This window comes from Mesorhizobium sp. M7A.T.Ca.US.000.02.2.1, from assembly GCF_003996995.1.
In the GTDB taxonomy this organism is placed as follows: Bacteria; Pseudomonadota; Alphaproteobacteria; order Rhizobiales; family Rhizobiaceae; genus Mesorhizobium.
The window spans coordinates 1-42,722 of sequence record NZ_RZTT01000004.1 but is presented as its reverse complement, the minus strand read 5'-3'; the positions used below and the strand labels follow the sequence as shown (position 1 = coordinate 42,722).

General features: G+C 61.9%; 43 protein-coding genes, 2 tRNA genes and 1 other RNA gene. 25 read left to right on the top strand and 21 right to left on the bottom strand.

What is annotated here, in order from left to right; all coding sequences use genetic code 11:
• From EOD15_RS01075 to EOD15_RS01060, 4 genes are all read left to right on the top strand, one after another.
• On the top strand, positions 1–1,565 hold a 1,565-nt coding region (locus EOD15_RS01075; RefSeq protein ID WP_148129480.1), incomplete at its 5' end, for an NAD(P)/FAD-dependent oxidoreductase.
• A complete protein-coding gene (locus EOD15_RS01070; RefSeq protein WP_127321410.1) occupies positions 1,565–2,047 on the top strand; it encodes a MarR family transcriptional regulator in 483 nt (160 codons plus the stop codon). The genes EOD15_RS01075 and EOD15_RS01070, both read left to right, overlap by 1 nt.
• A gap of 94 nt (positions 2,048–2,141) precedes the next feature.
• On the top strand, positions 2,142–4,295 hold the full coding sequence (locus tag EOD15_RS01065; RefSeq protein WP_127321411.1) for an indolepyruvate ferredoxin oxidoreductase subunit alpha: 2,154 nt from the start codon (positions 2,142–2,144) through the stop codon (positions 4,293–4,295).
• Complete coding sequence (locus EOD15_RS01060; protein ID WP_127321412.1) at positions 4,288–5,868, top strand: indolepyruvate oxidoreductase subunit beta family protein; 1,581 nt, start codon at positions 4,288–4,290, stop codon at positions 5,866–5,868. Before EOD15_RS01065 ends, EOD15_RS01060 begins: the two co-directional genes overlap by 8 nt.
• Before the next feature lie 120 nt (positions 5,869–5,988).
• Here the strand turns inward: EOD15_RS01060 and EOD15_RS01055 are convergent, their stop codons facing one another.
• From EOD15_RS01055 to EOD15_RS35625, 7 genes are all read right to left on the bottom strand, one after another.
• Positions 5,989–6,276 carry a hypothetical protein gene (locus EOD15_RS01055; RefSeq protein WP_127408239.1) on the bottom strand — a complete coding sequence of 96 codons (288 nt, stop codon included), beginning with the start codon at positions 6,274–6,276 and terminating at the stop codon, positions 5,989–5,991.
• A gap of 112 nt (positions 6,277–6,388) precedes the next feature.
• On the bottom strand, positions 6,389–6,844 hold the full coding sequence (locus tag EOD15_RS01050; protein ID WP_127320104.1) for a periplasmic heavy metal sensor: 456 nt from the start codon (positions 6,842–6,844) through the stop codon (positions 6,389–6,391).
• A complete protein-coding gene (locus tag EOD15_RS01045) occupies positions 6,841–7,293 on the bottom strand; it encodes a hypothetical protein (protein ID WP_127320106.1) in 453 nt (150 codons plus the stop codon). Before EOD15_RS01045 ends, EOD15_RS01050 begins: the two co-directional genes overlap by 4 nt.
• 86 nt (positions 7,294–7,379) lie before the next feature.
• Positions 7,380–7,922: an RNA polymerase sigma factor gene (locus EOD15_RS01040; protein ID WP_127320108.1), complete on the bottom strand. Its 543-nt coding sequence runs from the start codon at positions 7,920–7,922 to the stop codon at positions 7,380–7,382.
• A 45-nt stretch (positions 7,923–7,967) separates the two neighbouring features.
• Positions 7,968–8,399, bottom strand: coding sequence for an acid-shock protein (locus EOD15_RS01035; protein WP_127320110.1), 432 nt, complete (start codon positions 8,397–8,399; stop codon positions 7,968–7,970).
• Between the two features lie 163 nt (positions 8,400–8,562).
• Positions 8,563–8,751: a DUF2158 domain-containing protein gene (locus EOD15_RS01030; RefSeq protein WP_127320112.1), complete on the bottom strand. Its 189-nt coding sequence runs from the start codon at positions 8,749–8,751 to the stop codon at positions 8,563–8,565.
• A gap of 132 nt (positions 8,752–8,883) precedes the next feature.
• Positions 8,884–8,971 (bottom strand) — tRNA-Ser (locus tag EOD15_RS35625).
• Between the two features lie 144 nt (positions 8,972–9,115).
• Between EOD15_RS35625 and EOD15_RS01025 the strand changes: the two genes are divergently transcribed.
• The 10 genes from EOD15_RS01025 to EOD15_RS00975 all read left to right on the top strand — a co-directional run bounded on the left by EOD15_RS01025 (position 9,116) and on the right by EOD15_RS00975 (position 18,243).
• Entirely contained in the window at positions 9,116–10,336 is a 1,221-nt protein-coding gene (locus tag EOD15_RS01025; RefSeq protein ID WP_164761680.1) for an integrase family protein, read from the top strand.
• 470 nt (positions 10,337–10,806) lie between these two features.
• On the top strand, positions 10,807–11,061 hold the full coding sequence (locus EOD15_RS01015; RefSeq protein ID WP_127320116.1) for a hypothetical protein: 255 nt from the start codon (positions 10,807–10,809) through the stop codon (positions 11,059–11,061).
• A 123-nt stretch (positions 11,062–11,184) separates the two neighbouring features.
• Entirely contained in the window at positions 11,185–13,461 is a 2,277-nt protein-coding gene (locus EOD15_RS01010; protein WP_127320118.1) for a phage/plasmid primase, P4 family, read from the top strand.
• Positions 13,462–13,872: 411 nt separating this feature from the next.
• Positions 13,873–14,451, top strand: a complete 579-nt coding sequence (locus EOD15_RS01005) for a hypothetical protein (RefSeq protein ID WP_127320120.1) — start codon at positions 13,873–13,875, stop codon at positions 14,449–14,451.
• Between the two features lie 3 nt (positions 14,452–14,454).
• Positions 14,455–14,862 carry a hypothetical protein gene (locus EOD15_RS01000; RefSeq protein WP_127320122.1) on the top strand — a complete coding sequence of 136 codons (408 nt, stop codon included), beginning with the start codon at positions 14,455–14,457 and terminating at the stop codon, positions 14,860–14,862.
• Positions 14,862–15,230 (top strand): hypothetical protein, encoded by a 369-nt coding sequence (locus EOD15_RS00995; protein ID WP_127320124.1) that lies wholly within the window; start codon positions 14,862–14,864, stop codon positions 15,228–15,230. Before EOD15_RS01000 ends, EOD15_RS00995 begins: the two co-directional genes overlap by 1 nt.
• A 14-nt stretch (positions 15,231–15,244) precedes the next feature.
• Entirely contained in the window at positions 15,245–15,988 is a 744-nt protein-coding gene (locus EOD15_RS00990; RefSeq protein ID WP_127320126.1) for a hypothetical protein, read from the top strand.
• A gap of 3 nt (positions 15,989–15,991) precedes the next feature.
• Positions 15,992–16,567: a hypothetical protein gene (locus EOD15_RS00985; RefSeq protein WP_127320128.1), complete on the top strand. Its 576-nt coding sequence runs from the start codon at positions 15,992–15,994 to the stop codon at positions 16,565–16,567.
• 121 nt (positions 16,568–16,688) lie between these two features.
• Positions 16,689–17,627 carry a hypothetical protein gene (locus EOD15_RS00980; protein ID WP_128369789.1) on the top strand — a complete coding sequence of 313 codons (939 nt, stop codon included), beginning with the start codon at positions 16,689–16,691 and terminating at the stop codon, positions 17,625–17,627.
• Position 17,628: 1 nt separating this feature from the next.
• Entirely contained in the window at positions 17,629–18,243 is a 615-nt protein-coding gene (locus EOD15_RS00975; RefSeq protein WP_127408238.1) for a hypothetical protein, read from the top strand.
• A 67-nt stretch (positions 18,244–18,310) separates the two neighbouring features.
• Here the strand turns inward: EOD15_RS00975 and EOD15_RS00970 are convergent, their stop codons facing one another.
• Positions 18,311–18,715, bottom strand: a complete 405-nt coding sequence (locus tag EOD15_RS00970; protein WP_127320132.1) for a hypothetical protein — start codon at positions 18,713–18,715, stop codon at positions 18,311–18,313.
• A gap of 250 nt (positions 18,716–18,965) precedes the next feature.
• Positions 18,966–19,041: transfer RNA gene (locus tag EOD15_RS00965), tRNA-Thr, on the bottom strand.
• Between the two features lie 329 nt (positions 19,042–19,370).
• On the opposite strand from EOD15_RS00965, the gene EOD15_RS00960 reads away from it, so the two are divergent.
• Positions 19,371–20,510 (top strand): hypothetical protein, encoded by a 1,140-nt coding sequence (locus EOD15_RS00960; protein ID WP_164893249.1) that lies wholly within the window; start codon positions 19,371–19,373, stop codon positions 20,508–20,510.
• Positions 20,511–20,524: 14 nt separating this feature from the next.
• Here EOD15_RS00960 and EOD15_RS00955 read toward each other — a convergent pair whose 3' ends face one another.
• Positions 20,525–22,126 (bottom strand): cisplatin damage response ATP-dependent DNA ligase, encoded by a 1,602-nt coding sequence (locus tag EOD15_RS00955; protein WP_127408236.1) that lies wholly within the window; start codon positions 22,124–22,126, stop codon positions 20,525–20,527.
• Positions 22,127–22,130: 4 nt separating this feature from the next.
• Positions 22,131–23,141 (bottom strand): ligase-associated DNA damage response exonuclease, encoded by a 1,011-nt coding sequence (locus EOD15_RS00950; protein WP_127322729.1) that lies wholly within the window; start codon positions 23,139–23,141, stop codon positions 22,131–22,133.
• 106 nt (positions 23,142–23,247) lie between these two features.
• Here EOD15_RS00950 and EOD15_RS00945 point away from each other — a divergent pair, with 106 nt between their 5' ends.
• Together EOD15_RS00945 and EOD15_RS00940 are read left to right on the top strand one after the other, a co-directional pair.
• Positions 23,248–24,177 (top strand): methyltransferase domain-containing protein, encoded by a 930-nt coding sequence (locus EOD15_RS00945; RefSeq protein WP_127322730.1) that lies wholly within the window; start codon positions 23,248–23,250, stop codon positions 24,175–24,177.
• Between the two features lie 286 nt (positions 24,178–24,463).
• The gene (locus tag EOD15_RS00940) at positions 24,464–24,826 is read left to right on the top strand and encodes a hypothetical protein (protein WP_127326244.1); all 363 of its coding nucleotides are present in this window, start codon (positions 24,464–24,466) and stop codon (positions 24,824–24,826) included.
• Here the strand turns inward: EOD15_RS00940 and EOD15_RS00935 are convergent.
• From EOD15_RS00935 to EOD15_RS00905, 7 genes are all read right to left on the bottom strand, one after another.
• Positions 24,823–25,764 (bottom strand): glyoxylate/hydroxypyruvate reductase A, encoded by a 942-nt coding sequence (locus EOD15_RS00935; protein WP_127321001.1) that lies wholly within the window; start codon positions 25,762–25,764, stop codon positions 24,823–24,825. The two genes, EOD15_RS00940 and EOD15_RS00935, sit on opposite strands and share 4 nt — an antisense overlap.
• 29 nt (positions 25,765–25,793) lie before the next feature.
• Positions 25,794–27,425 (bottom strand): ABC transporter ATP-binding protein, encoded by a 1,632-nt coding sequence (locus EOD15_RS00930; protein ID WP_127321002.1) that lies wholly within the window; start codon positions 27,423–27,425, stop codon positions 25,794–25,796.
• A complete protein-coding gene (locus EOD15_RS00925; protein WP_127321003.1) occupies positions 27,422–28,567 on the bottom strand; it encodes an ABC transporter permease in 1,146 nt (381 codons plus the stop codon). The genes EOD15_RS00930 and EOD15_RS00925 overlap by 4 nt, the downstream gene beginning before the upstream one ends.
• Positions 28,567–29,664, bottom strand: coding sequence for a microcin C ABC transporter permease YejB (locus EOD15_RS00920; RefSeq protein ID WP_127321004.1), 1,098 nt, complete (start codon positions 29,662–29,664; stop codon positions 28,567–28,569). Before EOD15_RS00920 ends, EOD15_RS00925 begins: the two co-directional genes overlap by 1 nt.
• 30 nt (positions 29,665–29,694) lie before the next feature.
• Positions 29,695–31,563 carry an extracellular solute-binding protein gene (locus tag EOD15_RS00915; protein ID WP_127321005.1) on the bottom strand — a complete coding sequence of 623 codons (1,869 nt, stop codon included), beginning with the start codon at positions 31,561–31,563 and terminating at the stop codon, positions 29,695–29,697.
• Positions 31,563–33,440 carry an extracellular solute-binding protein gene (locus EOD15_RS00910; protein ID WP_127321006.1) on the bottom strand — a complete coding sequence of 626 codons (1,878 nt, stop codon included), beginning with the start codon at positions 33,438–33,440 and terminating at the stop codon, positions 31,563–31,565. Before EOD15_RS00910 ends, EOD15_RS00915 begins: the two co-directional genes overlap by 1 nt.
• A gap of 155 nt (positions 33,441–33,595) precedes the next feature.
• Positions 33,596–34,270 carry a cytochrome c family protein gene (locus tag EOD15_RS00905; protein ID WP_127408235.1) on the bottom strand — a complete coding sequence of 225 codons (675 nt, stop codon included), beginning with the start codon at positions 34,268–34,270 and terminating at the stop codon, positions 33,596–33,598.
• Between the two features lie 193 nt (positions 34,271–34,463).
• On the opposite strand from EOD15_RS00905, the gene EOD15_RS00900 reads away from it, so the two are divergent.
• Both EOD15_RS00900 and EOD15_RS00895 read left to right on the top strand, forming a co-directional pair.
• Positions 34,464–35,192 (top strand): 3-deoxy-manno-octulosonate cytidylyltransferase, encoded by a 729-nt coding sequence (locus EOD15_RS00900; RefSeq protein ID WP_127321795.1) that lies wholly within the window; start codon positions 34,464–34,466, stop codon positions 35,190–35,192.
• A gap of 9 nt (positions 35,193–35,201) precedes the next feature.
• A complete protein-coding gene (locus tag EOD15_RS00895) occupies positions 35,202–36,065 on the top strand; it encodes a prephenate dehydratase (RefSeq protein WP_127321796.1) in 864 nt (287 codons plus the stop codon).
• Positions 36,066–36,142: 77 nt separating this feature from the next.
• Here the strand turns inward: EOD15_RS00895 and EOD15_RS00890 are convergent, their stop codons facing one another.
• From EOD15_RS00890 to EOD15_RS00880, 3 genes are read right to left on the bottom strand one after another with little or no spacing between them, the layout of a single operon-like run.
• Positions 36,143–36,448, bottom strand: coding sequence for a Dabb family protein (locus EOD15_RS00890; protein ID WP_127321797.1), 306 nt, complete (start codon positions 36,446–36,448; stop codon positions 36,143–36,145).
• 37 nt (positions 36,449–36,485) lie between these two features.
• Entirely contained in the window at positions 36,486–37,430 is a 945-nt protein-coding gene (gene nudC / locus EOD15_RS00885; protein WP_127321798.1) for an NAD(+) diphosphatase, read from the bottom strand.
• 41 nt (positions 37,431–37,471) lie between these two features.
• Positions 37,472–37,891: an HIT family protein gene (locus tag EOD15_RS00880; protein ID WP_127256953.1), complete on the bottom strand. Its 420-nt coding sequence runs from the start codon at positions 37,889–37,891 to the stop codon at positions 37,472–37,474.
• 169 nt (positions 37,892–38,060) lie between these two features.
• Here EOD15_RS00880 and ffs point away from each other — a divergent pair.
• From ffs to recR, 6 genes are all read left to right on the top strand, one after another.
• An RNA gene (gene ffs / locus EOD15_RS00875) (signal recognition particle sRNA small type) lies at positions 38,061–38,157 on the top strand.
• Between the two features lie 104 nt (positions 38,158–38,261).
• A complete protein-coding gene (locus tag EOD15_RS00870; RefSeq protein WP_127321799.1) occupies positions 38,262–40,073 on the top strand; it encodes a DNA polymerase III subunit gamma/tau in 1,812 nt (603 codons plus the stop codon).
• Positions 40,074–40,103: 30 nt separating this feature from the next.
• Positions 40,104–40,427 carry a YbaB/EbfC family nucleoid-associated protein gene (locus tag EOD15_RS00865; protein WP_013527931.1) on the top strand — a complete coding sequence of 108 codons (324 nt, stop codon included), beginning with the start codon at positions 40,104–40,106 and terminating at the stop codon, positions 40,425–40,427.
• Between the two features lie 27 nt (positions 40,428–40,454).
• Positions 40,455–40,862: a hypothetical protein gene (locus tag EOD15_RS00860; RefSeq protein WP_127319797.1), complete on the top strand. Its 408-nt coding sequence runs from the start codon at positions 40,455–40,457 to the stop codon at positions 40,860–40,862.
• Between the two features lie 134 nt (positions 40,863–40,996).
• Positions 40,997–41,929 carry a cell wall hydrolase gene (locus EOD15_RS00855; RefSeq protein ID WP_127319775.1) on the top strand — a complete coding sequence of 311 codons (933 nt, stop codon included), beginning with the start codon at positions 40,997–40,999 and terminating at the stop codon, positions 41,927–41,929.
• Positions 41,930–42,041: 112 nt separating this feature from the next.
• A complete protein-coding gene (recR, locus tag EOD15_RS00850; RefSeq protein ID WP_127319777.1) occupies positions 42,042–42,647 on the top strand; it encodes a recombination mediator RecR in 606 nt (201 codons plus the stop codon).
• Positions 42,648–42,722: the final 75 nt, after the last annotated feature.

The window sequence follows — 42,722 nt, the reverse complement described above, 5'->3', positions numbered from 1 at the left end:
AGCCGGATCACATCATCGTCGGCAGCGGCATCAACGCGCTGGTCTGCGCGGCGATGCTCGGGGGCAAAGGGGCGCGTGTGCTCGTCCTGGAGCGCAACGACCGCATTGGCGGCTGCCTGCGCACCGAGGAGATCACCGCGCCCGGCTTCATCCATGATGTGATGGCGACGACCTTCGTGCTGTTCATCACCTCGCCGGCCTTTGCGGCACTGGGCGCCGACCTCGCGCGCCACGGGCTGGAGTTCTGCCACACCGGCACGCCGACCGGCGTGCTGCGGCCGGACGGCAGCCATGCCGTGCTCAGCACCGACCGTGCCGCCAACGTCGTCGCCCTTAATGCGATCGCGGCAGGCGACGGTGACCGGCACGCGGATGATGTCGGCGGCATCGAGCGCAATGCCGGCCTGCTGTTCGGCCTGCTCGGCGGCAGCCTGTGGTCCTATCCGACAGCGAAGCTGCTGGCCGGTGATGGCTGGCGGCGTGGCCCGCGTGGCCTTGCCGCCTTTCTCGGCGAGGCACTCGTGCCGGCGCGCGGCTGGCTGGAAAGCACCTACCAGTCCGAAACCATTCGTGCGCTGTGGGCGCCCTGGGTGCTGCATGCCGGGCTCGGCCCCGAAGACGCCTTTTCCGGCCAGATCGCCAGGGTTATCGCCTTCGCGCTTGAGGCGGCGGGCGCGCCGATCGTCAAGGGCGGGGCAAAAAACCTGCTGGCGGCCTTCGAGGCCCTGATCCGGGAACGCGGCGGCGACATCCGTACCGACGCCGATGTCGCTTCGATTGTCCAGAGTGGTGGTCGCGCAACCGGCGTGCGACTGGCATCGGGCGAAACGATCACGGCCAACAAGAGCGTCATCTGCTCGGTCACACCGACCCAACTCTATGGTCGGTTGCTCGGCAGCGAGGCTCCCAAAGCCGATGTCGAGGCGACGCAGAAATATCGCTACGGCAAAGGCAATTTCCAGATCCACTACGCCTTGGACAAACCGCCCGCATGGCGCGGCGAAGGCCTGGACAAGGTCGCGCTGCTGCATTTGACGCCTGGGCTGGATGGCGTCTCGAAAGCCTGCAACGAAGCGGCGCGCGGCATGCTGCCGGAGGTGCCGAGCATCTGTGTCGGCCAGCCGCATGCGCTGGATCCGTCGCGCTGTCCGGAGGGCAAGGCCATCCTGTGGCTGCAACTGCCCGAAGCTCCCCGCCACATCAAGGGCGATGCCGCCGGCATGCTGCAGGCGCCGGCTGACGGGCAATGGACCGACGCTTTGCGGGAAGCCTATGCCGACCGCGCAGAAACGATCCTTGCCAGCCATATCGAGGGCTTCAAGGACAGCGCCATCGCGCGCCGCGCCTATTCGCCGGCCGATCTCGAGGCGATGAACATCAATCTGGTGGGTGGTGATCCCTATGGCGGTTCCTCGACCATCGACCAGTCCTTCCTGTGGCGGCCGTTCAAGAGCAGCCGCAACCATCAGACCGGCATCAAGAACCTCTACCACATAGGCGCCTCGACCCACCCGGGCGCGGGCCTTGGCGGCGGTTCCGGCTTTCTCCTGGCGGGGAGGCTGTAATGGAAGAGAAGGTCACTGAGAAGCGCCAGCGCATTTCGACCCTGGGGCAGATCGGCCTGCAGCAATTCGCGCCCTATCTGATGAACCGCATCATGGGCCGCTACAACGCCACCCTGCGCGACGATTTTCGCAAGCAAGGCCTGACCATTCCGCAGGTCCGCACGCTGGCCGTGCTGTCGGTCACCGACGGCATCACCGTCAACGACCTCTCGGTCTATACGGTCATCGAGCAATCGACCTTGAGCCGGACGCTCGACTCACTGGAGGGCCAGGGCCTCGTACGGCGCGAACAGGGTGTCACCGACAGCCGCATCCGCCATGTGTTCCTGACCGACGAGGGCCGCGCCGAGTTCGCGCGCGCCTGGCCGGCCATGCATGACGCGTTCGAGGCGATGTTCGACGATATCGACGACGCTGAATATTCCGCACTCATCGCCACGCTTTTGAAGATGCTGAAGAACATTCGCAAGCACGACATCTAGCATGACCCCGAAAAGTGGATCCCGGTTTTCGGAAGAGGTCAAGCAGATAGACCTACGCGCCGCCAGCGCAGGGCGGCAACGGAAGGATTGAAAAATGGCCGAACGGTCTTTTGCCAGGGAAGTCGAGAAGCTCCGGCTCGGCGCCGGCGAGGAATTTGCAGGCGAAGGCATTCTCGCCATCACCAAGGCGCTGCTGCAATGCGGCGTCGGCTATGTCGGCGGCTATCAGGGCGCGCCGATCAGTCATCTGATGGACGTGCTGGCCGACGCGCAGGACATTCTGGGCGAACTCGGCGTGCACTTCGAGGCCAGCGCCTCGGAAGCCACCGCCACCGCCATGCTGGCCGCCTCGGTGCATTATCCGATCCGCGGTGCGGCGACCTTCAAGTCGACGGTCGGCACCAATGTCGCCTCCGATGCGCTGGCCAATCTCGCCTCCGGCGGCGTCACCGGCGGCGCGTTGATCATTGTCGGCGAGGACTATGGCGAAGGCTCCTCGATCATGCAGGAGCGCAGCCATGCCTTCGCCATGAAAAGCCAGGTCTGGCTGCTCGACCCGCGCCCCAATCTGCCATCGATCGTCAAGGCGGTGGAGGACGGTTTCGAACTGTCGGAGATTTCCAACACGCCGGTCATGCTGCAGGTGCGCATCCGCTGCTGCCACGTGCATGGCCATTTCATCGCCAAGGACAACAAGCGGCCTGACATGACGGTCGCCGATGCGCTCGACGCGCCGCGCCGCGACACCGGCCGCATCGTGCTGCCGCCCGCCTCCTTCCTGCATGAGAAGGAGAAGGTGCAGAAGCGCTGGCCGGCGGCGGTGGACTTCATCACCAAGAACAAGATCAACGAGTTCTTCGGCTCGGACCACGGCTCGGTCGGCATCGTCATGCAGGGTGGCATGTACAATTCGGTCATCCGCGCGTTGCAGCGGCTCGGCCTTGCCGACATTTATGGCGACACCGATGTGCCGCTCTATGTGCTCAATGCCGTTTATCCCTTGATCGATGACGAGTTCCTGTCGTTCTGCGAGGGCAAGCAGTCGGTGCTGGTCGTCGAGGAAGGCCAGCCCAACTACATCGAACAGGCCTTTGCCTCGATGCTGCACAAGGCGGGCCGCGGCACCAGGCTGGTCGGCAAGGAGCATCTGCCGATGGCCGGCGAATACACCGGCCAGGTCATGCTTGACGGCATCGGCGCCTTCCTGCGCGCCGAGGCGCCGCATCTTTTGCCCGGCGAAGTGCGAGCGCCCAACAAGGTCGGCGATGGCGTCGACGCAGCCGACCTGATCAACGTCGTGCCGGGCCGTCCGCCGGGCTTCTGCATCGGCTGCCCGGAACGGCCGATCTTTGCCGCGACCAAGCTGGTCGAGCAGGAGCTCGGCAAGCACCACATAGCCTCCGACATAGGCTGCCATCTGTTCTCGATCATGCCGCCCTTCGAGCTCGGTGCCACCACCATGGGCTATGGCCTGGGTCCGGCCTCTGCCTCAGCCTTCAATTCGCCCGATGCCAAGCGCCGTTCGATCTCCTTCGTCGGCGATGGCGGCTTCTGGCACAATGGCCTGACCTCCTCGATCGGCAATGCGGTGTTCAACAAGAACGACGGCGTCATCGTCATCGTCGACAATTTTTACTCGGCAGCCACGGGTGGGCAGGACATCCTGTCATCGCGCGCCGGCAACAAGACCAAGTCGACGAAGCATCCGATCACCGAGGCGGTCAAAGGCATGGGCGTCAAATGGCTGCGCCATGTCGACCGCACCTATGACGTGACCAAGATGCAGGACACGCTGCGTGAGGCGCTGACGACGGACGAGAAAGGGCCGAAGGTCATCGTCGCCTCGTCCGAATGCATGCTCAACCGGCAGCGCCGCGAAAAGCCGCTGGTCGACAAGGCGATCAAGGGCGGGACCCGTGTGGTGAAACCGAAATTCGGTGTCGATGAGGATATCTGCACGGGCGACCATGCCTGCATGCGGCTGTCCGGCTGTCCCTCGCTGTCGGTCAAGTCAACAGACGATCCGCTGCGCGACGATCCGGTCGCTCATATCGACCAGAGCTGCGTCGGCTGCGGCAATTGTGGCGAGGTCGCCGATGCGGCAGTGCTCTGCCCATCCTTCTACCGCGCCGACGTCGTCCACAATCCGAGCCGCTGGGACCGTTTCCTGGAAGCCGCGCGCCGCGCCACCATCAGCCTGTTGCAGCGACGCCGCGAAAGCCGGCGGCTGACCTTCGCCGATGCTTGACGCTGTCCCCCCACTTCGCGCCCGCGCCGGCGCTCAGGATAGCGAGCGTGTCATCAAGCTCGCCGTGCTGGCGGTCGGCGGCCAGGGCGGTGGCGTGCTCGCCGACTGGATCACCGATGTCGCCGAGCGCAACGGCTATGTCGCGCAATCGACCTCGGTCGCCGGCGTCGCCCAGCGTACCGGCGCCACCATCTATTATGTCGAGATGGCCCGCGACACCGGCCGGCTGCCGGTCTTTGCGCTGTCGCCGTCGCAGGGCGACGTCGACATCCTGATCGCCGCCGAATTGATGGAAGCCGGCCGTGCCATCATTCGCGGCTTCGTCACGCCCGACCGCACCACGCTGATTGCCTCGTCGCACCGCATCGCCGCCGTGTCGGAAAAGATCGAACCGGGCGATGGCCGGGCTTCGTCCTCCAAGGTGCATGCGACGGCGGAAGCCGCATCGAAGCGCTTCATCGCTTTCGACATGGAAAAGATCGCAGCCGACAATGGCTCGATGATCTCGGCCAGCCTGCTTGGCGCGCTAGCGGGGTCCGATGCGCTGCCCTTCACCCGCGAGAGCTACGAACAGGCGATCGGTGCCGGCGGCCGGGGCGTCAAAGCCAGCCTTGCTGCCTTCGGCGCTGCGTTTGACCGCGCGCGCGGCACGGCAGCACCGGCGCAGAAGCCGGCTGAGCCCGCGATTGTCGAATCTGCCCTGGGCACAGGACAGGTGAGTGGCCCGCAAAACCTGCTGCAGGGCTGGCAGGCCTTGGCTGCCCGCATCGACCTGTTGCCGGTAGCCGTACGCGACATGGCACTTCGGGGCTTGAGAAAGGTCGTCGACTATCAGGACATCGCCTATGGGCGCGAGTATCTCGACCGGTTGGACAAGGCCGTCGCGCTGGACGGGCCGCTTCAGGGCTATGGCCTGTCGATCGCTGCTGCCAAGCATCTGGCCAACGCGCTATGCTACGACGACATGATCCGTGTCGCCGATCTCAAGACACGTTCGACGCGCGGCAAACGCGTGCGCCGCGAGGTCGGCGTCAAGGACGGCTCGATCCTGCAGGTGACCGAATATTTCCACCCGCGCATCGAGGAGTTCTGCGGCACGCTGCCGGCGGGGCTGGGAAGCTATATCGAAAGCCGCCCGAAGCTCGCCGCCTTTCTCGATCGTCGCATCAATCATGGTCGCCGCATCCGCACCGACAGTTTTGCCGGCTTTGCCGCTTTGTGGTTCATCGGCGGCCTGCGCCGCTGGCGCCGCAGTCTGCTGCGCCACAAGGTCGAGGTCGCGCATCTCGATCGCTGGTACGCGCTGGCTCTCGACCATGTGCCCCAGGACTACGCACTGGCCGTCGAGATCCTCAATTGCCGCCGGCTGATCAAGGGCTACAGCGACACCCATGTCCGGGCACAGTCGAAATTCGACCGCGTGCTGTCGGCGCTCGACCTGGTCAAGGGCCGAGCCGACGCCGCCGACTGGATCCGCCGCCTGCGCGAGATGGCGCTGAAGGACGAGAAGGGCGACATGCTCGACGGCGCGCTGAAGACGGTGGCGACGCTGGGGCCGGACCCAATCGGCTGAGATATCTAGCGGGCGTCCACGGATTGGAGCGGCGCTAACCTTAACTCCGGGCTGGCTGACAGGATTGCCCGTGCGCCGGCGCTGACGCGGGGCCAGGTGCCTGGCCCCGCGGTGCTTCGATCAGTTATGGTGCCAGCGGCGCCAGTGATGGTGCGGGTGCCAGCCATAGACCGGAGCGTGCCAGTAATGGTAGTGCGGGCGCACGACGACGACGCCGTTCGGCACGCAACGGCCCCATCGGTTCGGGTGCCAGCCGATGCCGCACCCCCAGCGGACATGCTCGACCAATGCCGGGGCGGCCGGATGGGTTACAGACATGAAGGGCATCGCGCTGGACGCGGAGGCTGTCACGACAGTTCCACCGATGGCCAGGATAGCGGTTGCTGCATAGTTTTTCAGGCGACTCATAATTGGACTCCGAGTGCATTCGAGTTTGAAGATGGCCGCCCGGCACGGTGCGATCGGGCAGGCTTGTCCCTTCTCTTCGTTAAACGGCGTCTCCCGCCTTTTCCGTCGGTCGTCATGGCGATTTTTTCGGCGCAACGGCAGCGCGGCGTTCCATATGGCGCAGCAATGCCTGTGCCAGCACGCTCCGGTTTTCGAGTGATGTGTTCGCCGCGAAGTCGACAATGGCCTGCTCGAGCCGGGTGCGAACCGTCGCGTCGGCGTTGCGTGCCCGCTCCAGGGCAGCCGACACGGCGGCCTCGTCCATGACAGGCTGTTGCAACAGGTCTGCTGCCTCCTGCCTCGCCTGCTGGCCATCCAGAATGATCTGACGGGACTGCACGCGAACCTGGCGCAGCGCCTCGCGGAACGCCTTGCGATCCTGGTCGGGAAGTTGTCGGCCGGCCGATTCCAGCGAGACACCTGTTTTGGCATTTCTCAGCCAGACCGCACCGCCGACGAATGCGCCGGCAAGAAAGACGTTCAGCACCACGGAAGCAATAACCAGACCACGGACCCAGCGCGTGCTCATAGGCTTTCCTCACCGTTCTCGGCAGCGGGGCCGGCATCGCCAAACGCCGTCGCATTGGCATCCAGCACATAATGGTCCGGCTGGACCTCCGGCGTGACGATGGTCACCAGGGCCAGCCCTGCCACGGCACCGGCCAGACCAATGCCGGCAAGTCCAAGTCCCAGCCACCAGAACCACTGGCGCCGGCGCTGGACGAGGTGCCGGCCGGCAGCCTGCAGAATGCTGCCGTGCAGTGCCTTGTCCGGGGCGTCGACGCGGTAGCTGTCGAGCAGCGCGTCAAGTGTTCCGGCCTGCCTCAAGATGGCCTTGCCCGCGCCGCTCGCGGCAAAGACCGTGCCGGCCATTCGCTCAGCCGCGGGCCATCGCCGCAAGTCGCCGCCATAGGCCTGGGCCAAGACGGCAAAGCGCCTGGCATCCATTGCGGGTTCGTTCCTGGATCCTTCAGCCATGTGTCGCCCCCTTGCCCGTCGGCGCCGAGCGCCAGGCGGCACCAGCAAGGCGCAATGGCCGTGGTGCGTTGGTGCTTGCCCGGTGCTTACTCATCGGCGCCATCCCCCGCCAGGATCGCCTGCAGCGACCGCCGGCCGCGCGCAAGCAGGCTCTCCAGGGCATCGACGCTGATCTGCAAGGTCGCTGCCGCCTCGATATTGGACATCTCCTGATAGTAGACCAGAACGATCGCTTCGCGCTGGCGCGGCGCTATGGCTTGCAGCGCCCGTTCGACCTGAACCGCGTCCTCCTGGCGAGGGGCGTCGGGAAGTGCCGCAGGGTCGACCATTTCCGGCAGGTCGCCGCTCACCCACTCGCGTCTGCGACGCAGCCGGTCGTAGCAAAGGTTGAGCGTCACTCGGTGGATCCAGCTGTCGAAGCGCGCATTGCCGCGCCGCCAGCTCGCGGCATGGCGCCAGATCCGCACGAAGGTTTCCTGGGCGACATCCTCGGCCTCCGCCGCATCGCCGAGCATGCGCACGGCAAGCGCCAGGATACGCGGCAGCTTGCGCGCGACGAGCGTTTGCACGGCTGCGGGCTCGCCGGCGCCAACACGGCGAACCAGCTCCTCGTCCGGATCCGCAGCCATCAGTCGGCGCACTCCCGATGTTCATCGCGCGTCATTGCCTCTTGGTCATTGCTCTTGCTTGGGAGCGGTTTTGTGGCCCGGCAGTTCGTCGGCCGTCAAAATGCCGTCGGCATTCTTATCCAGCCGGGCGAAGCGCCTGGCGAAGAATGCATCGAGTTCGGCGTGATCGATGAAGCCGTCATGGTTGGAATCGATCCGCGCGAAAGATTTGGCGGCGTCGCCCTTGACGTTGCGCTTCGTCTGAAAGGCCTCCCATTCCAGCAGGCTGATCTTGCCGTCGCCATCCGTGTCGGCCGCCATGATCGCCTTTTCGCGCCGCTTCTGGAATTTGGCCAGCGTGATGTCGGACCTGGTCCCCGAAGCGCCTGGCGCGGCAAGTGGCGCGGCGGTCGGCGGTGCAGGCGGCGTCGTTACCTGGGCGAAAGCCGCAACGGTCTGCAAACTCAAGGCAACGACTGATATCGAACGACTGATCATGTTGTGCGTCTCCAGGTTGGCGCGACGCAGACGGCTTGTGCCGCCATCGCGCTTCAACCGTTAAACGCCGCGACCCGGAAAATCCGTCGGTCGCGCCTGCTGATCCGTTCACGCCCGGACAAAAGAGGGTGCCCATCCCGGCTCGATCGGGATGGAAGGAACTCTAGTCCGATTGGTCCGCCGCAATCAGTTGTTCCGGCTTGAACCCGGCATGTTGCGGGGTCCACACCTCGCCCTCGCGATTGAACCAATGGCACAGATACATGCCCGAGGCTGCGCCATCGCTGATCGTCATCCTGGGGCCTCCGGATTTCAGCTTGACGACGTCTCCGGTCTTGAAATTGTTGGGCATTTTTTGACCTCCCGTGCTGAGGCCATGAGTTTCACACCAAACCGGGGTCTCGACAATGGCAGATCTGCCAAGCCGGCGCCGCAATCCTTTGCGCCAGATGAGAAGGGGTAGACGACGAAACGAAGGGAGAAATGGTGCCGCTTGCGTGACTCGAACACGCGACCCCCGCATTACGAATGCTGTCCATACACGAATAGCGTGCTTTAAAAATAAGGCGCGCAACGGGTCAATCTATTGATTTCGCTATATTTTATGGCGAAAGCGTTATAACGTCCCCTGATTGTAAAACAACCTAGGGTGGTGCAACTAAGGTGGTTTTCCTTATTTGCTTCCCGCTCTAGGCCCAACCAGTCAGGAGAGTATCTTGCCGCGTATCAAGCTCACGGAACGTACCATCGAGAAGCTACTTGCCCCCGATCCATCGGGGAAGCAGGTGCTTCACTGGGATGCAGATCTGAAAGGTTTTGGCGTCCTCTGCTCGGGCGTGACCAGCACCAAAACGTTTATCGCACAGCGCACACTTCCCGACGGAAAGACACGTCGCGTTACGGTGGCGGCTGTCAACGAAATGGCCCTGTCTAAGGCACGCGAGGAAGCTGCCGACATGCTAGTTGACCTTCGCAAGGGAAAGGATCCCAAGGCGCGGTCAATGACGCTGCAAGGAGCGCTGGATGCGTACTTGAAAAAGTATGACGCGAAACTGAGCGCCAACACTGTCTCGAACTATAAGGACAAGGTGGAGAACCATCTGACATCCTGGCTGGACAAGCCACTCAACTTCATCACCCGCGATGCCGTGGAAAAGCGCCACGGCGAGATTGCCCAGAAGATCGCGCTGTCAAATCGCTGGAAGGGCGAGGTGACTGCTAACACGACGATGGCCATTCTTCGTCTTCTCTGGAATTTCGCAGCGGACCAAGATCCGACACTTCCGCAAAATCCTGTCCGCTTACGGAAGCAGTGGTTTGCTGAAGAGCGGCGCGAACGAATGGTTGAGGCCGACGACATGCCTGTCTTCTACAAGGCCGTCTGCGCTTTGCCCAACCCGGTTGCAGCCGACTACCTACGCTTCATTCTCTTCACAGGGTTGCGCCGACGCGAAGCCGCAATGTTGAAATGGGCGTATGTCGATTTCGACAAAAAGCTGCTTCACATCCCAGCCATCAACACCAAGGCAAAGCGGAAGCTTGATCTGCCGATGTCGGACTTCGTTCGGGATCTGCTAGTGGCGCGGCGCGCGGTTGGAAAAGATCCCAACGACTACGTGTTCCCCTCGCACGGAAAGAAGACAGGCTATATCGCAGAGCCGAAATTTCCTCTCGATGCCGTCGCCAAGGCCTGTGGCGTCCAAGTGTCGGTGCACGACTTGCGGCGCACCTTCATCACCGTAGCTGAGGAAACGGAAATCAGCCCCATGGCGCTCAAGGCACTGGTCAACCACTCGCTGGGAAATGACGTCACAGAGGGTTATGTGCAGATGAGGGTAGAGCGTCTTCGTAGCCCGGCGCAGAAGGTCGCTGATCGGCTAAAAACGCTATGCGGAATCGTTCCGATTGAGGACGCGAACGTCGTCGCGATAGGCTGACGCAAACGTTCCGCTTGTGGGTTTTATTGGGCGTGCTAATTATACGGTTGTAAGTCCGTAGGCCGCCCGCTGGGGCGGCACGGGAGCATTTCGGGACCGTGCCCGTACATACGGTCCAAACCAAACGAAAGCCCCCTCGTGTGCAACATGCGCGCGAGGGCTTTTTTTTGCTAAGCCCCGCGTGCCATTTCGGAGAAACCGAACATGGACGTAAACCGGCATCTCGATAGGCGCGCTGACGCCATAGCTGAAACAATCAGCGACGGCGATGATCTCCTGAATACGGCACAGACTGCGAAACTTCTGGGCGTCAGTGTCCAATGGGTCGAGATCAGCCGTTCGAAAGGCTACGGCCCTCCTTTCATTCGGATAGGTCCCCGCAACATCCGTTATCGACGCGATGCGCTTCGCGTTTGGCTCAAGGAGAGAGCCGAGTACCGTTCGACCCGCGAATATGGCGCGGTGGCGTAATGGACGAAGACGAGTTCTTCATCCCGCAACTGGTCAAGCACACAGGCGGCAAGAAGGTGATGTGGTCGTTTGTGTTCAACGGCAGGCACTGTGTGCTGACCACCCATCAACTGATGACTCAGAGCGAATTCAGGAAAACGGTGCTCGAGAAGGTCCACCGTTTCCCGCCAAGACGAGCGCCGGTCAACTTTGAGAGCTATATCGGCAACCTGATGCGCAATTGCGTTGAACAAGAAGACGCCGGCCCTGTGTGAGCAGGACCGGCGCCAAGATGGAACTGGCATTGAAAGAGAACCAAGGGTGTCGTGCGGAAATCGACCCTGGGATCAACTCCCAATATACCCGCAAAATCCTGATAAAACAAGGGCTTGGCGGCTATGGCACCACGACCAGATACAATCGATATTGATGGCACCCGATCATTGGCACGCAGGTACATGGGTGTCGGATGGGTGCCGATCGCCTACCAGCATCAGACTAAGGCGCCGCTCGAAAAGAACTGGCAGAAGAAGACGCTCGACAAGGTCGATGTCGATAGAGCCTTCACCGGCAACAGTTCAAACGTTGGCGTGCTGCTTGGGGCGCCATCAGGCAATCTCGTAGACATTGATCTCGACAGCGCTGAGGCAATAGCGCTCGCCGAAGAGTTTCTGCCGCCAACTCCGGCACGGTTTGGCCGTCCCGCTACGCCGGAGGCGCACCGGCTCTACAGGGCGGTTGTCCCCGCCACTGTGCCCTTCACCTACAATGGCAAGAAGGACGGGATGCTGGTCGAGCTCCGCTCAACTGGTGGGCAGACAATGTTTCCGCCGTCCGTCCATCCCTGCGGCGAACGGCTCAGTTGGTCCGAGGAGGGCCAGCCTTTTGAGATAGAAGGTGAGTTCCTCCTTCAGTGCGTGCGGTGTCTCGCCCTCGCCTCCCTGATAATGCGGCACTGGCAGGAGGGCTTGCGCAATGTCCTGGGCCTTCGCGTGCCTGGCGCTCTGCTAACGCACGGTTGGACGGAGGCGGAAGTCAAAAAGCTGATCCACAAAGTGGCAACCAAGTGCGGTGACGACCAGCGCGCGATAGACAAGTCCATGAGGCGTGTCGAAGCTACGGTGAAACGACTTGGCGGTGGAAGGGCGTGCACCGGCATCCCGAAGCTTGCTGAGTCGCTCAACATCAACCCTGACACGCTGCGCTCATGGGTCGATATGCGCCCCGAGGATGAACGTGGCATCTTCCCAAGTTCCGAGCCTATCTTCATCGCGCGCCAATTCGCAAAAACGCTGGATGATGTCTGGCATTGGCGGGGTGACTTTTACCGCTGGGCTGGAAGCTGGTGGGTCCAGATGGATGACGAGGAGCTTCGGGGGCGGCTCTATCCGTGGCTTGAGACGATCAGGGTACTGGATAAAGGTAAGCCTGTTCCATTCAAGTCAACGCGCAATGCAGTTGGCGACATCCTCGCCGCGCTTGCGGGCATCCGACAGCTGCCCAATATCGATGAAGCGCCATTCTGGATCGACGCCAAGGCTGGCGACCCCTCGCCCGCTGACATGCTGCCCTTCAAGAACGGCACTCTCGACTTGCGGACATACACGCTGCATCCGCCACAGCAGCGCTTCTTCGCTCTACATGGGGTTGACTGCAACTATGACGTCGCAGCGGCAGCGCCTGTATGGGCAAGCTTCATGCACAACGCATTTCCTGATGACCCCAAGTCCATCGAGTGCATCGAGGAGATCATGGGGTACTGCCTGACCGGCGACACGTCGCAGCAGAAGGCCTTCGCCTTCATCGGCGAGAAGCGCTCAGGTAAAGGCACCATTGGGCGCGTGTCGCGGGCGGCGGTAGGCGCGGGCAGATATGCCAATCCCAAGCTGTCGGACTTCAGCGAATCTTTTGGTATGGAAAACTTGGTCGGCAAGTCGCTGGCCGTCATATCCGACGCACGTGGACAGGGGCGATCAAACCCTCATGCGGCTGTTGAGAACATCCTGACCATCACAGGTGAGGACCCGGTTTCAATCAGCCGCAAGTACAAGTCGCGGTGGAACGGTGTGCTGAGCACGCGCATCATCCTTATGGCGAACACAGTCCCGAAGCTGAAAGACGCATCCGGTGTCATCGTGACGCGGTTCATTGTGATCGAGTTCCGGGAGTCGTTTTATGGGCGCGAGAACCCAAATCTCACATCCGAGCTGCTGGCCGAACTACCGGGCATCATCAACGTCTGGATCGAAGGACTGAAGCGGCTGCGAGCGCGAGGACGTTTTGAGCAGCCTGATTCAGGCCAAGAACTGCTCGACTTGATGGATGAGAACACCGGCCCGGTGAAACGGTTTGTCGAGGAAATGTGCACCGTCGGGTCCAGCTATGCAGTCAGCAAGAAGCTGTTCAACATGGAGTTGAATGAGTGGCTGAGAGATCGAAACCACCATGTCATGGCAGATGAGACCATCGGAGCTGACTTGTACGCGCTGCAATTGGGCATCAAGGCCAGCAAACCGCGCGTGGGCGGTCAGCACACTCCCCACTATGCCGGGATCACGCTAACGGAGATGGTTCCGACTGGCGGCAAGCTGACGCCAAATCAAGCGGCGATGGTGTTCCGGGACTCAGGTGAGATGCCTCCGGACGAGATGATCGATCCCAAAGTCCCCTTCTAGGGGTGCCGGGGGTGCCGGGGAATTGCCCAAAAGCTTCCCCTACTAGCGTTGCGCTGCGCGCTGCAAAAAAACTTCCCCTTACGTGTTATTGATCGGAAAGTCCCCGGCACCCCCGGCACAGCAAGTGCGCGTCAACCCTGCTAATCCGGCTGAAAAGCCGGGAGATCACGAATTCCGAGCGAGGGCCGTATTTATTTGCGCCCCAGCTTCGCACCGCATGCGTAGCGCCAGCGTCCTTCGACGCCAGTCCCCAAAGGCCGCTCTTCTAGTCGATTTTCCTTATTGCTAAAACAAAAGCCATCATAACGCGCTGTAAACGTTCAGCTTTACGCATCAAAGCAGCTAATATACTGTTAGCTTTACCAGTTGATTTGAAGCAAAAGCACATAGCAGATACATATTGGACGCCCAATGGACGCCTATTATCCGGTCCCCCGCAAGCGCAAAGGCAGAAGCAGGGTCACCAACGGCAAGACACTGCTTGCAGGCATGGACGGGCGCACCAAGTGGGCCAAGCGGCTGCATGACCTAGTTGCCAATCATGTTGCTGACCTAGGCGGACCCAGCAACGTCACGCAAAGCCAGTTCATTCTGATCAAGAGCGCCGCCAACGCGACCATCGTCCTTGAGCAATGGGAGCTTGAATTTGCGAAGGCAAGCACAGCCAGCCTGCCGGAACTGCTCGCGTACCTGAGTGTCATGAACAGCCTCCGGCGCACCTACGAGACACTTGGGCTGGATCGCGTCGAAGCGCCGAGCAATGGCATGCAGACGTACGACATCAGTAAGCTCACCCACGACGAACAGCAGCGCCTCAAGCTCCTGAACCACAAGGTGGGCGAGGTCGGAGTGGGGGGCCTGTCGGAGACCGATGCGAGAGAGATGAAGATGCTCATGGAGAAGTGCCTGGGCAGGGGTTACGGGCCATCGGCCACAGATCCCAGTCCTCGTGATCGCCCATTCCACGAGATCGATTATTCGAGGCGATGAACAATGCGCATTGGTGATTACGTCAAAGGCAATTCCGGCAAGACGTGGGTCGTCGCCAATGTCGTCCCCGATGGCATGTTCCCCTGTCTCGGCGACGGCAGACACGTGTTCATGATCCGTGATGAAACGAACGCGGACGGGGACATTGATCTCGTCGCCACGATGCAATCCGAGGATGACGTTTACATGGGCTGGCGCACCGGCCCCGCTTTCGAGAAGGGCCAACGGTTCATAGTCGAGGGCGAGCGGGTTGAGGTGCACAGCGCTACGCCGCTCTTCGTGTTCCTCCGTATGCAGGACCAGTCGTTCACCGCCCTGTGGCGGTGGCAAGCGTCCCTGCTCGTGCACCGCAGGAAGCCGATGTCCTTTGAGATGGCAGAGATGACGACGCTCACAGAGGGGGCAATCTGATGACCGCAGCGATTGGCGATATCGTAGCCATCACCACCGGCGTCAAATACGTCGTTCTGGGTTTTTCAGGCAACCCCATCGGCGGCACAGACGCCCGCCTAATTCGTCCTGATGGCAATGGACGCTTCACTGGATTCACCAAGGACGCGAGCGGGTTGATCGTCGTCCAAAGCCCGTCTTTTGAGACGGGCGAGCGAGTCTCGGTAGACGGGCTGAAAGGCGGCTATCTGGGAACTGAAAATGGCGTGGCCCGCGTGCTGCTCGCTGAGCGCCGCAAGCAGACCAAGGCCGGCGACTACATCACCATCGATGCCTCTGTAGCACGGGTGCCGATCGGCCTTTTGGTGCTTGAAAATAGACGTTTTTGAGAAGGAGAAATCACATGGCAACCGTTGCCGAACAAGAACTGAAACTGCACGTCAGCCCATCAATCAATGAGCTGGCGATTGACCATTTTGCCGAGAAGCAGCGCGGCAACGACAAGCCTGAACCCGACCTGGAGCATGTCGCCCTATCGGGAGCGATGAAGGTAGCTCGCGAGGAGGCCCACGCTCTGGTCGCTCTTGCTGAGACTGTGTACGGGGACGGGTCGCAGACGCCCGCTGCCGCCGCGATCCAAGTGGCTAGTGCGGCGCGCAAAAGTGGCGAGCGTGTCGCGGCCCGCTTGCTCGCCGCTCAGGAGAAGGTTGATACGACGATAGCGTCGCTTGAGAAGGTGACGTTTGCGCCTCCACCGGACGCCACGATTGGGGAGCGATACGATCAAGAGATTCGGGCGTCGCTGAAGGCACTGACTCCCGATGAACTCGCCAAGGAGATCAATGACGCTCTTGTTAGCAACGATATGGCGCTCATCGGTGCGGTGCTGCGCGCGCCACGAGTCACCACGGGCATGAAGGCGGCGGAATTGGAATCCCTTCGCCACAGGTTCCGCACCCAGCACTTTCCGGGCGAGATGCGCCGTCTGGAGCGCTTGAAGAAAATGCGCGCCGCGTCTGATGTGGGCGGTGGAGCATTCATCAAACTCGTGCAGCAGGCGGGCGACACCACCTTCGCCAATGCCGCAATCGCTGCCCGTTCGAAGCGCGAAGCGGTGTTGTCGGCCCATCAGCAACAGGAGGCATGAGCCATGGCTAGTCCAATCAGCATCTACATCAAGGAAGGCCTTCGCCTACGCATGAAGCTCACCAAAACCGACATTGCGTCGGTCCCGGAGGAGTATCGCATCGCCTACCGAGCGGTTGACGAGGACGACGACGATTGCAAGGGCTATGACTTCATCCTGTGTGTCGCTGCCGCCAACTACTGCACCGAAGCACTTGCAGAACTTGCGGCGCTCAACGCGCAGCTGGAAAGGCTGAAGGTTGACGGGCCTAAGATGGTGGCGGCTGAAAAGCAGGCGTCACGCGACCACGCCGTCCATATGACGCTCTATCATTCGCTCGCAAAAGCTGGCGTGAAACAGGGGCTGATCGAGGGCGCCATGGACCTGTTGCAGGACCGAAATGATTTCGAGGTCGGCGAGACCGATGGCCGAAAGAAAGAGCGAGTCGTCCATGCCAGGACTGAGCGCGGGTTGTTAACGGTCGACGCACTGGTCCAAGAGTTCGTGCAGGCCGAAGGGGCAGCCTATCTGGAAAGGCGCGCTGCCCCCACCGGCGGCCATTTCAGCCAATTGCAGTCGGGGCTGAAGGCGCGGCGGTAAAAACAAAGCTCATAACCATCCCGTGCGAGGTCTTACCAGTAGACAAAAGCGGGAACATTTGACCATCTACTCCCTAAAGTGTCCTGGCGGCCCTGTATCGCTGGACAATGGGGAGGGAAATTTGTTTCTTGAAAAGCACTCGCGGTTCTTCCGTCAATACGAATTCACCCTGAATCCCCGACACAAGGCAGCTATTCGCCTTCCGCTGATTGCAGACGAGAATGAAGTCAGTCTATTCGACGCACTGGAAACAAGGATCCAGGAGCAAGCTGCCCTCGAAGTCCAGCCGAACCACGACATCATCGAGTTGATGACTATCGAACATTGGCCTAAGCAAAACGCGATCGTAATGTTGTTTCACAAAGCCAGCCCTGACGCTGCCGACCCCGCATATCGTAAGAAAGCACGGGCGAAGGTGACGATCCGCGATTCGGTAAAGGAGGAAGGCGAGGAACAGTCTGTTTCGGCCCACCTTGTGATAAACACAGTGCCCGTCGCCGAAGGGCGGTATAGGGCTGTGCTCGAGGAAATTCCAGGCATGAGCATGGGAATTCTCCGATTGGTGATCGCAGCGGCACTGTTTGAGTACAAATACGACTTCGAGACAAAAAACGGCGAGGTAGAGGAGACCTACTGCGTTTTCAAAGCAGAGGGTGTTAAATCGGAAACGATTGCGGGCGCGCTTGAGGAAGGCCATATGAACTTCATCACCTTGGTGCGTCCTGCAGAGGTTGACTTTGTTGACGGTGCAGGAATTTTCGAGCCGATCAACGAGGTCATGAAAATCCGGATTAAGGGCGAAATCGATAAGAAGAACTGGGCGGCCACGTTCAAAAATCTGGTTGAGTGGGGCAAGAAGGAAGGGTGGCAGGACTTCAACATCGAGATTGATTTGGGCGACAAGCGGAAGCGAACGGTGACGCTGGATCGCGAACATGAGGCGAAGGAGATACTCTTCGTCCGCTCCGAGCAGGTGCATCTTAAAAAAGCCGTGCGCGTCTGTTCAGATCAAATCGTGAACGAAATCGCCGAAAAAGCGCTCGCCTTGATGGCTGTTTGAGATGAACCCAATCCTTAGTCCACTAAGATACCTGATCCTAGTAGATGAAAAGGGCCGCAGGCTTGTCAGGCGGGACGCTTGGACAGTTGTGATAATTGCTTTGATAATTACGGCGCCATTTGTGGTATTTGACGGCACTAATTATTTCGGCGAGAAGGGATTTCTAGATCGAGTTGGAAGCTTTTCGTCGATCCTAACAGGTTTCTATGTAGCGGCCCTTGTGACCGTGGCGACATTCTCATCTGACGATGTAGACAAGAAGATCACTGTAGGAAAGGTGTCATTGACGGCAGGGGGGACTAGCCTTAGCCGTCGCGAGTATGTCTGCGCTATGTTTGGATACTTAGCATTTTCTTCGCTATTTATTTCTGTTTTATCGATTTTGATGGTTGCGGTGTACAGTTCCATAGCATCTTACTTCATTAAAAAAATGCAGGAACATCAGGTAGACCCGTATTGGTGCTCGACCATCTCGTCGTCGCTGATTAAGATATCTGTATCGCTAATCATATCTCATATGATTATCTCAAGCTTCCATGGGCTGTACTACCTAATAGATAGATTGTATTATAAAGACCCAAAAATACTTCCGAAGAGGGGCGCGGGCGGCAGGTAACTCCCACCGCCGCCCCTCCAAGCGTTATCCGCGCCGCCCGCACACTTGTGGCGACGCGCTATGGCGCTCACGCTATAGGCGAGGGTAGCGGCCGAAGCGGGCGGCTATATTGCAGCACGATGTACCGCACTTTGTGTGGGGTCAGCTCGCGCTCTATCTCACATCCGACCGATGAGAGCCTACGGTACGCCTCTCTTCGATCATCCCGGGTGAACAGTTCATACCACTTAGGTTCGAGGATGATGGATTCCACGGTGAGTTCAATCCCACCGCACATCCATAGTTCGACAAAGCCATCTTGCACTTTGCCCCTGGACATAGGCTGAAGCATAAGCTTGGCGGCTTTCCAGCCGCCGTGGCCTGCTATCATCTTGCGAAACACATGACCGGTGTAGCCAGGCAAGTCGCGTGCTTCCCTATCAGCTTTGACCAAAGCTTTATGGAATTCCTTTTTTTGCAAATCCAACGTCATGATCGTTCTCCATGCGCGCTCTTAGAACGAGGGCGCTTCCGCGACGGACCGCATGCAGGTCCGCGCTGTAGTCGAGGAGTGCACCCGTGCACGGGGTGCGCCAGCTTTAGGTGGCTGGAGAACTGACATCATCTGACATCGAAACCCTCCGGAGGTCAAGCGCTGGGCACTTTCTGTTATTTGGGCCTAGACCCAAATAAGTCCGCCCGGCTGAAACCCGGCGCAAGCGATTCTAATTATTGGGAGTTTTTGGTGCCGCTTGCGTGACTCGAACACGCGACCCCCGCATTACGAATGCGGTGCTCTACCAACTGAGCTAAAGCGGCCCGGGAAGCCTAAGCCTCCAAGATGCGGCGGTGATAGACGCAACCGGGCGCGAATTCAAGATGCGACTTGGCAATTCCTGCGGCGGCACCATGGCACCCTCGAAGCCGGCCGCCGCCTTGTCCGCCAATCAATCGCCAAGGGATGCGGCGCACGGTGCGTGCGCTCCCTGCGCCTGGAAATCGGCGAAACATGCTGATTTTGTTGCCGGAACAGCGCCGGAATGGACTTTGCACACCTCTGCGAGGCAGAATGCGCCGCTCGCCCGTTGATTGATTGGTCGCCTGCGGCTAACGATCACGGCAAGGTTGGCAAAGACAGAGGGACCCGCTTGGACGTGATCGAAAAAGCGATCCGGAACGCCTTGGAGAAAGGCAATGCCGAGGACCGCGCGTTCCGCGAACGGGTCTATCGCTCGGCTTTTGCCGCGCTCGATCGCGCGCTCCAGGCCAATCCCGGTGTGACCGTTGAGGTCGCCATCAAGCGCCGCAAGGCAATCCAGGCGAAAATCACCGAAATCGAATCCGAGTTCCTGCCGGCGGTGCCGGATGTCGGTCCGCAGGGCGATGCACCGGCGGTCGAACTCGGAGCGGACCCGGCGCCCGCGGTCGAAACCGGCCGACAGGCATCGTCCCCCGATGTCGTCGTCGACGGACCCGTGCAATCCGCTGCCGATGCGCCGCGCTCCCGCGTTCTGCCCGTCGTTCCCGATATCATGCCGGACGCCACGCTTCCCGATGCTCCGGCCATCGACATGTCGGTTCCGGCCTCGGCCGGCGCGACGACGGAAGTGGCGCCCGACCGCGATGAACGGCGCATAAGGGGGCGTCGCCTGCCGCTGACCGCCATCTTCCTGACCGTGACACTGCTCGCCGCGGTTGGCATCGGCCTGTTCTTCGCCGTGCAGACCGGCGTGTTCAAGACATCCGCGCAACTCGACACCGCCCCGCCGCAAGCGCCGCCGACCGTCGAGGACGACGATTTCACACCGGCCGACGGCGGTCCGGAAAAACCCGGCGCCGCGGACCAGGCGCGCGACTGGATCAATGTGTTTTCGCCGGCCGATGCATCCCATGTCAGCGCGCCGTCTGACGCCAGGGCCGAGGTGATGAAGGACGATACCGGTTCGTTCCTGCGCATCCGTTCCGGCGCGTCCGGTTCGGCGATCAGTTTCGACGTCGGACAAGGCGTGCTGGAGAAGCTGGCCGGCAAACATGCCGTGTTCGACATCATTGCCCGCTCCGAAGAAGGCAAGGAGACGCAGATTTCGGTCGACTGCAATTTCGGCGAACTCGGCGACTGCGGCCGCAAGCGCTATGCGGTCGGCCAGCAGCAGAACGAATATCTGTTCGATGTGCAGTTTCCCGACAAGCGTCCGGGCTCGGCCGGCACCATTGCCATCAATTCCGACTTCGACAAGCAGGGCAAGGCCGCGGACATCTACGAAATCCGCGTTTCGATCGAGCCGTAAGAGCGCTGAACGGTCTAGCGGTCGAGCAGCGCCTGCAGCGTCTCGATGCGGTCGGCCTCGTTGGCCGGCTTGTCCCAGCGCAGCCGCGAAATGCGGGGAAAGCGCATGGCAACGCCGGATTTGTGCCGGGTCGAGCGGTTCAGCCCTTCGAAGGCGACTTCCAGCACCAGGCCGTTGTCGCGGTCAGCCCGCACCGAGCGCACCGGCCCGAAACGCTCGATCGTGTTGTCGCGGACATATTTGTCGATCTGCTTCAACTCCTCGTCGGTGAAGCCGAAATAGGCCTTGCCGACCGGCACCAGTTCCTCTTCGCCTTCGGCACCTGTCCAGACGCCGAACGTATAGTCGGAATAGAAGCTCGAGCGTTTGCCGTGGCCGCGCTGGGCATACATCAGCACCGCGTCCACCGTGTGCGGATCGCGTTTCCATTTGAACCATGGACCTTTCGGCCGGCCGGCGACATAGGCTGAGTCCCAGCGCTTCAGCATGACGCCTTCGATGATCGGATGCGGCGGCACCCGGCGCAGTTCCTCAAGCGTTTGCCAATCCGTGAAGTCGACGAATGGCGAAAGATCGAAACGGCTCGGGTCGAGCGTTCCGACAAACGCTTCCAGCCGGCCGCGCCGCTCGCGAAACGGCAGCGCGCGCAGATCCTCGCCGCCGACCTGGAGCAGATCGTAGCAGCGCATGAAGGCCGGGTATTGCTGCTGCATCTTCAGTGTCACCGTCTTGCGGTTCAGCCGTTGCTGCAGATCCGAGAAGGTTCCCGTCGCCTCTCGGGGATCGCCGACAAGCAGTTCGCCGTCCAGCGTTGCGGAAAAATGCATGGCATCGGCGAGGTCCGGAAAGGCGCCGGAAACATCGTCACCGGTGCGCGAATAGAGCCGGCGGATGCCGCCCTCGGCCACCGCCTGGACACGGATGCCGTCCCATTTCCATTCGGCGGCATAATCCGCCGGATCGAGCTTTTCGAGATCGCCGTCACCGACCGGGTTCGACAGCATCACCGGGCGAAACAATGCCAACGCCGTGTTCCTGGGCTTTTCGGCCTTGCCTTCCAGCCACGCGAACAGCGCTGTGTAAGGCGGCGTCAACCCGTGCCAGAGTTCCTCGATCTCGGCCACGTCGACCTTGCCGAAATCGGCCAGCGCCTGTTTGGCCAGCCGCGCCGACATGCCGATGCGCAAGCCGCCGGTGACCAGCTTGATGATGGCGAAGCGCGCCGAGATGCCCGCGCTGTCGAGCAGCCCGGCCAGCACCTTCGGTCCGTCGGAGCGGCTTGCCGCCTGCAGTTTGGCGACGACCTCGCCAAGCGTCGGCTCGCGGTTCGCGATGTTCCCAGGCGTTTGCGGCCAGACCAGCGACACCGTTTCGGCGAGATCGCCGACATAATCGTAGGAATAGCCGAACAGCACCGGATCCATGCGTTCGGTGGCCAGCATGCGCAGCATCGCCGGCTTGACCGCGGCGATGTGGAGATCGCCGGTGATGGCAGCCAGCGCCAGCCCGCGATCGGGATCCTCCACGGCTCGGAAATAGTCGGTCAGCAAGGTCAGCTTGCCGTTGCGCGACGGCGTCAGCACCAGGCGGTCGAGAAGCTCGGCGAAGCGGTTCATGGCTTCAATCGCCCTCGTCTTCGTAGCCGACCAGATGCAGCGGCCGGGCGGCGATGCCTTCGAGCTCGCACCAGCGCACCAGCGCTTCCTCGCGGCCATGCGTCACCCAGATCTCCTCGGCTCCGGTCTCCTTGATGGTGGCGGTCAACTCATCCCAGTCGGCATGATCGGAGATGATCAGCGGCAGCTCGACGCCGCCTTGCTTGGCGCGCTGGCGAATGCGCATCCAGCCCGACGCGAAGCACGAGATCGGATCGGGAAAACGCCGCGCCCAGCGGTCGGCGAAGGCCGATGGCGGGCCGACGACGATGGCGCCGGTAAAATCATCCTTGCCGCCGCTTTCGACGGTCGCCGGTTCGAGGGTGCCGAGATCGATGCCTTGGCTCTGGTAGTACTCACTGAGTTTGGCCAGCGCGCCATGGATGTAGAGCGGCCTGTCGTAGCCGGCGTCGCGCAACAGCCGCATCACCCTTTGCGCCTTGCCCAGCGCATAGGCGCCGACCAGATGCGAGCGCTCGGGGAACTGCGCTGCCGATTTCAGCAGGCGGGCGATTTCTTCTGTGTCGGGCGGATGGCGAAACACCGGCAGGCCGAAGGTCGCTTCGGTGATGAACACATCGCACGGGATCGGCTCGAATGGCGCGCAGGTTGCGTCCCTCTGCCGCTTGTAGTCGCCGGAAGCGACGATGCGCGCGCCCTGATGCTCGACGGATATCTGCGCCGAGCCCAGCACATGGCCGGCTGGATGGAAGCTGACGCTGATGCCATTGAGTGCAATCGTCTCGCCGAGTTGTGCCGCTTGCGTCGTGCCAGCGAAATTCTCACCGTAGCGCAGGCCCATAATGTCGAGCGTTTGCCGCGTCGCCAGCACCGAGCGGTGGCCGGAACGCGCATGGTCGGAATGGCCATGCGTGATCAATGCCCGGTCGACCGGCCGGACCGGGTCGATGAAGAAATCGCCCGGCGGGCAATAGAGGCCCTCGGGCCGGGGATGAAGCAGGTCGCTGGCGCGCATGATCCCCAAGATAGGATATAATTCCGCGGCGGGAAGCCTGTTGTAAGTCATTGCTGACTCCCGCATAGAGCACCGCCGGCTCGATCCGCCGGCAGGACCCATCGCCATGAAACCGCTTCAGGCCTCGTCCGGCGACTTGAACGCCGATCGCCGTGCCGATTATGCCGAGATGCTGCACGCGGATGGCGATCATGCGGCGGCGGCGGAATTGCTGCTCGGCGCCCTGGAAATGACACCGCAATGGGCGATGGGCTGGTTTCGCCTCGGCGAGATGCAGCAGGCGGCGGGCGCGGCGGATCTGGCTGCACAGGCCTGGACGATGGCGCTGCAAATCGATCCATCGGATCGTCAGGGCGCTGCACTGAACCTGCAATTGATCGGCAAGGCGCCGGCGCTCGATGCGCTCCCCAGCGCCTTCGTCGAGACACTGTTCGACCATTATGCAGAGAGCTTCGACGAGTCCCTGGTCGGCAGGCTGGGGTACCGGCTGCCTGGGATGCTCGACCAGGCCATTCGAGCGGCAAGGCCGGGACGCTTCCCGCTCGCTCTGGATCTCGGCTGCGGCACCGGCCTGATGGGGCAGAGGCTGCGGCCGATCGCCGACCGGCTGGAGGGTTACGACATTTCGACAAGGATGCTGAGAAAGGCTCGGGCCAAGGGCGTCTACGATTTCCTCGACAAGGCCGATCTGCGGGATTTTCCCTATGCCGGTCCGAAAGCCGATCTGGTGACGGTGGCCGATGTTTTCATCTATGTCGGCGCGCTGGACGGCGTGGTGAAGACGATTGCCCGCTTGCTGGCGACGGACGGCCTGTTCGCGTTTTCCGTCGAGACGCTGGCTGGCGATGGCGATTTCGTGCTGCTGCCGTCGCGCCGCTACGCGCATGCGCAACACTATGTGCGCGACGTCCTGGCCGCCAACGGGCTTTCGGTCCTGTCACTGGAGCCAACCGTCATCCGGCAGGATCGTGGGGAACAGGTCAACGGGTTGGTCGTTGTGGCCAAGGCTCCGAACTCAGCCCGACAAAGGACCTGACGACAGCCGGTTCCGTGATGTCCGCAGCTTTTGCCGGCAGAGATAGGAATTTTTTCTTGACACCCTGCCCTCAGCTATGGTACATTTTCGCTCATGGTGCTGATTTCCGCCAGTGACCCGCCGCGCAGGCGGGTTTTTCGTTTGATGCTCCGTCAGCCACGCGCCGGCGGAGGGGCGGCCTCGCCGCATCGCAAACAATCTTGCTGTGAAAAAGTCCGATTTGCATGCGCGACTGATATTTGCGATCTGCTCGCATCAGGGCGGGATATCAGGAGGAGCATAGCCGATGCGCTGGAACATGATGATCTTGGCCTCTTGCCTGCTGACCGCCGGCTGTGTCGGCGGCACCTCGATGTCGGAACAGCAGGATGCGAACGTCCAGTCCTCCCTGCAATACGACACCGTGCCGTGCGATCAGTTGCTGGCGCAGCGCAACGGCTTGGCGCAGCAATACAACCTTCCGGCGAAGGCCAAGCCGACATTCTCCAACCCGGCGATGGGCTTCGGCCCGTTCACGCCTGACATGCGCTCCAAAGCCAAGCGCGATACCGACAAGGCGAGCGGTGAGATCGATGCCATGAACCGGTCGATCGATCGACGCGACTGCGGCCAGCCAGACAAGCAGAAGAAGCTCGCTCTGCCTGGCTAATACCCCGCCTTGCGGTCCACCAGATTGTCCAGCTTTTCACCGCGTTCGAAGGCGTCCATCTGGCGCAGCATGATCGGCGCCAGATGCACCGGGTCGGAGGTCGCTGCCGCGTGCGGCGTCACGAACACTTTTGGATGCCCCCACAGCGGACTGGTCTTCGGCAGCGGTTCGACCTCGAACACGTCGAGGCTTGCCTCCTTCAGCGTGCCGTCATCCAGTGCCCGCAAAATGTCGGCATCCTTCTGCAGGCGGCCGCGCCCGGCATTGATCAGCACCGAGCCGCCGAGACCGTTGCGTTTCCGCAGTTCCTTCAGCACGCCGTAGTTGATAATGCCCTTGGTCTCCGGCGTCAGCGGCAAAAGCACCACCAGGATGTCGGTCGCCTTGAGGAAGGGGATCAGTCCAGCCTCGCCGGAATAGGTCGCGACGCCTTCCATGGCCTTGTCGGTGCGCGACCAGCCATTGACGGCAAAGCCAAGCGACAAAAGCACCGATGCCGCGGCCCGGCCGAGACTGCCGAGGCCCATGATGCCGACCGAAATGTCACCGGCAGGCCTCTGCTGCGGCTCGTGCCAGATCTTCTTCGGCTGCTGCGACCGGTAGAGCAGGCCCTGGCGGTGATGATCGAGAACCCGCCAGACGACATATTCGGTCATGTACTGGGTGAGGTTGTCGGCGACGACCTTGACGATCGGCACATCGGGCAGGCCGGGATCGGCGAAGATATGATCGACGCCGGCGCCGATCGAAAAGATGGCGCGCAGATTGGGCAGCGACGACAACAGGTTCGGCTTCTGCTTCCACACCACGGCATAGGTGATCGACGGGTCGCTGGCGCCGTCGGGCTCCAGCACCACCTCGCGCTCGGCCGACAGGAGCTCGCGCCAGCGCTGCGGATGAAAGCCGGTGACGGCAAGCAGGATACGGCCTTTTTCCATTGCGGTCTTTTAGTCCCTCTCTACGCAAATCACTCGCTGACGATGCCGACCGGTGCCGTCTCGATCTTGAAGGCGGCCGAGATCAGCGCCCGAGTATAGTCGGTTTGCGGATTTTCAAAAATCTGCTGGGAAGGACCGGCTTCGACGATCCGGCCATTGCGCATGACGATGACGTCGTTGGCGAGCGCCCGGATGACTTTCAAATCATGGCTGATGAAGAGATAGGCGAGGTCGTGCTTGGCCTGCAGGCTGCGCAGCAGATCGACGACCTGCGCCTGCACGCTCATGTCGAGTGCCGATGTCGGCTCGTCCAGCATGACGAAGCGCGGGTTGAGCACCATGGCGCGTGCGATGGCAACGCGCTGGCGCTGGCCGCCGGAAAACTCGTGCGGATAGCGGTTGCGTGTCGCCGGATCGAGCCCGACCTCCTTCAGCACGGCGGCCACCTTGTCGTCGCGCTCGTCGGGCGACAGCTTCGGCTCGTGGATCTTGAGGCCTTCTTCGATGATCTCTGCGATCGACATGCGCGGGCTGAGCGAGCCGAACGGATCCTGGAAGACGATCTGCAATTCGCGCCTGAGCGGCCGCATGGCGTTGAAAGTCAGCTGGTTGATGTCGCGACCGTTGAACTGGATCGTTCCGGTCGACGAGATCATTCTCGCCAGCGCCAGGCCGAGCGTCGTCTTGCCGGAGCCGGATTCGCCGACCACGCCGAGCGTCTGGCCGGCGCGCACGGTGACATCGATGCCGTCGACCGCCTTCACATTGTCGACGGTGCGGCGGAAGAAGCCCTGCTTGATCGGAAACCAGACCTTTATGTCCTTGCCGGTCATGACAGGCTTGGCATCGGCATTGGCGGCCGGCGGCTTGCCTTTTGGCTCGGCCGCCAGCAGATGCCGCGTATAGGCATGCTGCGGATTGGCGAAGATCTCCTTGGTCGGGCCTGTCTCGACGATCTTGCCCTTGGTCATCGCGCAGACACGGTCGGCGATCTTGCGCACGATGCCGAGATCATGGGTGATGAACAGCATCGACATGCCCTTGCGGCTCTTCAAGCCGGCCAGCAATTCGAGGATCTGCGCCTGTACGGTGACGTCGAGCGCCGTCGTCGGCTCGTCGGCGATCAGAAGTTCGGGCTCATTGGCCAGCGCCATGGCGATCATCACGCGCTGACGCTGGCCGCCGGACAACTGGTGTGGATAGGCATCGAGGCGCTTGTGCGGATCGCGGATGCCGACCTCGTTGAGCAAGGCCAGTGTGCGTTCCTTGGCCGGGCGGTCGGCCATGCCCTGATGCAGCTTCAGGATCTCGACGATCTGCTGCTCGATCGTGTGCAGCGGATTGAGCGAAGTCATCGGCTCCTGGAAGATCATGGTGATCTTGTTGCCGCGCACCTGCCGCAACTGCTTCTCGCTCATCGCCAGCAGGTCGTTGCCCTGGAACAGGATCTTTCCCGAGGGATGGCTGGCGCTTGGATAAGGCAACAGCTTCAGCACCGAAAGCGCCGAGACCGATTTGCCGGAACCGGATTCGCCGACCAGCGCCACCGTCTCGCCCTTGGCGATGTCGAACGAGATGTGGTCGACCGCCGTCGACTGGCCGCCGCCCTGGCTGAAGGCGACGCTGAGGTCCTGTACGCTGAGCAAGGGGGCTTCGCTCATCTGAACGTCTTGCGCGGATCGAAGGCGTCGCGCGTCGCCTCGCCGACGAAGACCAGCAGCGACAGCATTAGCGAGATGACGACGAAGCCGGAGATGCCGAGCCACGGCGCATTGAGGTTCCGCTGCGCCTGCTTGAGCAGTTCGCCGAGCGAGGCGGAGCCGGGCGGCAGGCCAAAGCCGAGGTAGTCGAGCGAGGTCAGCGTCGAGATCGAGCCTGAGAGCAGGAAGGGCATGAAGGTCAATGTCGCCACCATGGCGTTGGGCAGCAGGTGCCGGAACATGATGGTGCGGTTGGGCACGCCGAGCGCCCGGGCCGCGTTGACATATTCGAAATTGCGGGCGCGCAGGAACTCGGCCCGCACCACGCCGACCAGCGCCACCCAGGAGAACAGCAGCATCAGGCCGAGCAGGATGAAGAAGCCCGGCGGCAGGATGGCGGCGACGATGAGCAGGAGATAGAGCACCGGGATGGCAGACCAGATCTCGATGAAACGCTGGAACAAGAGATCCGTCCAGCCGCCGAAATAGCCTTGCACGGCGCCGGCTGCGACGCCGATCAAGGCCGAGCCGGCGGTCAGGATCAGGCCGAACAGCACCGAAATGCGGAAGCCGTAGATGACACGTGCCAGCACGTCGCGCGCCTGGTCGTCGGTGCCGAGCCAATTCCAGTTGCCTACCATGCAGGCCGGGTCGGCGGCACCCTGCGGATACTGGTTGCAGCGCTTCGTGGCGTCATACTGCCACGACGGCCTGGCCGGCGCTGCTTCCGGAATGGCGTTGTTGACGGTCTGATAGGAGTAGCGCACCGGTGGCCAGATCATCCAGCCATTGGCGTTGATCTCGTCCTGGATGACCGGGTCGCGATAATCGGTGACGGCATAGAAACCGCCGAATTTTTCCTCGGGGTAGGCGACCAGCACCGGAAACAGGATCTCGCCCTTGTAGGAGGCGATGATCGGCTTGTCGTTGGCGATGAACTCGGAAAACAGCGACAGCACGAACAGGACGAGGAAGATCCACAGCGACCAGTAGCCGCGCCGGTTGGCTCTGAAGTTCTGCAGGCGCCGCTTGTTGAGCGGCGACAGAAACGGCCGCTTTATCCGCGCGGGTGCCGCGTCCACGGGGACTGTAGCCTCCGACATCAGACGTCTCTCCGCTCGAAATCGATGCGCGGATCGACCCAGGTGTAGAGCAGGTCGGACAACAGACCGACGAACAGCCCCAGCAGCGAGAAGATATAGAGATTGGCGAACACCACCGGATAGTCGCGCTCGACCACCGACCGGAAGCCGAGCAGGCCGAGGCCATCGAGGGAGAAGATGTTCTCGATCAGCAGCGAGCCGGTGAAGAAGGCCGAGATGAAGGCGCCGGGAAAGCCGGCGATGACGATCAGCATGGCGTTTCGGAAGACGTGGCCGTAGAGCACCTGCCGTTCCGACAGACCCTTGGCCCGCGCCGTCACCACATACTGTTTGCGGATTTCTTCGAGGAACGAGTTCTTGGTCAGCAGCGTCGTGGTGGCGAAGGCCGACAGCACCAGCGCGGTCAGCGGCAAGGTCATGTGCCAGAAATAGTCGACGATCTTTCCCCACCAGGACAATTGATCCCAATTGTCCGAGGTGAGGCCGCGCAGCGGAAACCAGTCCCAGAAAGACCCGCCGGCAAACAGCACCATCAGCATGATGCCGAACAGGAAGCCCGGAATGGCATAGCCGACAATGACGACGCCGCTGGTCCAGACGTCGAAGGGAGTGCCGTCCTTGACCGCCTTGCGGATGCCGAGCGGGATCGAGATCAGGTAGGACAAAAGCGTGATCCACAGTCCGATCGAGATCGACACCGGCATTTTTTCCAGGATCAGGTCGAGCACCGAAATGTCGCGGAAATAGCTGTCGCCGAAATCGAAGCGGGCATAGTTCCACAGCATCATGCCGAAGCGCTCGAGCGGCGGCTTGTCGAAGCCGAACTGCTTTTCCAGCTTCTTGATGAATTCCGGATCGAGCCCCTGCGCCCCGCGATATTTCGAACTGACGTCACCGGCGACATCCAGGTTGCCCCCAGCACCCGCGTCGCCGCCACCGCCGCCGAGGCGGTCGCTGCCGCCCTGATTGGTCAGCCGGGCGATGACCTGTTCGACCGGACCGCCGGGGGCGAACTGGATGACGGCGAAGGATATCGCCATGATGCCGAACAGGGTCGGGATCATCAACAGGATGCGGCGCAGGATATAGGCGCCCATCAGGCCTTCTGCCCCGCTTGAGCGAACATCTCAGCCTTTGCCAATTTTTGCCGCCTTGCCCTTATCGAACCACCACAGCGTCTCGACCGGAAAGCCGAAATCGGGCTTCTGTTCGACAAAGCCGAACATGTCCCAATAGGCGACGCGGTGATTCGCCAGATAGTATGTTGGAATCCAGTCGAGGCGCGCGCGCAAGACCCGGTCGAGCGCTCTGAGCGCCGTGACGAGTTCTACACGGTCTTTCGCCTTGCCGGCTGCCGCGATCAGGGCGTCGATGGCCTTGCTTTCCGTGCCCGGATAGTTGCGCTGCCCCGGGATTTTCGCCATTCGGGAATCATAGAGCATCTGCAGGCTGTCGTCGGTCGGCGTCGCCCCGATCGACCAATGCAGCAAGGCAAGATCGAAGTCGTAATTGCTGTGCCGCTGCTCATACTGCGCCGAATCGATTTGCCGGATCGATGCGTCGATCCCGATCGCCTTCATATTCTCGGACCAAGGGGTGTAGATGCGAACGATGCCGTCGTCCTCCGCCAGCATTTCGACCCGCAGCCGCTCACCCTTGTCGTTGACGACGAAACTGCCATCGCGCTTCCAGCCGGCCTGCGCAAGCAATCTCGAAGCCTCGCCCAGCAGCTTGCGGTCATGGCCCGAACCGTCGGAAAGGGGCTGCGTCACCGCTTCACCGAAAACCTCTGGCGGCAATTCGGCCCGGAACGGCTCCAGCAGGGTCAATTCTTCAGGCGAGGGCAGGCCTTCGGCCTTGTAATCCGACCGTTCGAAGTTCGATTGAGAACGCTCGTAGGAGCCGTAAAACAGCGCCCGCTTCATCCATTCGAAATCGAAGCACCTGGCGATCGCCCGCCGCACCCGCTCATCGCGGAATTGCGGACGACGCTGGTTCAGTGCGACGCTCTGCATATCCGGCGTCTTCTCGCCGGGAAATTCCCGTTTGACGACCTTGCCGTCCTTCAGCGCCGGAAAGTCATATCCGGTCGCCCATACCCGCGAGGTGAATTCCTCGCGAAAATGCGTGTCGCCTTTCTTGAAGGCTTCGAACGCCGCCTGCCGGTCAAGATAGAAGTCGATGCGGATGCGGTCGAAATTGTAGAGGCCGCGGTTCACTGGCAGATCGCGGCCCCAATAGTCGGCCACGCGGTCATATTCGACAGTCTGTCCGGCCGCCACGCGTCCAATCTTGTAGGGACCCGAGCCAAGCGGCGGTGTCATGGTCGAGGCATCGAAATCATTGGCCGCATAAAAGGCCTTGGAGACGATCGGCATCCCCACGATCGCCAGGATGTTTTGCGCTGACTGTTCGCCGTTGAAAGTGAGGTTGACGGTGGCGGGATCGACCGCAACCGCGTCGGTCATGTACCGCAACGCTTGGGAAAGGTTCGGATGGCCCTTGTCCTTATAAAGCTTCAGCGCGAAGACAACGTCGTCCGCGGTCAGCGGCGAGCCGTCATGGAAACGCGCTTGCGGTCGCAGGGCGAAGCGGAAACCGTTGCGGTCTGGCGACAGGGTAACGGTTTCGGCGAGCAGGCCGTAGGCCGCATCCGGCTCATCGAGCGCGCTTGTCATCAGGGAATCGAAACAGAGTTCGGCGCGCGGCGGAGCCTCTCCCTTCAACACCAGGAAATTCAGGGTGTTGAAGGTCAGGAAGCTCTGATTGAGGGTCGAGTTCGGCGGCGCGAAATTCATCTGGCCGCCCTTTGGGGCGTCAGGATTGACGTAGTCGAAATGCGCGAAATCGGGTTTGTATTTGAGGTCGCCGAAGGCCGACAGGCCGTGCAGCCTGGTGCCGGTCGCAGTGTCGCCGAAGGCCCGGCCTGGCAGCAGGGCGGCGGCCGCCGCGGCACTGCCCAGGGCGAGAAAGTCGCGACGGGCAAGGGCCGCCATCAATTGCCGCCCTTGTATTTGGCTGCCAAGGCCTTCTCCTTGTCCGGATCGATCCACCAGGAATCGATGTCGGCTCCGACATAGGCAGGCTGCTTGTCGGGGAATTTGAACTTGTCCCAATAGGCCAGCCACACGGCCGACCGGTAATATTGCGGAACGACGTAGAAGTTCCACAACAGGATGCGATCGAGCGCATGGGTGGCGGCGACGAGATCGTCGCGATCGGTCGCGAAGATAATGCGATCGACCAGCGCGTCGACTGTCGGGTCCTTGATGCCCATCAGATTGCGCGAGCCGGGCGAGCCGGCGGCTTTAGAGCTCCAGAAGTCGCGCTGCTCGTTGCCCGGCGAATCCGACTGCTGCAGCATCCCGGTGACGACATCGAAATCGAAATTGTTGACGCGGTTGATGTACTGCGTCTGGTCGATGATGCGCAAAGTGGCGTCGACGCCGATCTTGCGCAGATTGGCGATGTAGGGGCTAGCGATCACCTGGTCGGTGTCGTTCCAGCCGAGAATTTCGAACTTGAACGGCGCGCCGGTCTTGGCATTGACCATCTTGCCGCCCTTGATCACCCAGCCCGCCTTGGCGAAGAGATCGACCGCCTGTTTCAGGTACTTCCGTTCCGCCTGCGGTGAATCATAAACCGGCAGCTTGAATTCCTGGGTGAAAAGTTCGGGCGGCAGCTTGTCTCGGTATTTTTCCAGGATTTCCAGTTCCTTGCCCTGCGGCAACCCGTTCGAGGCCAGTTCGGTTCCTTGGAAATAGCTCGACGTGCGGGTGTTGAAGCCGAAGAACAGTGTGCGGTTCATGCTCTCGAAATCGAACGGAATGGTCAGCGCTTCACGCACCAGCCGGTCCTGGAACAGCGGCCGCCGCTGGTTGAGGACGAAGCCCTGCATCGGTTCCGGCGCCTGGGTCTGGAAATCCTTCTTGATGACATCGCCGGCTTGGAATGCCGGGAAATTGTAAGCCGTCGCCCATTTGCGCGAACTGTATTCGCGGTTGATGTCTTCCAGCCCACCCTTGGTGAAGGCGAGCCAGGCAGCGTTGTCGTCCAGGATATAGGTGTAGCGTCGGGTGTCGAAGTTCTCACGGCCGATCTTCACCGGCAGCTTGGCCGCCCAATAGTCCGGCACACGCTGCCAGATGATTTCCGAGCCCGGCTTGAAGCTGGCGATCTTGTAGGCGGCTGAACCGAGCGGAATTTCCAGCGTCGGCTTGGTTACGTCTCGCTTCTTGCCGTTGGCATCGGTGCCTTCCCACCAATGTTTCGGCAGCACGGCAAGGTCGCCGATGATCTTGGGCAGTTCGCGATTGCCCTTCTGGTTGAAATGGAACTCCACCTCGCGATCCGAAATCGCCACCGCATCGGTGACATTTTCAAAATAGCGGCTGTATTGCGGGCTGTTGGCCTTGAGCACATGAAATGACCAGATCACGTCATCGACGGTGATCGGCTGGCCGTCATGCCATTTGGCGCGCGGATCGAGCCGGTAGGTCGCAGAGGAATAATCATCAGGATATTTGTAGGCATCGGCGATCAGCGGATGGCTGGTGCTGCCTTCGTCGGTCGCTTGCTCCATCAGCGTGTCGTAGAGCAGGCCGCCGCCGAACCCGACCAGGCCCGCGGCCGGTGATCCCTGGACGACGTAGGGATTGAAGCTGTCGAATGTGCCTGGCACCACCGAATTCAGCGTGCCGCCCTTGGGCGCGTTCGGATTGACGTAGTCGTAGTGCTGGAAATTGGCGCCGTATTTGGATTCGCCGATCAGCGATGAGGTGGTGCGCCATTCGTCGGCGCGGGCACCCTGCAAGCCCGCCGCCAGAAGGGCTGCCGCCAGCAACGACTTGAGAAGCGTTCGGCCAACCGTCATGCACTATCCTCTTCGCAATGCCCGTTCATGGCAATCTAGATGATTTGGCGCTCGTGAAAACCGCCATGCGCGGCTTTGTCGCCGCCTATGCGGTTTTCCTAACAAAAAAGCCGGGCTGAACCCGGCTTTTTCAAGGTCGTCGAGATGATATCTGGCTATTGGGCAGGCGCCGGTGCCGGTGCGGCCGGAGCCGGGGCGGCAGGTGCGGCCGGCGCGGCACCCTCAGCCGGCTTTGCCGGAGCGGCTGCATCGGCGGGCGCGCCTGCATCGGCGGCGGCACCCGGCGCCGGCAGCGGCTTGGGATTGTCGGACAGCGTGCGCAGATAGGCGATGACGTTGGCGCGATCCTCGTCCTTGGGCAGGCCGGCGAAGCCCATCGCGGTGCCCTTCACGAGTTTCTTCGGCGAGGTGATGAAGTGGTTGAGGTTGTCGTACGTCCACTTCTCGGCGCCGCCCTTGGAGAATTCCTTCATGCCGGCCGAATAGGCAAAGCCTTCATGCTCGGCAACGGGGCGGTCGATGAGGTCCCACAGGTCCGGGCCGACCTTGTTGGGGCCGCCCTTTTCGCCGGAATGGCAGGCTTGGCACTTCTTGAAGACGGCAGCACCTTGCTCGACATTGGCGGTCGCCAGCAGTTCGGCGATCGGCTTGGCTGCGGCGGCAGGCGCGGCCGGACCGCCTTCGGCGGGCTCGGCGGCCTCGATGGCGAAACCGGGTTTTTCGGGCGCCGGCGAGGCAAACAGCGCATCGGACACGATGCCGACTGAGAAGACGACGAAAACGGTTCCGAGCAATCCGGCGAGCAGTTTGTTGATTTCGTTGGAATCCATACGCCCCTTGCTCCCTTTTCCGGCGGACAGAACCGTCCACTCCGTCCGTCGGTATCGTGACCCGTCCTGCCAGGGCGGTCAAATCGGGCGGAAACTAGGTCTTTTGCTGCGGCGTTGCAACACCTATAAGGGCGCTTCCAGTGAGACCTTTTGCCACTTTCCCTGTCCTCTTTCGAGACGCCTTGCACCCGAAATGTCCACGCTGATCCTGATCCCGGCCCGCATGGCTTCGACCCGCCTGCCGGGCAAGCCGCTGGCCGACATCGCAGGCGCGCCGATGATCGTCCATGTCGCCCGCCGTGCCGCCGAAGCCGGCCTTGGCCGGGTGGTGGTGGCGACCGACACGCAAAGCGTGGCGCAGGCGGTGCGCGCGCGCGGTTTCGAGGCCGTGATGACGCGCACGGATCACGAATCCGGCTCCGACCGCATCCACGAGGCGCTGATCGCGCTCGACCCCGGGCGCAAGGTCGAAACCATCGTCAATGTGCAGGGCGACCTGCCGACGATCGATCCCCAGATCATCGCCGCGTCGCTCAGGCCTTTCGAGGACAGTGCGGTGGACATCGCCACGCTCGGCGTCGAGATCGTCCGCGACGAGGAAAAGACCAACCCCAATGTCGTCAAGATCGTCGGCTCGCCGCTCTCGGGCAGCAGGCTGAGGGCGCTCTATTTCACCCGTGCCACGGCGCCTTGGGGCGAGGGGCCGCTCTACCATCATGTCGGCCTCTACGCCTATCGCCGCGACGCACTCGAGCGTTTCGTCGCGCTGAAGCCGTCGCCGCTCGAACGGCGCGAGCGGCTGGAGCAGTTGCGGGCGCTGGAAGCCGGCATGCGCATCGACGCCGAGATCGTCCAGTCGCTGCCGCTCGGCGTCGACACGCCCGAAGACCTCGAACGCGCCAGACAGATCCTTTCAACCTGAGATATCGGCATGCCTGAAAAGACCAACAGAATATCCTTCCAGGGCGAGCCGGGCGCCAATTCCGACACCGCCAGCCGCAACATGTTCCCTTCGATGGACCCGTTGCCCTGCCCGACCTTCGAGGATGCCTTCAACGCGGTCGAGACCAACAAGGCCGACCTCGCCATGATCCCGATCGAGAACACCATTGCCGGGCGCGTCGCCGATATCCATCATCTCTTGCCGGAATCGAAGCTGCACATCATCGGCGAATATTTCCTGCCGATCCATTTCCAGCTGATGGTGTTGCCGGGCGTCAAGCGCGACGAGATCAAGACGGTGCACAGCCATATCCACGCGCTTGGCCAGTGCCGCAAATACATTCGCAAGAACGGCTGGAAGGCGATCGTCGCCGGCGACACGGCCGGCGCCGCCAAGATGGTCTCCGAGGTCCAGGACCGCACCATGGCGGCGCTGTCGCCGGCGCTGGCAGCGACCCTCTACGGGCTCGATATCATCGAGCAAAACGTCGAGGACACCGACTCAAACGTCACCCGCTTTGTCGTCCTGACCAAGAACAAGCAGTGGGCCGAGCGCCCGTCGCCTGACGTCAAGATGATGACGACCTTCATCTTCCGCGTCCGCAACGTGCCGGCGGCACTCTACAAGGCGATGGGCGGCTTCGCCACCAACGGCATCAACATGACCAAGCTGGAGAGCTACCAGCTGGGCGCTTTCACGGCGACGCTGTTCTACGCCGACATCGAGGGCCATCCCGACGACCCGCTGGTCAAGCTGGCGCTGGACGAGCTTCGTTTCTTCTCGCGCGAAGTGCGGATTCTGGGCGTCTATCCGGCCAGTGAGTCGCGTGAGCAGTGGAAGGTTGCGGACTGATCGCTACTGGGCATGATCTCCGGACAAACGAAACCGTTTGTCCTAGAAAACCGGTTTCCACTTTTCGGGACCATGCCCTAAATCACCGCGCCCAGCGGCACATAGTCGATCTCCATGAAGGTCTCGACCTCCGGCACCCAGCGGTCGCGCACGAAGGCGACGTGGTCTGGATGGTCGCTGTACCTGTTGTAGGCGGCCTGGTCGGCGAACTCCATCGAGAAGCCGAAACGATAGTCGTTCTTGGGGCTGATCTGCCGCAATTGCTCGAAATGCGTGACGCCTCTGATCGCGGTGAGGATTTTCTTGGCGTCGACCAGGAACCGCTTTTCCTCCAGCGAATGCGGCGGATGCTTCAGCGTGAAAACGACGGTGTGACGGATCATGTCCTGCTCCTGCAATGTCTTTCGGTGTTCGCTGCCATCATTCTGAATCGACCCAGGCGCGGATAAGGTGATGCGCGATGGCGCCTTTCGGCGGCGTGACCAGATTGTCCTTGTGCGTCCTTTCCAGCATCAGGCGCACCTCGTCGCGAAAAAACCAGCGGCAGTCCTCAAGCTCGTTGAGGTCGGCCTGGATGTCGTCGTTGAGCGGCTCGCCGAAGCAGCCGATCATCAGCGAATAGGGAAACGGCCAGGGCTGGCTGGCGTGGTAGACGACGCGGCCAAGCCTGATGCCGGCCTCTTCCAGCGTCTCGCGGCGCACCGCCGCCTCGATCGTCTCGCCCGGCTCGATGAAGCCGGCAAGGGCCGAGTACATGCCCGGCGCGAAATGCCGGCCGCGCCCGAGCAGGCACTTCTCCCGCGTTGCCGTCAGCATGATCGCCACCGGGTCGGTGCGCGGAAAATGCTCGGTGCCGCAATTCGGGCAATGCCGCTTGTAGCCGCCGGCTCGCATCTGCGATTCTGTACCACATTTGCTGCAGAAGCGATGGCTGGCATGCCAGGCGAGCAGGGCCGCCCCTTGGGCCATCGCGCCAGCCGCCGCCTCGTCGATCAGCCCTTGCATGTAGACCGAGCGGTAGTCGATGGCCTTGACTGTTTCGGGAAGCTGTTCGGGTTCGACGCCGGCGGGCACGGCCAGCACCGGTCCTCGTTCGGAAAAGCCGAGCAAGATGCCTTGCGCCAGGGAAACCTTGAAGGGCTCGCTCTCGGTGGCGCCGAACCAGGGATCGAGAGCGCCGCTATCGCCGAGCTTCAGATAGAGCCGGCCGCCATGCATCAGAAGCAGCCGCGTCGCCGGATCGGCCAGCGCCTTGCCGACCGAATCGTCGGCCCGGTTCTCGGACTGCCGGTCGATCGTGTTGCCGGCGAAGCCGACGAACTGGCTCGGCTCGCGCAAAGGCGCGTCAAACAGGCGGAAGCTCATGGGGACTCTGGGCTATGTTGAGGGATGGACACTGGGAACGCTTATAGCGCCGCCTTGATCGTTTCGGCAAACCGTCGCAAGTCGGAACGTTGATAGGGCTCTCGCAGGCCATGTCCCCACACAGGGCCTGGCCAGCCGGGATCACCTTCCGAACGCGCGATGACATGGATGTGCAGCTGGCGCACGATGTTGCCGAGCGCGCCGGTGTTGATCTTGGTGCAGCCGGTCGCCTTCTTCAGCGCCTGCGCCACCATATTGGTCTCGAAGGTCAGCATCGCCTGGTCGAGTGGCGTCATGTCATGGATTTCCTCCGCGCCGGGCCGCTGCGGCACCAGCAGCAGCCATGGCCAGCGGCGGTCGTTCATCACCCGCAATTCGCACAGCCCAAGCCACATCAACTGTTCGCTGTCCGCCTCCAGCCGTGCGTCCAGCGTAAATCCGGCCTCCAGGCCCGGCAGCATCGGCGTTTCCCTTGCTTTTCTTGGTTTGCTCAACACATGAAGGCTAGAGCGGCGGCAAGGGGGCTGCAAGTGAATCATTGCGCCCTCACGGTTTGGTGCGCCGATTCGACATTTAACGATTTCTTCGGCGGACTTGCATTTCGTCGCGCAATTGCCGATATGGAAAGCGGGAGGTTGGTGGTGGACGATCCACTCGCCAACCGGGTCAGGTCCGGAAGGAAGCAGCCCTAACGAGCCCGGAACGGGTCATTGTTCCAGCCTCCCACCTCATCGGCCCCTCTCGCGACATTGACGACGCATTGCAGCGCGGGCGAGACTATGCGCAGGAATCGGCCGCCTTCGGGCGCGGCCATTTGGAGCTTACGGGCGTATGAGCGAAGCCGGAAATTCGGGACCAAAAAGCCTGGAGATAGGCAAGGCCGCCGCCTATCGCGTGCTGGCGCGCAAGTACCGTCCTTCGAATTTTTCCGAGTTGGTCGGCCAGGAGCCGATGGTGCGCACCCTCACCAACGCCTTTGCCACCGGCCGCATCGCCCAGGCCTGGATGCTGACCGGCGTGCGCGGCGTCGGCAAGACCACGACGGCGCGCATCCTCGCGCGGGCTCTGAATTATAAAACCGCTGATATCGACCAGCCTTCGGTCGACCTCGCGGTGCTCGGCGAGCATTGCCAGGCGATCATGGAGGGCCGCCATGTCGACGTCATCGAGATGGACGCCGCCTCGCATACCGGCATCGACGACATCAGGGATATCATCGAGCGCGTGCGCTATGCGCCGGTCTCGGCCCGCTACAAGGTCTACATCATCGACGAAGTGCACATGCTGTCGACGCAGGCCTTCAACGGCCTGCTGAAGACGCTGGAAGAGCCGCCGCCGCACGTCAAATTCATCTTCGCCACCACCGAAATCCGCAAGGTCCCGATCACCGTCCTGTCGCGCTGCCAGCGCTTCGACCTGAGGCGCATCGACGCCGGCGCTCTGGTCGCGCATCTGTCCTCGATCTCGGCCCAGGAAGGCATTTCTGTCGACGACGACGCGCTGGCGATGATCGCGCGCGCCGCCGAAGGCTCGGCCCGTGATTCGCTCTCCATCCTCGACCAGGCGATTGCCCATGGCGCCGGCACTGTCGGTGCCGCGGCTGTGCGGGCGATGCTGGGACTTGCCGACCGCGCCCGCATCGTCGACCTGTTCGAACATGTGATGAAGGGCGATGTGGCGGCAGCCCTTGGCGAATTCCGCGCGCAATACGATACCGGCGCCGATCCGGCAGCCGTGCTGACCGATCTTGCCGAATTCAACCATCTCGTCACCCGGCTGCGTTTCGTGCCGACGGCCATCGAGGATGCCTCGCTATCCGAGGACGAGCGGCAGCGCGGCGCCGATTTCGCCAGGACGCTGTCGGTCAGGGTGCTGTCGCGGACATGGCAGATGCTGCTCAAGGGCATTCCCGAAGTGCAGTCCTCCAACCGGCCGGTGAGTGCCGCCGAAATGGTGCTGATCCGGCTGGCGCATGCCGCCGACCTGCCGACGCTGGACGAGGCGCTGAGATCGCTCGAGGGCGCCGCCCCCATGCAGAATGGCGCGCCGCGCCCGAATGGGACGCCTGCAAGTTCCGGCAATGGCGGTGGTGCCAGCGCGGTGGCGCAGACGCGCATGCCATCCGGATCGGGCGGGGCACAGAGCATGCGGCTGGTCGAAGCCTCGCCTGCTGCCGTTGCCTACGTCGCTCCGCCGGAGCCTGCCATGGAATCGGCGCTGCTGAAATCGCTGGCCGACATCATTGCCCTGGCCGACGCGCAGCGCGACATCGCCTTCAAGGTGCTGGTCAAGAGCTGCATCCGGTTTGTGCGCATCGAGCCCGGCCGCATCGACGTCGGCCTGACCAGCGATGCGCCCAAGATGCTGCTCAACGACCTGACGACGAAGCTTCGCGCCTGGACCGGCCGCAGCTGGCTGGTCTCGCTGTCGAAGGAAGAGGGCGGCCAGACGCTCGCCGAAATGGAATCGGCCAAGCGCGAGACGGCATTTCTCGATGCCAAGAGCGATCCCACCGTTGCCGCCATCCTGGCGCGCTTTCCCGGTGCCAAGATCATCGACGTGCGCATTCCAGACGCGCCGGAAGCCGAAACGACAGAGGCTGAAGTGCCGGCAGAGCCACCGGCTGACGACGATGAAACCTGATCCAGCCACGAATCCGCAAAGGACCCGACCATGAAAGATCTTCTCGGCCTGATGGGCAAGGCGAAGGAAATGCAGGCCAAGTTCCAGGCCATGCAGGACGAGATCGCCACGCTGGAAGCGTCCGGCCAGGCCGGCGGCGGCCTGGTCAATGTGACGCTGACCGGAAAATTCGAGATGAAGTCGCTGAAGATCGATCCGTCTCTGTTCAAGGAAGACGATGTCGAGATCCTGGAAGACCTGGTGCTGGCCGCCCACAACGACGCCAAAACCAAGGTCGAGCAGATCATGCAGGAAAAGACCAAGGCGCTGACCGCAGGTCTGCCGATCCCGCCGGGAATGAAACTGCCCTTCTAGCATTCGGCGCGCGCGCCCATGATCGCCATGACCGAAGAGCCCTCCGAAAGACTGATCGAGCAGCGTATCCGCAACAGGATCTACGAGATCCTGGAAATCCTGGCCGATTGTGACGACGGCGTCGATCTCGTCGGCATCAAGGGTTATTTCTACCTGTTCGAGGATTTCGTCCATCGCCCGTCGATCGAAGCCGGCACATCGGCGCTTTCAAAGGACGAGCGCGCGATCGTGCTGGAGATCGCCGAATTTCTGGAGGCGGCAAGCGAGACAAATCCGGACTTCACCAAGGCTGACTTCATTGACAGCGACTGGCCGGGAAAGATAGCGCCGACGGCCAGGGAGGCGCGGACGCTGTTCCTCCGGCGCGGCCTGTTTTCGGAGAAGGTCGAGGAGCTTGAGCCCGGCCAGCCGGCGGCCATCACAGTGGGGCACTAATTCACTTTTAGGCCATGCAACTGTACCAATTTGGTAACAGAGACTCATCAATAACGTTTTGGCCATCATTTTGCCCGAAAGTGTCTCATTCTTGCCGCAGCCTGGGGGCGGGCATGAAGTGAGAGGGTTACCTGTTGATTGCCACGCGATGGAAGACGCCGCTGTTGCTCTGCGCCGTCATTTCACCCCTGTTTTTGGCTGCCTGCAGCCAGACCACGTCACACGGCATGTCCGTCGCCAGCCTGACCGACGCCATCACGCCGGGTTTCCTCAGCTCACGGGCCTACAGCCACACGCCGAAGGACAAGGAATGCCTGGAACGGGCGATGTTCTTTGAATCCAACCGCTCGAGCCGCGATGGCATGATCGCGGTCGGCACTGTGGTGATGAACCGGCTGCGCTCCGGCAAGCACGGCAGCACCATCTGCCAGGTGGTGGGCGAGCGCGGGCAGTTCGCCCCCGGCGTCATGACAAGGCCGATGAATTCACGCGCAATGCCCGATGTCGAAGAGGCTGCCGAGGCGGTGCTCAAGGGTGAGCGCAAGGCCAAGCTCAAGAACACCATGTTCTTCCACACCGCCGGCTTACGCTTCCCCTACAAGAACATGCACTACACCATGGTTGCCGGCGGCAATGCCTTCTACGAGAAGCGCGGCCGCAACTGGCAGCCGCTGCCGGACGAGCCGCAGGTCGCCATTGCCTCGGCGGCGCCGCAGAAGCCAGCGGAGCCGGTGACGATGGTCGCGTCCGCCGAGCCGGTGCGTCCGGCCAAGCCGGCGACCGTCCGGTCCGTCCCTGCCCAGCAGACCTATATGACCGCGGCCGCCGCGCCGACCGCGAAATCCGCGCGTGTCTCGGCGGAGCCGACGGTGGTGGCGATGCAGGAGCCGATGGAGGAACCGGATGCCGCCCGTTTTGGCGGAACCTTGAACACAAGGACAAGGGTCATCTCCTCGGTCGAGGAAGCGCCGCAAGAGGCGTCTATGGGATTCCAGTCGACGCCTGAGAACACCGACGCTGTCGGCGCGATGATCGTCAGCCAGGGCCGGCCGCTCGAAACCAACTGATCTGCTCTCCATGGTCCCCATAGGCCCCGCCCATTTTGGTCCGCCAAGGCCAATATGCGGTCATGCGTATGCGGATGTTCCAAAGCGCTCTGAAAAATCCTAGATCAGAGCGATGTCGAAGCGAATCGCCGGTCCCGAGATCGAACGTCTGATCCAGCTCCTGGCCAAGGTGCCGGGGCTGGGTCCCCGGTCGGCCAGGCGTGCGGCCCTTCATCTGATCAAGAAGAAGGAGCAGCTTTTGTCGCCGCTGGCCGCCGCCATGGCCGAAGCGGCCGACAAGGTGCGCATCTGCTCGACCTGCGGCAATGTCGACACATCGGACCCTTGCATCATCTGCACCGACCCGCGCCGTGACGCCGGCACCATCATCGTCGTAGAGGACGTCTCCGACCTGTGGGCGCTGGAGCGCGCGGCGGCGATGAATGTGCGCTACCACGTGCTCGGCGGCACGCTGTCGCCGCTCGACGGCATCGGCCCCGACCAGCTCAACATGCGGTCGCTGGTCGACCGCGTCGCCGGTGGCGAGGTCAAGGAGATCATCCTCGCCGTCAATGCGACGGTGGAGGGCCAGACGACCGCGCATTACCTCACCGATCAGCTCTCCGGCTTCGACATCAAGGTGACACGGCTCGCGCATGGCGTGCCGGTCGGCGGCGAACTCGACTATCTCGACGAGGGCACGCTGGCCGCGGCGCTGCGCTCGCGGACGGCGTTTTGACAAAGTTGGCGGGGATGCTTGCTGAGATGACTGCCGCAGAACACAACCTTCGCAATGTCATCTCTGCATTTCTTC

Excerpts from the sequence above, each read along its gene's own strand:
- EOD15_RS01070 (WP_127321410.1), top strand. The coding sequence starts at position 1,565 with ATGGAAGAGAAGGTCACTGAGAAGCGCCAGCGCATTTCGACCCTGGGG.
- EOD15_RS01065 (WP_127321411.1), top strand. The coding sequence starts at position 2,142 with ATGGCCGAACGGTCTTTTGCCAGGGAAGTCGAGAAGCTCCGGCTCGGC.
- EOD15_RS01060 (WP_127321412.1), top strand. The coding sequence starts at position 4,288 with ATGCTTGACGCTGTCCCCCCACTTCGCGCCCGCGCCGGCGCTCAGGAT.
- EOD15_RS01055 (WP_127408239.1), bottom strand. The coding sequence starts at position 6,276 with ATGAGTCGCCTGAAAAACTATGCAGCAACCGCTATCCTGGCCATCGGT.
- EOD15_RS01050 (WP_127320104.1), bottom strand. The coding sequence starts at position 6,844 with ATGAGCACGCGCTGGGTCCGTGGTCTGGTTATTGCTTCCGTGGTGCTG.
- EOD15_RS01045 (WP_127320106.1), bottom strand. The coding sequence starts at position 7,293 with ATGGCTGAAGGATCCAGGAACGAACCCGCAATGGATGCCAGGCGCTTT.
- EOD15_RS01040 (WP_127320108.1), bottom strand. The coding sequence starts at position 7,922 with ATGGCTGCGGATCCGGACGAGGAGCTGGTTCGCCGTGTTGGCGCCGGC.
- EOD15_RS01035 (WP_127320110.1), bottom strand. The coding sequence starts at position 8,399 with ATGATCAGTCGTTCGATATCAGTCGTTGCCTTGAGTTTGCAGACCGTT.
- EOD15_RS01030 (WP_127320112.1), bottom strand. The coding sequence starts at position 8,751 with ATGCCCAACAATTTCAAGACCGGAGACGTCGTCAAGCTGAAATCCGGA.
- EOD15_RS01015 (WP_127320116.1), top strand. The coding sequence starts at position 10,807 with ATGGACGAAGACGAGTTCTTCATCCCGCAACTGGTCAAGCACACAGGC.
- EOD15_RS01010 (WP_127320118.1), top strand. The coding sequence starts at position 11,185 with ATGGCACCACGACCAGATACAATCGATATTGATGGCACCCGATCATTG.
- EOD15_RS01005 (WP_127320120.1), top strand. The coding sequence starts at position 13,873 with ATGGACGCCTATTATCCGGTCCCCCGCAAGCGCAAAGGCAGAAGCAGG.
- EOD15_RS01000 (WP_127320122.1), top strand. The coding sequence starts at position 14,455 with ATGCGCATTGGTGATTACGTCAAAGGCAATTCCGGCAAGACGTGGGTC.
- EOD15_RS00995 (WP_127320124.1), top strand. The coding sequence starts at position 14,862 with ATGACCGCAGCGATTGGCGATATCGTAGCCATCACCACCGGCGTCAAA.
- EOD15_RS00990 (WP_127320126.1), top strand. The coding sequence starts at position 15,245 with ATGGCAACCGTTGCCGAACAAGAACTGAAACTGCACGTCAGCCCATCA.
- EOD15_RS00985 (WP_127320128.1), top strand. The coding sequence starts at position 15,992 with ATGGCTAGTCCAATCAGCATCTACATCAAGGAAGGCCTTCGCCTACGC.
- EOD15_RS00975 (WP_127408238.1), top strand. The coding sequence starts at position 17,629 with ATGAACCCAATCCTTAGTCCACTAAGATACCTGATCCTAGTAGATGAA.
- EOD15_RS00970 (WP_127320132.1), bottom strand. The coding sequence starts at position 18,715 with ATGACGTTGGATTTGCAAAAAAAGGAATTCCATAAAGCTTTGGTCAAA.
- EOD15_RS00955 (WP_127408236.1), bottom strand. The coding sequence starts at position 22,126 with ATGAACCGCTTCGCCGAGCTTCTCGACCGCCTGGTGCTGACGCCGTCG.
- EOD15_RS00950 (WP_127322729.1), bottom strand. The coding sequence starts at position 23,141 with ATGCGCGCCAGCGACCTGCTTCATCCCCGGCCCGAGGGCCTCTATTGC.
- EOD15_RS00945 (WP_127322730.1), top strand. The coding sequence starts at position 23,248 with ATGAAACCGCTTCAGGCCTCGTCCGGCGACTTGAACGCCGATCGCCGT.
- EOD15_RS00940 (WP_127326244.1), top strand. The coding sequence starts at position 24,464 with ATGCGCTGGAACATGATGATCTTGGCCTCTTGCCTGCTGACCGCCGGC.
- EOD15_RS00935 (WP_127321001.1), bottom strand. The coding sequence starts at position 25,764 with ATGGAAAAAGGCCGTATCCTGCTTGCCGTCACCGGCTTTCATCCGCAG.
- EOD15_RS00930 (WP_127321002.1), bottom strand. The coding sequence starts at position 27,425 with ATGAGCGAAGCCCCCTTGCTCAGCGTACAGGACCTCAGCGTCGCCTTC.
- EOD15_RS00925 (WP_127321003.1), bottom strand. The coding sequence starts at position 28,567 with ATGTCGGAGGCTACAGTCCCCGTGGACGCGGCACCCGCGCGGATAAAG.
- EOD15_RS00920 (WP_127321004.1), bottom strand. The coding sequence starts at position 29,664 with ATGGGCGCCTATATCCTGCGCCGCATCCTGTTGATGATCCCGACCCTG.
- EOD15_RS00915 (WP_127321005.1), bottom strand. The coding sequence starts at position 31,563 with ATGGCGGCCCTTGCCCGTCGCGACTTTCTCGCCCTGGGCAGTGCCGCG.
- EOD15_RS00910 (WP_127321006.1), bottom strand. The coding sequence starts at position 33,440 with ATGACGGTTGGCCGAACGCTTCTCAAGTCGTTGCTGGCGGCAGCCCTT.
- EOD15_RS00905 (WP_127408235.1), bottom strand. The coding sequence starts at position 34,270 with ATGGATTCCAACGAAATCAACAAACTGCTCGCCGGATTGCTCGGAACC.
- EOD15_RS00900 (WP_127321795.1), top strand. The coding sequence starts at position 34,464 with ATGTCCACGCTGATCCTGATCCCGGCCCGCATGGCTTCGACCCGCCTG.
- EOD15_RS00895 (WP_127321796.1), top strand. The coding sequence starts at position 35,202 with ATGCCTGAAAAGACCAACAGAATATCCTTCCAGGGCGAGCCGGGCGCC.
- EOD15_RS00890 (WP_127321797.1), bottom strand. The coding sequence starts at position 36,448 with ATGATCCGTCACACCGTCGTTTTCACGCTGAAGCATCCGCCGCATTCG.
- nudC (WP_127321798.1), bottom strand. The coding sequence starts at position 37,430 with ATGAGCTTCCGCCTGTTTGACGCGCCTTTGCGCGAGCCGAGCCAGTTC.
- EOD15_RS00880 (WP_127256953.1), bottom strand. The coding sequence starts at position 37,891 with ATGCTGCCGGGCCTGGAGGCCGGATTTACGCTGGACGCACGGCTGGAG.
- EOD15_RS00870 (WP_127321799.1), top strand. The coding sequence starts at position 38,262 with ATGAGCGAAGCCGGAAATTCGGGACCAAAAAGCCTGGAGATAGGCAAG.
- EOD15_RS00865 (WP_013527931.1), top strand. The coding sequence starts at position 40,104 with ATGAAAGATCTTCTCGGCCTGATGGGCAAGGCGAAGGAAATGCAGGCC.
- EOD15_RS00860 (WP_127319797.1), top strand. The coding sequence starts at position 40,455 with ATGACCGAAGAGCCCTCCGAAAGACTGATCGAGCAGCGTATCCGCAAC.
- recR (WP_127319777.1), top strand. The coding sequence starts at position 42,042 with ATGTCGAAGCGAATCGCCGGTCCCGAGATCGAACGTCTGATCCAGCTC.